The 40,675-nt window shown below is 41.5% G+C and carries 32 protein-coding genes, 2 tRNA genes and 1 riboswitch; of the genes, 26 read left to right on the top strand and 8 right to left on the bottom strand.

Features of this window, described 5'->3' with window-relative positions:
• The 8 genes from groEL to AC058W_RS16280 all read left to right on the top strand — a co-directional run.
• Positions 1-1,157 (top strand): chaperonin GroEL (gene groEL / locus AC058W_RS16315; RefSeq protein WP_479390332.1); only part of this gene is annotated, 1,157 nt, incomplete at its 5' end.
• 468 nt (positions 1,158-1,625) lie between these two features.
• Positions 1,626-2,630: a fibronectin type III domain-containing protein gene (locus tag AC058W_RS16310; RefSeq protein ID WP_147417054.1), complete on the top strand. Its 1,005-nt coding sequence runs from the start codon at positions 1,626-1,628 to the stop codon at positions 2,628-2,630.
• 89 nt (positions 2,631-2,719) lie between these two features.
• On the top strand, positions 2,720-3,337 hold the full coding sequence (locus tag AC058W_RS16305; protein ID WP_147346586.1) for a hypothetical protein: 618 nt from the start codon (positions 2,720-2,722) through the stop codon (positions 3,335-3,337).
• A 200-nt stretch (positions 3,338-3,537) separates the two neighbouring features.
• Positions 3,538-4,041 carry a DUF6106 family protein gene (locus AC058W_RS16300; protein WP_118516607.1) on the top strand — a complete coding sequence of 168 codons (504 nt, stop codon included), beginning with the start codon at positions 3,538-3,540 and terminating at the stop codon, positions 4,039-4,041.
• Between the two features lie 109 nt (positions 4,042-4,150).
• Positions 4,151-5,608: an IMP dehydrogenase gene (gene guaB / locus AC058W_RS16295; protein WP_117675824.1), complete on the top strand. Its 1,458-nt coding sequence runs from the start codon at positions 4,151-4,153 to the stop codon at positions 5,606-5,608.
• Between the two features lie 210 nt (positions 5,609-5,818).
• A complete protein-coding gene (locus AC058W_RS16290; protein ID WP_479390331.1) occupies positions 5,819-6,727 on the top strand; it encodes a peptidoglycan recognition protein family protein in 909 nt (302 codons plus the stop codon).
• A gap of 233 nt (positions 6,728-6,960) precedes the next feature.
• A riboswitch (ZMP/ZTP riboswitch) is annotated at positions 6,961-7,041 on the top strand.
• Between the two features lie 59 nt (positions 7,042-7,100).
• Entirely contained in the window at positions 7,101-7,814 is a 714-nt protein-coding gene (locus AC058W_RS16285) for an IMP cyclohydrolase (protein ID WP_117675826.1), read from the top strand.
• 129 nt (positions 7,815-7,943) lie between these two features.
• Entirely contained in the window at positions 7,944-9,128 is a 1,185-nt protein-coding gene (locus AC058W_RS16280) for a phosphoribosylaminoimidazolecarboxamide formyltransferase (protein WP_118247228.1), read from the top strand.
• 104 nt (positions 9,129-9,232) lie between these two features.
• On the opposite strand, the gene AC058W_RS16275 is transcribed toward AC058W_RS16280, so the two are convergent.
• Positions 9,233-9,305 (bottom strand) — tRNA-Gly (locus tag AC058W_RS16275).
• 243 nt (positions 9,306-9,548) lie between these two features.
• Between AC058W_RS16275 and AC058W_RS16270 the strand changes: the two genes are divergently transcribed.
• Positions 9,549-10,646, top strand: a complete 1,098-nt coding sequence (locus tag AC058W_RS16270) for a 3D domain-containing protein (protein ID WP_118410901.1) — start codon at positions 9,549-9,551, stop codon at positions 10,644-10,646.
• Positions 10,647-10,902: 256 nt separating this feature from the next.
• Here the strand turns inward: AC058W_RS16270 and AC058W_RS16265 are convergent, their stop codons facing one another.
• The 3 genes from AC058W_RS16265 to AC058W_RS16255 all read right to left on the bottom strand — a co-directional run bounded on the left by AC058W_RS16265 (position 10,903) and on the right by AC058W_RS16255 (position 13,898).
• On the bottom strand, positions 10,903-12,186 hold the full coding sequence (locus AC058W_RS16265) for an O-acetylhomoserine aminocarboxypropyltransferase/cysteine synthase family protein (protein ID WP_117675832.1): 1,284 nt from the start codon (positions 12,184-12,186) through the stop codon (positions 10,903-10,905).
• A gap of 222 nt (positions 12,187-12,408) precedes the next feature.
• Positions 12,409-12,481 (bottom strand) — tRNA-Phe (locus AC058W_RS16260).
• 232 nt (positions 12,482-12,713) lie between these two features.
• Entirely contained in the window at positions 12,714-13,898 is a 1,185-nt protein-coding gene (locus tag AC058W_RS16255; protein ID WP_117675834.1) for an iron-containing alcohol dehydrogenase, read from the bottom strand.
• 579 nt (positions 13,899-14,477) lie between these two features.
• Between AC058W_RS16255 and AC058W_RS16250 the strand changes: the two genes are divergently transcribed.
• From AC058W_RS16250 to AC058W_RS16215, 8 genes are all read left to right on the top strand, one after another.
• Positions 14,478-15,839 carry an extracellular solute-binding protein gene (locus AC058W_RS16250; RefSeq protein WP_479390330.1) on the top strand — a complete coding sequence of 454 codons (1,362 nt, stop codon included), beginning with the start codon at positions 14,478-14,480 and terminating at the stop codon, positions 15,837-15,839.
• Positions 15,840-16,252: 413 nt separating this feature from the next.
• On the top strand, positions 16,253-17,155 hold the full coding sequence (locus AC058W_RS16245) for a carbohydrate ABC transporter permease (RefSeq protein ID WP_117675836.1): 903 nt from the start codon (positions 16,253-16,255) through the stop codon (positions 17,153-17,155).
• A gap of 3 nt (positions 17,156-17,158) precedes the next feature.
• Positions 17,159-18,007: a carbohydrate ABC transporter permease gene (locus AC058W_RS16240; RefSeq protein ID WP_118410898.1), complete on the top strand. Its 849-nt coding sequence runs from the start codon at positions 17,159-17,161 to the stop codon at positions 18,005-18,007.
• 186 nt (positions 18,008-18,193) lie between these two features.
• On the top strand, positions 18,194-18,364 hold the full coding sequence (locus AC058W_RS16235; protein WP_479390329.1) for a hypothetical protein: 171 nt from the start codon (positions 18,194-18,196) through the stop codon (positions 18,362-18,364).
• A gap of 28 nt (positions 18,365-18,392) precedes the next feature.
• Positions 18,393-19,982 (top strand): sensor histidine kinase, encoded by a 1,590-nt coding sequence (locus tag AC058W_RS16230; RefSeq protein ID WP_479390328.1) that lies wholly within the window; start codon positions 18,393-18,395, stop codon positions 19,980-19,982.
• The gene (locus tag AC058W_RS16225; protein ID WP_118516606.1) at positions 19,975-21,531 is read left to right on the top strand and encodes a response regulator transcription factor; all 1,557 of its coding nucleotides are present in this window, start codon (positions 19,975-19,977) and stop codon (positions 21,529-21,531) included. Before AC058W_RS16230 ends, AC058W_RS16225 begins: the two co-directional genes overlap by 8 nt.
• A 22-nt stretch (positions 21,532-21,553) precedes the next feature.
• Complete coding sequence (locus tag AC058W_RS16220; protein WP_119245094.1) at positions 21,554-23,674, top strand: glycoside hydrolase family 3 C-terminal domain-containing protein; 2,121 nt, start codon at positions 21,554-21,556, stop codon at positions 23,672-23,674.
• A 94-nt stretch (positions 23,675-23,768) separates the two neighbouring features.
• On the top strand, positions 23,769-24,818 hold the full coding sequence (locus AC058W_RS16215; RefSeq protein WP_479390327.1) for a hypothetical protein: 1,050 nt from the start codon (positions 23,769-23,771) through the stop codon (positions 24,816-24,818).
• A 122-nt stretch (positions 24,819-24,940) separates the two neighbouring features.
• Here the strand turns inward: AC058W_RS16215 and AC058W_RS16210 are convergent, their stop codons facing one another.
• A complete protein-coding gene (locus tag AC058W_RS16210; RefSeq protein WP_479390326.1) occupies positions 24,941-26,515 on the bottom strand; it encodes a glycoside hydrolase family 43 protein in 1,575 nt (524 codons plus the stop codon).
• Positions 26,516-26,899: 384 nt separating this feature from the next.
• Here AC058W_RS16210 and AC058W_RS16205 point away from each other — a divergent pair, with 384 nt between their 5' ends.
• The 9 genes from AC058W_RS16205 (at position 26,900) to ade (ending at position 36,977) form a co-directional block, all read left to right on the top strand.
• Positions 26,900-27,232, top strand: a complete 333-nt coding sequence (locus tag AC058W_RS16205; RefSeq protein ID WP_479390333.1) for a zinc-binding dehydrogenase — start codon at positions 26,900-26,902, stop codon at positions 27,230-27,232.
• Positions 27,233-27,598: 366 nt separating this feature from the next.
• Complete coding sequence (locus AC058W_RS16200) at positions 27,599-28,510, top strand: NAD(P)/FAD-dependent oxidoreductase (protein ID WP_479390325.1); 912 nt, start codon at positions 27,599-27,601, stop codon at positions 28,508-28,510.
• A 14-nt stretch (positions 28,511-28,524) separates the two neighbouring features.
• Positions 28,525-28,827: a thioredoxin gene (gene trxA / locus AC058W_RS16195; RefSeq protein WP_117675852.1), complete on the top strand. Its 303-nt coding sequence runs from the start codon at positions 28,525-28,527 to the stop codon at positions 28,825-28,827.
• Between the two features lie 6 nt (positions 28,828-28,833).
• Positions 28,834-30,498 carry a B12-binding domain-containing radical SAM protein gene (locus AC058W_RS16190; RefSeq protein ID WP_479390324.1) on the top strand — a complete coding sequence of 555 codons (1,665 nt, stop codon included), beginning with the start codon at positions 28,834-28,836 and terminating at the stop codon, positions 30,496-30,498.
• Between the two features lie 140 nt (positions 30,499-30,638).
• Entirely contained in the window at positions 30,639-31,322 is a 684-nt protein-coding gene (locus AC058W_RS16185; RefSeq protein WP_118410892.1) for an AIR synthase-related protein, read from the top strand.
• A gap of 108 nt (positions 31,323-31,430) precedes the next feature.
• Positions 31,431-31,931, top strand: a complete 501-nt coding sequence (locus AC058W_RS16180; protein WP_117675858.1) for a tRNA (cytidine(34)-2'-O)-methyltransferase — start codon at positions 31,431-31,433, stop codon at positions 31,929-31,931.
• A gap of 69 nt (positions 31,932-32,000) precedes the next feature.
• The gene (locus tag AC058W_RS16175) at positions 32,001-32,585 is read left to right on the top strand and encodes a TetR/AcrR family transcriptional regulator (RefSeq protein ID WP_479390323.1); all 585 of its coding nucleotides are present in this window, start codon (positions 32,001-32,003) and stop codon (positions 32,583-32,585) included.
• 225 nt (positions 32,586-32,810) lie between these two features.
• Positions 32,811-34,787, top strand: coding sequence for an oleate hydratase (locus AC058W_RS16170; protein WP_181991558.1), 1,977 nt, complete (start codon positions 32,811-32,813; stop codon positions 34,785-34,787).
• Positions 34,788-35,252: 465 nt separating this feature from the next.
• Entirely contained in the window at positions 35,253-36,977 is a 1,725-nt protein-coding gene (ade, locus tag AC058W_RS16165; RefSeq protein ID WP_479390322.1) for an adenine deaminase, read from the top strand.
• A gap of 153 nt (positions 36,978-37,130) precedes the next feature.
• Here the strand turns inward: ade and AC058W_RS16160 are convergent, their stop codons facing one another.
• The 3 genes from AC058W_RS16160 to AC058W_RS16150 form a co-directional block, all read right to left on the bottom strand.
• Positions 37,131-38,543 carry a sensor histidine kinase gene (locus tag AC058W_RS16160; protein ID WP_117675864.1) on the bottom strand — a complete coding sequence of 471 codons (1,413 nt, stop codon included), beginning with the start codon at positions 38,541-38,543 and terminating at the stop codon, positions 37,131-37,133.
• Positions 38,540-39,241 (bottom strand): response regulator transcription factor, encoded by a 702-nt coding sequence (locus AC058W_RS16155; RefSeq protein ID WP_117675866.1) that lies wholly within the window; start codon positions 39,239-39,241, stop codon positions 38,540-38,542. The genes AC058W_RS16160 and AC058W_RS16155 overlap by 4 nt, the downstream gene beginning before the upstream one ends.
• Before the next feature lie 11 nt (positions 39,242-39,252).
• The coding region (locus AC058W_RS16150) for an endonuclease MutS2 (protein WP_479390321.1) at positions 39,253-40,675 on the bottom strand (1,423 nt) is incomplete at its 5' end.

The following is a 40,675-nucleotide window of genomic DNA, read 5'->3' as shown; positions in this document are numbered from 1 at the left end:
CAGTTGGACAGTTAGTAGCAGACGCTATGGAAAAAGTTTCCAAAGACGGCGTTATCACAGTAGAAGAATCCAAGACAATGCACACAGAACTTGATCTGGTAGAAGGTATGCAGTTCGACCGTGGATATGTTTCCGCATATATGTCAACAGATATGGAAAAAATGGAAGCAAATCTGGAAGATCCATACATCCTGATCACAGACAAGAAGATCAGCAACATCCAGGAAATCCTTCCATTACTGGAACAGATTGTAAAAGTTGGTGCTAAACTCCTCATCATTGCTGAAGATGTAGAGGGTGAAGCTCTTACAACTCTTATTGTAAACAAATTAAGAGGAACCTTCCAGGTAGTAGCTGTCAAAGCTCCTGGATATGGCGACAGAAGAAAAGAAATGCTTCAGGATATCGCAATCCTTACAGGTGGCCAGGTAATCTCCGAAGAACTCGGTCTTGAACTGAAAGATGCAACTATGGAGCAGTTAGGACGTGCAAAATCTGTTAAAGTTGCAAAAGAGAACACAGTTATCGTTGATGGTATGGGCGACAAAGATGCAATCGCAAACCGTGTTGCACAGATCCGTGGACAGATCGAAGAGACAAAATCTGAATTTGATAAAGAAAAATTACAGGAAAGACTTGCAAAACTGGCTGGCGGCGTAGCTGTTATCCGTGTTGGTGCTTCTACTGAAACAGAAATGAAAGAAGCTAAACTTCGTCTGGAAGATGCTCTTGCAGCTACAAGAGCAGCAGTTGAAGAAGGTATCATCGCAGGTGGCGGATCTGCTTACATCCACGCATCCAAAGAAGTTGCAAAACTTGCAGCTACTCTGGAAGGTGACGAGAAGACAGGTGCAAACATTATCCTGAAAGCTCTGGAAGCTCCTCTGTTCCGCATTTCTGCAAATGCAGGACTGGAAGGTTCCGTAATCATCAATAAAGTAAGAGAATCCGAACCGGGAATCGGTTTCGATGCTCTCAATGAGAAATATGTAGATATGGTAGGCGAAGGAATCCTTGACCCTGCAAAGGTTACAAGAAGTGCCCTTCAGAACGCTACAAGCGTTGCTTCTACATTACTTACAACAGAATCTGCTGTTGCAATCATCAAAGAAGACGATCCGGCACCGGCTGCTAACCCGGGAATGGGAATGATGTAATCAATAGACAAAAATTGATTATTTAACCAAACTGCGAAGCAGTTATTTGGTTATGAGCAAGTAGCAAAAGCGGATTGCGAATATCCGATTGACTAAAAAGGCGTTTCGTGAATTGAAAGATTCATGAAACGCCTTTTTGTGTGAGTGGTAACAAAGAGAAGATAGTTTTGACAAATAGTAGTCGTACTTTATTGATTTACACTATTTTATTGTGATAAAATTACACCATATAATATAACTGAAAAAGGGAGGAGGTAAAGTTGAAAAAAGAGCAGGAAAAATCTAGCGGAACTTATTGCAGCAACCGACAGCAAGGAAGAAAGGATGTGTGAAAGAATGAAGAAGGATTGCATAAAAAAATCCCATGTAACTGTTTTTATAACAGTGTTAATGTTGCTCACATTTTGTTTTTTGTTTGCAAAACCAGCCAGTACATTTGCGGCTACAGATGTTCCTGGCAGGGCCACAATGCAGGATATTTCAACCCCGGCCTTTGGACAGGTAAAGCTTACCTGGAAAAAGGCAGATAATGCGACGGATTATCATATCTATTACAAAGAGAAAAAGGCCGGAAAGTGGACGAAACTGGCATCTGTGAAAGCTGGAACTACCAGCTACACGCACAAAGCTTCTGCCAAATATCCGCTTACGACAGGCAGATCATATGCTTATACAGTAAAAGCTTATAATTCTGCCTCCAAAAAGTATGGTGCGTATAATAAAAGAGGAATTATGATACAGATTTTACCGGAAACGGTGAAGCTTAATAAAGCGGAGGTTAATTCTGATAAGATTTCAGTAAATCTGTCATGGAGTAAAGCAGGTGGCTGTGACGCTTATGAGATTTATCGAAGAACCTACAGAAGCTCATGGAAAAGGATCGCCAGGGTAAAATCAAATACACTGAAATATAAAGATACAACACCAGTTCGTGGATGGGCCAATTATTATGCTGTATGTGGATACGACAGCAAGACCAAAACAACGGGAAATCGTTCAAATATCCTGCTTGCAGTTCTTGATTCTCCCCAATTTACTTTTCCAACGGTCAGAGATGCATATGTCGATGTTCTGCGTGCAGTTAAAGCAGGGGATAAGATAGGTATGATCGAGCCAATGCCGTACGGCACAGTGAATCTTGAGTATTTTGTTTTTGACATGAATAATGACTCAATTCCGGAATTGATCGTAGGCTCTGACTGCCCTTGGGAGGAAGGAGATAAGACCTATACCCGGAAAATCTGTCAGCTTTATACTTGTGAGAAGACCGGTTCAGGTTATAAATCAAAGCGAATGAGCGGTTATTTCTGGGACCCGCAGATGTCGGAAAAACATGATTATTTATATGAGAATTATTACTGGTATGCTAAATCTGTGAATTTTAAATATCGATGGTTTATAGATAAAGAGGATAACATACTTAAGCATTACAGCGAACCTCTGAACTATAAAGTGGGAAGTAAAGAATTCTGAGTAAAACAGAAAGACCGGTCACACCGACACCTGCACAGCCGGCAGTCCCGACACCGATTCCGATTCCGCCGGGAGTACATCCGACACTGATGACAGATATAACCTTAAGTCGACGTTCTATCACCATGACATCTAAAGGAGATAGGGTATTTCTTGATTCTATGGTTCTGCCGTTCAGAGCTTATTATAAAATGCTTGGATGGGTAAGCAGTGATCCGTCTGTAGTATCGGTAGATGGATATGATTATCTGGCTTCTTCAAGTACAATGCTTACGGCTGTGGGAAATGGAACAGCAGTAGTTACAGCTTATGCGCTGGATGGTTCCGGACTGACTGCTCAGTGTAAAGTAACCGTAGATTATAAAGATGACAATGGAACTTCAGAACTGCCTTCTATCCCGGATGATCAGAATACTCAGGTGATCAAAGTGAAATCAATCAAATTAAGCCAGACATCCGTAACAATCACAGACAAGAAGAAGCATTATGTTATAGAAGCAACCTACAGTCCATCCAATGCCACAGTAAAGGGATGCAGATGGACCACGAGTGATAAGTCTGTTGTACTGGTAAACAGTGGATGGGCGACGGAATTCAGTAAACATTACCTCACACCTGTGGGAAATGGAACTGCGGTAATTACAGCTCATGCACTGGATGGCTCGGGTGTGGTTGCAAAATGTGTGGTAACAGTAAATATGAAATAAGTGTACCTGCTCAATGCTTCACAGCTACGGGTCAAAATCCATGGAATATCATCTTTTGTGCTGAGATTTTCTAAACTGACAAAAAGGGACTGCCGCATAGACGGCAGTCCCTTTTTGTGCTATAATACCTGTTAAATCATCCGGGTTGCTGAAAATTTGATTCAGACTACCGGAAAAACAGAAGAAAAGGAGCAAAGAAGATGAGTGACCTGTATTCAGAATTATTGGTAAAACGGGAACACACAATCAAAGACAGCTTTGTAAAGTATGGCCTGATTGTGTTGACAGCAATCGCAGTAATTGCCGGACTGATTATCACTCCATTAATATGGATCGCAGCTGTAGCACTTGGAATTGCATGTTATTTCGTAATTCCTAAAACAGACGTAGAATACGAATATCTGTTTATCAACGGCGATTTCGACATCGATATGGTAATGGCGAAAACAAAAAGAAAGAGAGTAAAGAGTTTCAAATTATCAGAGGCAGATCTGGCTGCACCGTTAAATTCCCACAGAATGGACTATTATAACGGAAACCAGAAGATGAAAGTACTGGATTTTTCATCAGGAAATTCAGAGCATAAACGCTTCGGAATCATCACAAGACTGGACGGAGAATTATGCAAGATCATCCTTGAGCCAGACGAGAAACTTGCACAGGCTATGAAAAATTCAGCACCGAGCAAAGTTTTTTTGGATTGACATAGAAACTGATTTTTGTTACACTTGTTGAAAATAAAAGGGCCAGTTAATGGTTCCTTTTTATATTACAATAGTAATTCAATTTCATATACGCAAGGGAGGAAATGCAATGGGTACTATCATTGGTGAAGGTATTACTTTTGATGACGTTCTGTTAGTTCCGGCATATTCAAAGGTAATTCCGAATCAGGTAGACGTTACAACGTACTTAACAAAGAAGGTTAAACTGAACATTCCTATGATGAGTGCAGGAATGGATACAGTAACCGAGCATCGTATGGCAATCGCCATGGCGAGACAGGGTGGTATTGGTATTATCCACAAGAATATGTCTATTGAAGCTCAGGCTGAAGAGGTAGATAAGGTAAAACGTTCCGAGAACGGTGTTATCACAGATCCTTTCTATTTATCTCCTGAACATACACTCAAGGACGCAGATGAGTTAATGGCGAAGTTCCGTATCTCCGGTGTGCCGATCACAGAAGGCAGAAAACTGGTAGGAATCATTACCAACCGTGATCTGAAATTTGAGACAGATTTCGATAAGAAGATCAAAGAGTGCATGACTTCAGAGGGACTGATCACAGCCAAAGAAGGAATCACACTGGAAGAAGCCAAGAAGATTCTGGCGAAATCCCGTAAAGAGAAATTACCCATTGTAGATGATGACTTTAATTTAAAAGGTTTAATTACTATTAAAGATATTGAGAAACAGATTAAATACCCTCTGGCAGCAAAAGATGATCAGGGACGTCTTCTCTGCGGTGCAGCAGTAGGAATTACAGCTAACGTACTTGCACGTGTAGATGCACTTGTAAAAGCATCTGTAGACGTAATCGTAATCGACTCCGCTCATGGACATTCAGAGAACATACTTAAGGCTGTCCGTGAGATCAAAGATGCATATCCGGATCTGCAGGTAATCGCAGGTAACGTTGCAACAGGCGCTGCAACAAAGGCACTGATTGAGGCTGGTGTTGATGCAGTTAAAGTTGGTATCGGACCTGGATCTATCTGTACAACACGTGTCGTTGCAGGTATTGGCGTTCCACAGATCACTGCTGTTATGGATTGCTACGAAGTGGCAAAAGAATACGGAATCCCGATTATCGCAGACGGTGGTATTAAATATTCTGGAGATATCACAAAGGCTATCGCAGCCGGTGCGAATGTCTGCATGATGGGAAGCATGTTCGCAGGATGCGATGAGAGCCCGGGAACATTCGAATTGTATCAGGGTAGAAAATACAAAGTATACCGTGGTATGGGATCTATCGCAGCTATGGAGAACGGAAGTAAAGACCGTTACTTCCAGGAGAATGCGAAGAAACTTGTTCCGGAAGGTGTCGAAGGACGTGTTGCTTACAAGGGACATGTTGAGGATACTGTATTCCAGCTTATGGGTGGTCTCCGTTCCGGTATGGGATACTGTGGTGCTGAGAATATCGAAAAACTTAAGACAACAGGCAGATTTATCAAGATTTCTGCTGCATCTCTTAAGGAATCTCATCCACATGATATTCATATCACAAAAGAGGCTCCAAACTACAGCGTAGATGATAAATAATAAAGATTTACAATAATAAATGCCCCGGTTGGCTGCTGGTGGAAGGAAAGCAAATACCTTCCGGCATATGCTGACAGGGGTGTTTTTTGTATCAAGAAATCGACTTGTCGGTACACTAGAAGATACAAAAAAGTCTCCATATATGACGGAGAGAAATTATATCGCTGAGGCGATTATTGCAGGTATAGAATCCTGTAAGAGAAGGTAAAAATGAAAAAACAGATAAACAAAACTAAGAAATCAAGTAAAAAAGGCACGAAAACTGCGGCGAAGTCAGGGAGCGCAAAGAAGACGGGGAGAAAAGCAGGAACTTCAAAAAATGCAAAATCAGCCACACTCTATGAGGCGAAAAAAACAACTGTCAGAAAGAAAAGGGGAAAGAGCAGCAGAATAAAACAGAGAAATCAGCGAGTGTTTATAGCTGTCCTGTTAATTATTATCGTGCTTTTAGCTGGATGGATCGTGCTGAATCGTGCCGGGGAAAATGGATGGAGTATTGGGGATTTTTTACATAATTCGGATGACATGGTTTCTGATACAGAACAATCAGAAACATCCTCAGGAGACGATTCATCCGGTGGACCAGAGCAGTGGCAGAAAGAGGGAGCACCTTATATTGATGTGGAACTGCTCACACCAAATGAGTATTCCAGACCACAGATTCCTATCGAAAGTGTAAACTATATTGCAATTCATTACACTGCAAATCCAGGAGCAACAGCTATTGCAAACAGGAACTATTTTGAGAATCTGGCAAATACCCATGATACGAAGGTAAGCAGCCATTTTGTGGTGGGACTGGACGGAGAGGTGGTGCAGTGTATCCCTACTTCTGAAATGTCTTATGCGACGAATTCGCGCAATATAGATACAATCTCAATCGAATGCTGCCATCCGGATGAAACGGGGCAATTCAATGATTCAACATATGATTCTGTAGTGAAACTGACAGCATGGTTATGCGTGCGGTTTGGGCTCACATCCGAAAATGTGATCCGCCACTATGATGTTACTGGAAAGGACTGCCCGAAATATTATGTGGAAAATCCGGATGCATGGCTTCAGATGAAAGCGGATATTGCAGCGCAGATCAATGTAGATTATGGATTGCAAGGATAATGCCGGTAACGCAACAAAAATTTATTTCAAATTGACTATAGTAATAGAAACTTGGCTTGTATGTTTTGAAATTTTTTTATATATGTCAGAGCATCAAGTGGTCAATACACTTATGGGGATAGTAATGAGTGAACAATAATAATCACACAGAAAATAAGTACCGCACAAAAAAATTTGCCTTGAAATCCGCAAAAAAGTATTGTACTATAATAGCAACGTGTGAATTTTCACAACAGTACCTGCATGACTGGCGGAAGTAGGATTACCTACAGGGAGTGCAGTGTGTATATGAGCCGACCGCCTGGGCAGCCTGGAGAGAAAGGGTTTCCCAGGCTTTTTTTGACCTTATTTTTAATGAAAAGGAGAAAAAATTATGGAAATGTTATCACTGGAAAAAGAACTGAAAGAGAATTCCTATCCGGGAAGAGGAATCGTAATCGGACGTTCTGCAGACGGTAAGAAAGCAGTGACAGCTTATTTCATCATGGGCAGAAGCGAGAACAGCAGAAACAGAGTATTTGTAGAAGATGGAGAAGGAATCCGCACACAGGCATTTGATCCATCCAAACTTACAGATCCGAGTCTGATCATCTATGCACCTGTACGTGTACTGGGAAACAAAACAATCGTGACAAACGGAGATCAGACAGATACTGTTTATGAGGGAATGGATCATCAGCTTACTTTTGAACAGTCCTTAAGAAGCAGAGAATTTGAGCCAGACGGACCAAACTATACACCTCGTATTTCCGGAGTTATGCATGTAGAGAATGGAAAATTCAGTTATGCAATGTCAATCCTCAAGAGCAACAACGGAAATCCGGACGCATGCAACCGTTATACATTTGCATATGAGAATGCGATTGCCGGTGAGGGACATTTTATTCATACTTATAAATGCGATGGAAATCCACTTCCAAGCTTCGAGGGAGAGCCAAAACTGGTAGCGGTTCCGAATGATATGGATGAATTTGCAAACCTTCTCTGGAACAGCCTGAATGAAGATAATAAGGTATCTCTGTTTGTGAGATATATTGATATTGAAACTGGCAAGTACGAAAGCAAGATCATTAATAAGAATAAATAATAGTCACTTACTGAGTACAGATAGTGCTCATAGATTATTGTGGGCATAAGACGATGCTTTCGCAGTTAGAAATTATTTACAGGAATTAATTTTAAAATACTTATTTGGTTCATACGGAGGATTTATATAATGAAAGAATTCGAATTAAAATATGGCTGTAACCCGAATCAGAAACCTGCAAAAATTTATATGGCAGACGGATCCGAGCTTCCGGTAAAGATCCTTTCCGGAAGACCGGGATATATCAATTTCCTGGATGCATTCAACGGCTGGCAGTTGGTATCCAATCTGAAGAAAGCGACAGGACTTCCTGCAGCTACATCTTTTAAACATGTATCTCCCGCAGGTGCTGCTGTAGGACTTCCTCTTACAGAGACTCTGGCAAAGATTTACTGGGTAAATGATATGGACTGGAAGAATTTTTCGCCATTAGCATGCGCTTATGCAAGAGCCCGCGGTGCTGACAGAATGTCCTCTTTTGGTGATTTCATTTCCCTTTCTGATGTGTGTGATAAAGATACAGCACTTCTGATCAAGAGAGAGGTATCCGATGGTGTGATCGCACCTGGATACACAGAAGAAGCTCTGGAGATTCTGAAACAGAAGAAAAAAGGAAACTATAATGTAATCCAGATCGATGAGAACTTTGTACCGGCTCCGCTGGAACACAAAGAAGTATTTGGTGTAACTTTCGAACAGGGCCGTCAGGAACTTGAAATCGATGATGCAATGCTTTCCAATATTGTGACAGAGAATAAAGAGCTTACAGAAGAAGCAAAACGTGATATGAAGATTTCCCTGATCATTCTGAAATATACACAGTCCAATTCCGTATGTTTCGTAAAAGATGGACAGGCAATCGGTGTAGGAGCAGGACAGCAGTCACGTGTACATTGTACAAGACTTGCAGGCCAGAAGGCGGACAACTGGTACCTTCGCCAGTGCCCGAAAGTGCTGAATCTGCCATTTAAAGATACAATTTCACGTGCGGAACGTGACAATGCCATTGATGTTTATATCGGTGATGAATATATGGATGTACTTGCTGACGGTATGTGGGAGAAAACTTTCACAGAGAAACCGGAAGTATTTACAAAGGAAGAGAAACGTGCATGGCTGGATCAGATGACTGATGTTACACTTGGATCTGATGCATTCTTCCCATTCAGTGATAATATTGAGCGTGCTCATAAGAGTGGCGTGAAGTATATTGCTGAGCCGGGTGGATCTGTGCGTGATGATGCTGTGATCGAGACTTGTAATAAATATGGAATGGTGATGAGCTTTACTGGAATCAGATTGTTCCATCATTAATAAAACTGGTATGGGTACGCACGAGACACTGGATGTGGTCAAATACATCCAGTGTCTCGTGCTGAAGAATATAAAAAAGCATCAGCAAATGCTGATGCTTTAAGAGCGATAGACGGGGCTCGAACCCGCGGTCTCGACCTTGGCAAGGTCGCGCGTTACCAACTACGCCACTATCGCATTTATTAAATTGTTTGCTAGGATATTTTCCTCAGCGACAAGATATATGTTACTATAAAAAATATTATTTGTCAAATACTTTTTATTGATTTTGAGAATATTTTTTGAAAAAAGTTATGGCTGCTTCATATCGGGGAATAAAATTTGAATATTTCGTGAAGTCTTGGATGGGAAAATTGCAAAAGAGCAGGGGCTGTGCTATGATAATTGAATGTAAAGCAATAAAGGAGATGAAATTTGCTTATGAAAAAAAGACTGATGATGCTGGCTCTTTGTTCTGCGCTTGCAGTTCCGACTACAGTATCAGCGGATATCCTTGATTATGAGGGTACGATTAATGCTTACAAGCAAGACAATAAGACTGCCCAGACTTTTGAGATTGACAATGGAAGCGGGGAGAAAGTAACTGCGGTTGCCAAGACAGATATAGTTTCGATATCTGTCAAGTCTACATATATAAGATCTAATCCTGGTAAGGACGGAAAGAAATTAAAGAAAGTTTATCTTGGAACGAGCGTGGAACGTGTTGCTGTTTGTGATAATGGCTGGAGTAAGGTGACCTATGAATATAAGAATAAGAACGGCGAACAGAGGGTCAGCGGTTATGTGCAGACAAAGAATATCAATGACAGTGATCAGGTAAAGGCCGCGAAAGGAACTTTTACAGCATTAAAAGACAGCGATATTCTGGATTATCCAGGTAAGAAGGATGGGGAAGTGGTAGGTGAGATCATTCAGGAGGATGAGGTTAAACGACTTTCCACTGTCAATGATATATGGAGTCAGATTTCCTATAAGAATGATGAGGGAAAGAAAAAAATCGGCTATATACCAACCAGTGTGCTGGAGAATGTGACAGACACGAAAGAAAGCGAGGAAGAGACAAAAATCGCAGAGGTAGATGGACAGGAAGCGGGTGTCATCCATAAAAGCGAAGGCAAGGGAGTTTTTGCCGATGCGGTGGAAGGCGTGACTGCATCTAAAGGTGAATCTGTCAATGGCGTACAGATTGGTACCCCGGTGGCAGTGTCATCAGAGGCAACTTTGAAGCCATTAGGAACATTTAAGATTACACATTATTGTCCATGCAGCATTTGTTGTGGCCCATGGGCAAACGGCATTACAGCATCAGGTGTAACAGCTACAACAAATCATACGATTGCTGTAGATCCTTCGCAGATTCCATATGGTTCCAAAGTTGTAATCAATGGACAAGTCTATGTTGCTGAGGACTGTGGCGGTGCAATTAAGCAGAATTGTATCGATATTTATGTTGCTACTCACCAGGAGGGTGAAGATAAAGGCGTGTATTATACAGATGTATATTTGCTTCAGGAGTAGAAGTCAGTCGGATATTTGCAATCCGCTTCCAGTACGTGGCTCTACACCGAATAACTGCTTATTGCTCTCTGCAATTGAAGCAGGGGACTTACTCGATTCGGTTAAAGTCTGATAAATGAGAGAATAATAAAATCCAGAAGAATCCAAATATGAAATGAAATAAATCATATTTGGGATTACTTCTGGACTTTTTTATGATTTCATAGAGAAAGCGTAACTGTTCAGTGCCTTTATAGTTACGAGAAAGTTCTATATTTTATGCGTTCTGAAGTGCCTGTTCGATGTCAGCAATAATATCATCTGCGTTTTCGATACCAACGGAGAGACGGATCATTCCCGGTGATACTCCGGCTTCTGCAAGCTGTTCATCATTCATCTGACGATGCGTGTGGCTTGCCGGATGAAGAATCATAGTCTTAGATGCCGCTACATGAGTAGCGATAGTAGCAAGTTTCAGACTGTCCATAAAACGGACGGCTGCTTCTCTGCCACCTGTTAATTCAAAGGAAATAACACCGCAGGTTCTGCCTCCGTTCATGTATTTCTGAGCCAGTGGATAATATTTGTCATCCGGAAGCCCTGCATAGTTTACGTGAGAGACTTTCTCGTGGGCATTCAGAAATTCTGCGATTTTCTGTGCATTATAGCAGTGACGTTCTACGCGAAGTGGCAATGTTTCCAGTCCAAGGTTCAGAAGGAAACAGTTTGTCGGAGATGGAATAGAGCCAAGGTCACGCATCAGCTGAGAGGTTGCCTTTGTGATATACGCTTTTTTTCCAAACTGTTTCGTGTAGATTACGCCATGATAAGATTCATCTGGTTCTGTCAGACCATGATATTTATGTCCATAAGCATCCCAGTCAAAGTTGCCGCTGTCAACGATAGCTCCGCCAACTTGTACAGCATGTCCGTCCATATATTTGGTGGTGGAATGAGTAACGATATCTGCACCCCATTCAAAAGGACGACAGTTAACAGGAGTAGCGAAGGTGTTGTCTACGATAAGCGGAACTTCATGCTCGTGAGCAACCTTTGCGAATTTCTCGATATCCAGAATAACCAGAGCAGGATTTGCGATTGTTTCTGCGAAAAGTACTTTGGTGTTAGGGCGGAAAGCAGCAGCAATTTCCTCAGCACTTGCATCTGTATCAACGAAAGTGCAGTCAATGCCGAGCTTTTTGAAAGTAACGGCAAGAAGATTGAATGTTCCTCCGTAAATAGTGGAAGCAGCTACGACATGATCACCTGCTTCGCAGATATTAAAGACCGCATAGAAATTAGCAGCCTGTCCGGAAGAGGTAAGGATTGCGGCAACACCACCCTCCAGATCAGCGATTTTTGCAGCTACGGCATCGTTAGTCGGATTCTGAAGACGGGTGTAGAAATATCCTTCTGCCTTCAGGTCAAAAAGCTGTCCCATTTCATCAGTGGTATCATATTTGTAAGTGGTACTCTGATAAACCGGGAGTGCGCATGGTTCACCCTTGGATGGAGTGTAACCGGAATGGAGACATTTAGTCTCGAGTTTAAAGTCACTCATGAGTCTGGTTCCTTTCTTATGTTAAATTGCTTCAATAAAATGTTGTATTAATATTGGGAAAATGATGATATTGATACAAAATTTCATGATAGTCTTAGAAAATTATACCTCTGAAATTTGTAGAAGACAATATGAAAAGGGAAATAAAAAATCTAAAAAATGTAATAAAAAGATGCCCAGGCTTTTTCTAACCAGCAGTGAGTAAAAAATGTAATAAAAAAATGCCCAGAGCCGGAATCGAACCAGCGACACGAGGATTTTCAGTCCTCTGCTCTACCAACTGAGCTATCTGGGCATTTGGTTTGTGATTTATTGTTTATCACGGGGTTTATAATATCATATAGATTGTTTGAATGCAAGCAAAATTTTCGCTTTTTGCGAAAAAAGAGATAATAAAGTTTCTATTTAAAAAGGGACGCTGCGAAAAATAGATGTGTCAGAAAACATCTATTTTTCGCAGCTGGTAATTGGAAAAGTGTAGAAATTTCCTGCCTTAAAATGGACTGATGCCAGATGGAAAGGAAGCATTACCTTGCCATCTGATAAATTTTTTCCATGTCTTTCATGTTGAGTTGTTTGAATACACCGATGGTGCGGGTGTCTTCGAAGCTGCATTTGAAGGCGAGGTCGTGGATTTCCTGGTCGGTCAGGTCGAGGCCGAGTTCGTGGAGGCTGGTTGGCATTTCTACGGAGCGGAAGAAGTTTTCCATTGCTTCGATTCCGGCGAGGGCGGTTTCTTTGAAATCTGTTCCGCAGGGGATATCGAATACGTTTGTTGCGAATTGGGCGAAGCGTTCCGGGTTTACTTCGTAGACGTAGCGTGCCCAGCTTCCCCAGATGGCTGCGAGGCCTGCGCCGTGAGTGACATCATAGACTCCGCCGAGTTCATGTTCCAACTGGTGGCATGCCCAGTCACCACCGCCGGTTCCACATCCTGTGAGGCCGTTGTGAGAGAGGCTTCCGGCCCACATGATTTCGGCTCTGGCGCTGTAGTTGTCTGGTTCTTTCATGAGGATACGGGCGTTGTAAATGACAGTCTGCATCAGGGATTCGCTGATACTGTCAGTGATTTCCATGGTTTCAATGTTTACGAAATAGCGTTCCATGGTGTGCATAAGGATGTCTACACAGCCACTTTCAGTTTGATACTGCGGGAGAGTGTAGGTGAGGCGCGGGTTCAGGATGGCGAATTTCGGTCTGCAGTAATCTGTTTTTGCACAGCCTCTTTTTTCTTTTGTTTCTTCATTTGTAATGACACTGGAACTGCTCATCTCGCTTCCGGAGGCTGCAATGGTAAGGACTACACCGATAGGGAGACAGGCGGTTGGGGTTGCTTTTTTCAGACAGAAATCCCAGACGTCTGTTTCTGGATTTGCGACACCGTAGCCGATGGCTTTGGAGGAGTCGATTACACTTCCACCACCGACGGCAAGAATAAAGTCTACATTTTCTTTTTTACATAATTCGATTCCCTCGCGGACCTTGGAAAGGTGAGGATTTGGAACAACGCCTCCCAGAGTGACGTATTCAAGTCCGGCTTCTTCGAGATTGGCTTTCAGCTCATCGATAAGTCCGGAACGGACAGCACTCTGTCCACCGAAATGAATCAGCACTTTTTTTGCCCCATATTCTTTCAGCAGAGAACCTGCCTGAAGGTGGGTATCTTTGCCAAAGATGACACGGGTTGGTGTATAATATTCGAAATTTCTCATAATGTATGTTATGCCTCCTGAAATTTAGAAAAATTGATAATGGATTTAACCGAATCAAGTAAGTCCCCTGCTTCAATTGCGAAGAGCAATAAGCAGTGGGTGGGGACTTGCTTGTATCAGGAGGGGTACAAGCCCCTCCTGATAAACTGCGAGGCAGTTATTCGGTGTAGAGCCACGTAGCGGAAGCGGATTGCGAATATCCGATTGACTCATTTGCATGATGTTAAAGGTAAAGCTTTGCCTTTGGTATCATTATATCTTAATTAAAACAGATAATGGGGAAATAGTCAAAGAAATAATAAGAGTAGAACAGTAACGCGGAAAATATCTGGACAGAATCATCGCACTTGAAAATGAAGATTATGAGAAATTTAGCAGAGATAACAGTATCCTTGTATGGGTATAAATTTATAATATCTATAATTTTTTGCACAGTATCTATAATTTCCTTCACGCGAAAAAAGGAAAGACAGAAATTTATAGATTTTAGACAGATTATTTTATGGGCATTGTGCGAGGGGGATGCTATGATAAATACACTTAAATATACAAAGTGAACAAAAAAGGAGGAAAAAAGAAATGAAGAAAAGAATGTACAAGATTATGGCACTTGCCATGACAGCAGCTATGGTGGTACCTATGGCAGCTCAGACAACTGCATTTGCAGCTGACGACAAAGAAATTACTTACTGGAATATCGCGGTAGAAAGCCCGGACAAAGATATTGTTACCGCAGCAGTAGATAAGTTCAACAAAGAGACAGAGTCAGGTTACACCGTAAACCAGGTTTCCATCCAGAACGATACATACAAAGAGAAACTGGTTATTGCCATGAGCTCAGGTGAGTGTCCTGATATGTACTCAAGCTGGTCAGGTGGTCCAATGTATGAATACATTGATTCCGGATTTGCACAGCCAATCGATGATCTTCTGGATCAGTCTGATCTTAAAGACAAACTTCTGGATGCAGCAATTGAACAGGGAAGTTATAACGGACATGTATATGCAATCCCATATCTGAATGTATCTCTGGCAGGTATCTTCTATAACAAAGAAATGTTTGATAAATATGGTCTGGAAGAACCAAAGACATTGGCAGATCTGGAAAATATCTGTGCAACATTAAAAGAGAACGGAATTACACCATTTGCACTTGCTAATGGATCTAAATGGACAGGATCTATGTACTTCATGTCTCTGGCAGCTCGTTACGGCGGACTTGAACCGTTCCAGAATGCAGTTGCAGGAACTGGCAAATTTACAGATGACTGCTTCATCAAAGCTGGCGAGAAGATTCAGGAGTGGGTTAACAACGGATACTTCCCGGATGGCGTAAACTCCTTAAGTGAAGATGATGGACAGGCTAAACAGTTAATGTATCAGGAAACAGCAGGTATGCTTCTTTGCGGCTCCTGGTATACAGGAACATTCCAGTCTGACAGCGAAGAGTTCTATCAGAAAATCGGCTGGTTCCCATTCCCGGCAATTGATGGCTCCGATGCAGACTCTACAATCCAGATCGGTACTGTAGGTGACCAGTTCATTTCCTTCAACTGTGAAGGCGACAAGCTTGCAGCAGCATTTGAATGTGCAGCAGATCACTTATCAGATGAAGTTACTGATATCACATATTCCAACAACAAGATCGTTCCTGTAAAAGATGCAGGCGATCACATCACAGATCCGGTTGTAAAAGAAATCTTTGACGCAGCTCAGGAAGCATCTTCTATTCAGCTGTGGTACGACCAGTATCTGCCAACATCTGTTGCATCTGCACATCTGGATGGACTTCAGGAAGTATTTGGTCTGACAAAGACTCCTCAGGAAGCACAGGAAGAAATGCAGGCAGCAATGGACGAATACTTAAGCACAAAATCTGATTCTGCAGCAGACGATACAACAGAAGAAACAGCAGATGATGCAGCAGAAGATGCTGAATAATTTGTAAAGCAGGCGTTCATTTTGACCTGAGTAAGGCAATAGCAGAAGGGGTCTGCACAGTAAAAAGTGCGGATCCCTTTATCTTGAAAATATGTAAGCACAAAGAGTGTGCTTGAAAAATTATTTCAATTAAATTATAAATTGGGTTTCAAACATTTTTTAGGCAGCGGAGAGCTACATTTTATTTATATTAACGATAAGTAAGATGTGTGATGAAATCTGATTTTATAACATGTCAAGCAGCATGTCAGGAAAGTATATCAAAAAGTCATATCAATATATCTGAACATATTCCGAAAGTATTTTTCAAACATACTCTGGCATATACAGGATTACAGATTTTTGCAGTCCGTAAATATTTCAGGTCAGATGAAAATAACAAAAAGTAATAAATAAAAGGGAGGCAGAAAAAAATGAATGAAAAGGGAATGTCTCTGTTGCAGTTAAGACAGAGAAAAACACGCCAGACAGCAGCACTTTTCCTGGCACCGGTCATCATTTTATTAATAGTATTTATTGCATATCCAATCGTAGATACATTTATCACCAGTGGATACCAGTGGAATGGTATTTCAGCAGATAAAAAAATGGTTGGATTTGCAAACTGGGCGAAACTGATCAAAGACACGAAATTCTGGATTGCATTTAAGAATAATGTAATCATTATGATCTTATCCATTGTAATTCAGATTCCTTTAGGTCTTGCAATGGCAACATTTCTTGACTTTGGTGGTAAGAAATTGACTGTCTTTAAAGTTATCTGGTTTATTCCAATGCTGATGTCATCTGTTGCAATCGGTTTCCTTTTTACCTACGCACTTGCAACAAACGGTGGTATCGTAAGTACGATTTCAGGCTGGTTTGGCGGTGGCAACATTGACCTTCTGGGAAATCCGAAGCTGGCACTGATCACAGTTATCCTGATCATTGCATGGCAGTTCACTCCATTTTATATGGTTTACTTTATGGCTGGTTATACAAATATTCCATATGATGTATTTGAGGCAGCCAGAATTGATGGTGCTACAAGAGGACAGTATTTCTGGAAGATTGCACTTCCGCTTCTTGTTCCGTCTATCAAGAGTGCAGCAATCCTTTCTATGGTAGGATCTCTGAAATACTTCGATTTAATCTATGTAATGACAGGCGGTGGTCCTGGTACATCAACAGAGCTGATGGCAACTTACATGTACAAAGAGTCATTCAAGAACTTTAACATGGGTTATGGTTCAGCCATTGCAGGTGGTATGTTTATCCTGATCACAATGGTATCTATGATCACAATGAAACTTGTAAACGGAAAACAGGAGGATTAAGGAATGGACAGCTATAAGAAAAGTAAAAGAAAAAGTATCATAGCCTGGACTGTTGCCTTTATCCTGGCTATCGGAGCAGCAATTGTATCATTTATGCCTTTTGTATTCATGGTACTGAACTCTTTTAAAGAAAAGTTTGAAATGCTTACAAAAGGTGTATTTCAGCTCCCGGATAAATTAAACTGGTCAAACTATACAGAAGTACTGACGGGTGGATTCGGAAACTATTTTAAGAACAGTGTTATCGTTCTTGCTATTTCCCTGATTCTGTTATTATTTATCTCTGCCTGTGCATCTTATCCGCTGGCAAGATTTAAATTTAAAATGGCACAGCCGATTTATGCGATCATCGTAGCATGTATGTCAATTCCGGTACATATTACATTGATTCCGGTATTCAAAATGTCGAAGTCAACCGGACTTTACGATACGATTTGGTCACTGATCGGACCATACATTGCATTTGCAGTTCCGATTTCTGTGTTTATCCTGACAAGCTTTATGAAAGAGATTCCGAGGGAAATCGAAGAATCAGCAGAAATTGACGGATGTGGAAAAATCCAGATGTTCTTTTCCATGATCCTGCCTCTGTCCAAACCAGGTATGGCAACACTTGCTATTTACAACGGCGTAAATATGTGGAATGAGTTTTCTTTTGCAAACACACTGACACAGTCAGCACAGAACCGTACCCTTCCACTGGCAATCTGGGAATTCCAGGGACAGTATTCCATGAATACACCAATGATCATGGCAGTTCTTACTCTGACATTGTTGCCGATGGTTATCATGTTTATCGTATTCCAGGATAAGCTGGTAAAAGGTATGACAGCAGGTGCTGTAAAGGGTTGATATTATCCGGAACATTTGTTGTACTTATTTGCTGGTGAATAATGAATGTGATATGATAGATAACATCATAACATCCGAATAAGAAAATTCCATATTCAATATAGAAATCAATCAGGTTGGGGACAAAAAATTTTTGGCCCCAACTTCATGTATATAAAAAATATGTGACAGATAAGGAAAAACAACATGAAAAAATGGATAACAAAATTCAAACACTGGAAGTTTGATAAAAAGCTTCGCCTATTTGAAACCGTCAGTATTCTTCTTGTAGCGCTGACGGTTGCAGGTGTTTCTCTGAGCTTTTTTTGTGGCAGCTATGAAAGAACAGTCGGTAGAATTGCTGCAAATGCAGAATAATACAGTTTCAGAGTCATTTCGGGATTCTATGAATTCGTATAAAGAGCTTGTGCTGGGAACAATTATGGATGATTCTGTTCAGAATTATTGCAGGCAGGTGGAACATGATAATCTGAAAACAGCAGACATTAATGCGATTTACAGTAAGCTTGAAAATCTGAATAACATGTATGAAAGCATGAATTTTGCAGCAGTTGTCAGTAAAGATTATGAAAACTATTACTATAGAGGCAAAGGCACGCTGTCAGTTACACAGTTCGAAGAGGTATATCCTCAGGCATATATAAGAGGCAAATATGCGCAGAAAGGAACATTGAAGGTTTCCTATAATAATGATTATTATAAAGGAAACAGATATACGTTAAGTATATATTATCCGTTGTATGACTGTAGTAAAGTGTCCGGCGAAAAAGGACTTTTGTGTATGAATTTTGATGATCCGGCTGTGCAGAGAATGCTGGCTACAGGTGATTCATCAGCAGAAACGATAGTTGTTGACACTGACGGGATGATTTTACTGTCTGAGGATAAAGAGAAGACAGGACGATATGTAAATTACATAGATGATATGGAAAATGGAATACAGACTTTTTCAGAGAGTGGAAATATGTATGTATGCCAGAAAATCAAAGGATGGAATTATTATGTCGTCAGTTCTGTATCCAGTTATAAATTATTTGAATCGGCATTACGAACATTAATTGTAGTTATTCTGGTACTTGTGGTGGTTCTGACAGTTGCAAGCTTTATTACAAAGGTTCTGATCAGAAGGATGTATCGGCCTTTGGATAAGGTAGTATCAAAAATGGATCACGTTGCAACAGGATCTTTACGAACACGAATCAATGTAGAAAATATGGGAGAAGATTTTACGAAGCTTGCGGTGGGATTTAACTCTATGATGGACGAAATCGAGGTGCTGATGGAGCAGGTAAAACTGGAACAGCATCAGTTAGAGCAGATTCGTTTTAATGCCCTTCAGTCTCAGATTCAGCCGCATTTTCTTTATAATACGCTGGAATGTATTCACTGGCAGGCAATTGCCGAGGGAAACAAGGAAATTTCCACGATGGTAAAAGCACTGGCAAAATATTACAGAATCTGCCTCAGCAACGGGCATGATGTGATTTCGCTTAGAGAAGAAGTAGAGCATATCAGAAATTATATGATCATTCAGAATATGAGATATGACAACATTATCGGAAGTGAAATCGTAATTGAACCGCAGGTGGAAGAGAGTCTGATACCGAAGCTGACTTTACAGCCATTGGTTGAAAATTCCATTTATCATGGAATGAAAGTAAAAGAGGGAAAAAGAGGCACTTTGTATCTGACAGCTATGAAAGTTGAGGATGAAGTGGTAATCACTGTATCTGATACAGGAACGGGAATGAGCCAGAAAGAAATTGATGAGATGAATGAACAGCTCTCCCGATATGAAGATTCTTTTGGATATGGAGTGAGGAATGTAAATAAACGAATCGAACTTCTCTTTGGAGAAGGGTATGGATTGAATTACCGGAAAAATGAGTCTGGTGGTGTAACTGTAGTGATTCATCTTCCATTTCAGACAGAAATGAAGAAAAATACTCCGGGAGGCGGGCGGACGTGTGTATAAGATATTAATTGTTGATGATGAAAAAATGATCCGTATGGGTATGAAAAATGCCATAGATTGGATGAAGATTGGAATTGATGAGGTATTTACGGCAGCGTCTGGAAATGAAGCGCTGGAAATTCTGAAAAAAGAAGAACCACAGATTATGGTGACGGACATTCAAATGACAGAGATGACAGGTCTGGAGCTCATCAAAGCGGCAAGGGAAGTTGTGCCGGAACTGCGAGTGATCGTACTTACCGGATTTGACAATTTTGAATATGCAAGGCAGAGTCTGCGTCTTCAGGTACAGGATTTCTTTTTGAAACCCATTGATGAAGATGACCTTTCCGATGCGATAGAAAAACAGCTCAAAGAAATTAAAAAGCTGGAGGATGATGAAAAAGAGCAGGCTAGATTATGGCGCTCTCAGGGATCTGTGGCACAGATGCGTCTGGAACAATGCATGAGAAATCTGGTTCATGAGAAAAATAATAAAGAGATGCAGCTTTATATTCTTCAGAAGGATTTTCGGTTTGACATTAAACAGAAGATGAGTCTGATTCTTCTGGAACAGGGAATGTATGCGGAAAGCAGAGATGACGGAAAATTTCGTGCTATGTCGGTAAAGAATGTCTGTATGAGTATGATAGATTCCAGAAATATGGGAATTACATTTACCGATGAAGATGGTACGATCGCAATTGTCTGTTTTGAAAAAGATGATGGAGATAGCGTTCTCGAAAAGACAGAAGAACTGTCTGATGTTCTGAAAGATGAATTTGAATGTAAGCCGAAAATTACGGTAGGAAGCACCGTTCAGGGATTTGAAAATCTTGTGATTTCCTATAATGATGCCAGATATCTTCTGGAGCATGAGAGGGAAAACATTCAGGATATCATACAGACAATGGGTGCACAGAATAAGAAGAAAATGTTCTGGGATATTTATTCTGAACTGAGAAATATTATGATTTCCAATATAGGAAATACTGCATTAGTGATGAAGGCATTTAACACGTTTAGCAAGGCGACAGAATCTTATAATCTTTCACCGACGATTGTGAGAAGATGCTGTTTTGAGATTGCATCTTCCCTGAGTTTTGCATATATGGAAGATTCTGGAGAGATGTCAGATGGAAAACTGGACGCACTTTCTAAAAGCCTGGCATCTGTAGGAAGGGAAGAGGCCTGTGAGATTACCAGAATGTTCATTGACCAGATTCCTGGAAATGAGGAGGAAAATGTACATTACATTATTTCTAACGCCAAACATTATATAGATGAACATCTTGCAGAGGATATCTCTGTTTCCAGCATAGCAACCAATCTCTACATTACACCTAATTATTTTTCCAGACTTTTTAAACGGATTACAGGAGAAGGATGTAATGAATATATCGTCAGAAAGAGAATTGAGAAAGCACGCAGCCTGCTGGAAACAACCAGTATAAAAACAGGGAAAATCGCAATGATGGTAGGATATCGGGATACGAACTATTTTTCGCTGGCATTTAAGAAGCACACCGGAAAGTCACCGACGAAATATAGGGAAGAAATGCAGAAATAATATAAAACAGGAGGATCTTGAAATGAAAGACCACAGGAAAGAAAGAGCAGAGGCAAGAAAAAAAGCAGAAAAACTGGTATCACAGATGACAATTCTGGAGAAAGCATCTCAGTTAAAATATGATGCGGCTCCGGTAAAACGCCTGGGAGTTCCGGCATATAATTACTGGAATGAAGCACTGCATGGAGTGGCAAGAGCCGGGGTGGCAACAATGTTTCCGCAGGCAATTGCAATGGCGGCAGTATTTGATGATGAGGAAATGAAAAGGGTAGGAGATATCATTGCCACAGAAGGAAGAGCTAAATACAATGCTTATTCTGCAAAAGAGGACAGAGATATTTATAAAGGTCTTACTTTCTGGTCACCGAATGTAAATATTTTCAGAGATCCGAGATGGGGCAGAGGACATGAAACTTATGGAGAAGATCCATATCTGACTTCAAGACTTGGTGTGAAATTTGTAGAAGGAATCCAGGGTGATGGACCGGTTATGAAAGCAGCAGCATGCGCGAAACATTTTGCTGTACATAGTGGACCGGAATCTCTCAGACATGAATTTGATGCTGAAGTGAGCATGAAAGATATGTGGGAAACGTATCTTCCAGCTTTTGAAGCATTGGTGACAGAAGCGGATGTGGAAGCGGTAATGGGAGCATACAACCGTACAAATGGAGAACCATGTTGTGCACATAAATATCTGATGCAGGATGTGCTGAGAGGAAAATGGAAATTTGAAGGACATTATACATCTGACTGTTGGGCAATCCGTGATTTCCATGAACATCATATGGTGACTTCTACTGCAAGACAGTCAGCAGCCATGGCATTAAATGCAGGATGTGATTTAAACTGTGGAAATACATATCTTTACATGATGGGGGCTTATCAGGATGGTCTTGTGACAGAGGAAAAAATCACAGAATCCGCAGTAAGACTTTTGACAACCAGATATCTTCTTGGATTGTTTGACGGAAGTGAGTATGATAAAATACCTTACAGTGTTGTAGAATGTAAAGAACATATAGAAGAAGCTCTGAAAATGGCAAGAAAGAGCTGTGTTCTTCTGAAAAATGACGGTGTTCTGCCAATCGACAAAACAAAAGTAAATACGATTGGTGTGATCGGGCCGAATGCAGACAGCCGTGCGGCACTGATTGGAAACTATCATGGAACATCTTCGGAGTATATAACAGTTCTGGAAGGAATCCGCGCGGAAGCAGGTGAGGATGTGAGAATCCTTTACTCACAGGGATGCGACTTATATAAAGAGAAAGTAGAGAATCTTGCGTGGGATCAGGATCGTATCTCAGAAGCTGTTATCACTGCAGAAAACAGTGATGTGGTAGTGCTTTGCGTGGGACTTGATGAAACACTGGAAGGAGAAGAAGGCGATACCGGAAATAGTGATGCGTCTGGTGATAAGATGGATCTTCATCTTCCGAAAGTACAGGAAGAACTGATCGAGAAAGTGACTGCTGTAGGTAAACCTACCATTGTGGTTCTTATGGCAGGAAGTTCAATTGACCTGAATTATGCACAGGAGAACTGTAATGGAATCCTTCTGGCATGGTATCCGGGTGCAAGAGGTGGACGTGCAGTAGCAGACCTGCTGTTTGGAAAAGAGTCTCCATCCGGAAAACTTCCGATTACTTTCTATAAAGATCTGGAAGGAATGCCGGAATTTACAGATTATTCTATGAAGAACAGAACTTATCGTTATATGGAAAAAGAAGCACTTTATCCATTTGGATATGGACTTACTTACAGTGATACTTATGTGAAAGAGGCAAAAGTAACGAATGAAGTATCCAAAGATTCAGATATCAGATTAAAAGTAACCGTAAAAAATGCCGGAATTATCGATACGGATGATGTTATACAGATTTACATTAAAGATTTGGATTCTCCGCTTGCAGTGCGCAATTACAGCCTGTGTGCATTTAAGAGAGTTTCTCTGAAGGCAGGAGAGGAAAAAACAGTAGAACTTACCGTTTCAAATAAAGCGATGAATGTGGTTGACGAAGAAGGAAACCGCTATATCGCAGGCGAACGTTTTAAATTATTTGCCGGAGTATCGCAGCCGGATGCCAGAAGTACAGAACTGACAGGACATCAGCCGATGGAAGTTGAGGTTACACTTTAAGTTTACCGAATCAGACAAGCTCTTTTCTATAATTACGGATATCTGCTTGATAACAGTTACCAATACCATATATATGGGCAGGAGGAAGAAAGACATGAAAAACAGAATAAAAAAAATATTACTACTTGGAATGACAGCCATGTTTACTGCCGGTGCAGCCGGCACTGCAGTAAGTTCCTGCCCTGTGTGGGCAGATCAGGCAGAAGATTCCGGGGAAAACGGCAAAGATGCAGAAGAAAATTCCGGAGAAAACAGTGAAGAAGTGACAGAAGATTCCAGATTAAAGCAGGTGGAGCATCCGAGAATGTCCACTTATGGAATCCGCAGTTTCTCAATTGTAAAAGACGGACAGGAAGTATTCAGAATTGCACAGGAACCGGCAGATTATAAGATGGATTTTGATTATTGGGAGATTACGAATCCGTATGATGAAATCGCAACAGTAAATACTGAAAATATGTATGAAATGTTTGGCGTTCTTGTTAATTTTGATCTGAGTAATGGCATAGATACAACAGATACAGATACGGGACTGGATGATACACAGACATATTTTACTGTGGATTTTGTGAATACAGTCAATGATGATACTGCCAGAGAAAAGGAAGATGCAGATGCGACAGCAACTATTTTGATTGGAAACACAGATGAGAATGGTGATTATTATGCAACAGTAAAAGGATATGAAGATGCAGTTTATCTGCTTTCCAAAGAATCTGTCAACAGCCTTCTGGAACTCAAACCATTTAATCTGATCCTGAAAATTCCGGCGTTGGTAAATATTGATACTCTTGAAAGTGCAGATATGACTGTTGGTAAGAAAACATATACCATGAAGCTCGATGGAGAGAAGTATAAATTCAATAAGAAATCCGTAAAGAAAGAGAAGTTTACAGAACTGTATCAGGCACTTCAGAGTGTAATGCTGGATTCGGAAATCGGAGAGACAAAGAGTGCAGAGGAAAAAGAAGAGGTTTTATCTGTAACATTCCACAGAAATACCGAAGAAGCTCCGGAAATTACTCTGAAATATTATACTTATGATGATATCTATGACAGTCTGGAAATCAATGGAACTGAAAGATTCCTTGTAAAGGCAGAGGATGTTGATGCCTTGGTAAAACAGATAAAGAAAGCGTTTTAACAGAAATAGAAAAGTCCGGCTTTGATTGTGAGATAACAATAAGCCGGACTTTTTTTGATATGTTATAATTTCATTTTTTAAGTATATTTATTCTTGGATTCATTATTTCTGCCAGAATTAAATTATTCACCCTGATAATTAAACCAGTCAAAGTCAGCATGATTTGTGCTGGAATGATGGTTGGAACTTGTGTACATGCCAATGTAAGTTCCGGTAAATCCATTATTGATAACAGAACTTAACAGAGATGCCTTCAGTCCACGAATAAGAGGAATCATTTCCTGATCGTTGTGTCCGTAATAGAAATCGTAGTCAGTAGTATTTCCCTGTACACTGAGGTAAATACGTTTTGTGTCTCTGACTTCTGTTTCTGCAAGCAGAGATTTGATACCATTTTCAGTCTTGTAAGCCTGAAGGACTAATTTTCCGTTTTTCTGAGTTAATACCATTAAATAGTGAAAACGGTCATCCTGTACCAGTGCGATTCCAGCCTCTTCGTTTTCGGCTGCCGGAGTGAATTCCATAGCTGTTCTTGCCAGAAAAACTTTATGTCGTTGTCTGCGTCCGACAAATGAAGGGAGGCAGATCTCATTCATAACTTCTTCTCTGGTATACAGGCGCAGATAGCCAAAACGTTCTGTCAGGGAATAAATCGGTTCTATTGGAGGATGAATGGTATTCCACTGCATCTGCAGCGTTTCACATTCAAAATTATCAGATTCTGGCATTAAAGGATAAATCGTTCGGGGCAGATCCGGCAGACGGTCTTCTGTCTGGACAAGCCCGGTTTCGTTATCTACCATTGGCCATCCATCTTCGGCCCAGATGATTGGAACCATAAAAGTTTCACGGCCAAGGTTATAGTGTTCTCCCTCGTAAGGACGGACTGCCAGAAGAACCATCCACCATTCTCTATTCTGTGTTTCTACGATATCTGCATGGCCGGTTACGGAAATCGGATTTAACAGAGGCATATGTCTGTGAGTGACGATAGGGTTTCTTGGACAGATTTCGTAATCGCCCTGAATCGTACGACAGCGTGCCATCTGTACGCTATGGTTGACAAAGGTGCCGCCTTCTGCAACAAGAAGATAGTACCAGCCATCTTTTTTATAAATATGCGGTGCCTCAATCCATTTACTTCGTGTTTTTACTCCATCCCAGATAATATAGCGGGGACCTTTGAACTGGAAAGTTTCCGGATCAAGTTCGTTCAGATAAATTCCATGATGTCCTTCATAAAGACAGTCCGGACTGATGTAGTTTCCTACATACCATAAGGAACCGTCATCGTCAAAGAACAGGCTGGAATCAATGCCATCGGCTCCTTTTACAACGACCGGATCACTCCAGGGACCGGCAGGATCTTTGGCTGTGATAATATAGTTATCGCGGTCTGCTTCGCGTCCGGCAGAGACAAAGGTGTTAATAATGTAATAAGTTTCGTCGTGATAACGGATGCTTGGCGCCCAGAGTCCCTCAGAAGTTTCACAGTTTTTGTAGTCAAGCTGTTCTGGTCTGTGAATACCATGACCAATCTGTTCCCAATGAACCAGGTCTCTGCTGTGGAAAATAGGAAGTCCGGGATAATAAACAAAAGATGAGGTAACCATATAATAATCATCTCCTACCCGACAGATAGAAGGATCTGGATAGAAGCCAGGGAGGAGAGGATTGTGATACGTTTCTTTTAGCATAAAAGTGCCTCCTAGTAATGAGAATCTAAAGACTAAACAGAAGTAGTCCTGTTATTAAAATGTTTCCGGGCAGGATTGCACTACGGCGAAGAGAAAGTATGTTACTAAAGTGACTCGCCGCAGGTGAAAAGTCCTGCAGGCAGGATTCTTTCCTGTAATATAAAATTAACTATAGGAGAGAACCAGAAAAAGTAAAATAGAAATATGTTTCTATTTTATGGAAAAAACAACACAATTTCAGAGACCAAAATTTTGTATAAATTGATCAGATAGTAAATTGCTGCGCCGACGGCAGCTGCCTCGGTAGGATAGTGGCATGGTCGGATAAAGCTTCCGTTATTTTCAAATGGATTAAGTGAAAGTGCTTTAAGGCGGAACTCTTAAATTGAAGAACTTACAAATGGTCGTGGAGCAGATGTGGTCTTTGAAACAGCCGGTTCACCGGTAACAATTGCTCAGACACCGTTTATTGTACGTAGAGGCGGTACGATCACTCTTGTAGGAATTTCCGCAAAAGAAGAAATCAACTATAACTTTGCTCAGATTATGGATAAGGAAGCAACCATTAAATCTGTGTTCCGTTACAGAAATATTTATCCAAAGGCAATTGCGGCAGTGTCCAGTGGCGCGATTTATCTGACAATCCGGCTGCTGTACAGAAACAGGATATTTGTACAACAGCTGGATTTTTTGTACTATCAGGAAATCACTTCGTAGGATTTCTGTTTAACCAAATCAAGTAAGTCCCCTGCTTCAATTGCGAAGAGCAATAAGCAGTGGGTGGGGACTTGCTTGTATCAGAAGGGGTACAAGCCCCTTCTGATAAACTGCGAAGCAGTTATTTGGTTATGAGCAAGTAGCGAAAGCGGATTGCGAATATCCGATTGACTAAGTAAAATTGGTTACGGTATAGGGGGGGGGTAGTGATAAAATTAAACAAAAATTATCCAAATAAAAGAATGGATTTTTTGCAAAAATCGTAGTATAGTAATGATAGCCTTAGACTATACTGAAAAAAGAGCAGACAGGATTGTTCCCTATCTGAGTCCGAGGGAAAGATTGGCAGAGAGCAGGTGACAGAATTTGGAAAAAGTGATAATCATAGGTGCCGGACCTGCAGGGATTTCAGCTGCGCTTTATGCGGTAAGAGGAAATCTTGATCCGCTGGTGATCAATAATGGGATCGGTGCTTTGGAAAAAGCAGAGAAAATAGAAAACTATTACGGACTGGAGCATCCGCTGTCCGGTCAGGAATTATATGATACCGGAATCGCCCAGGCAAAAGCACTTGGCGTGCGAATGCTGGATGCGCAGGTTCTGGGAGTCGTAGGATTTGATACTTTTGTGGTGAAGACTACAGAGGGTGAGTTTGAAACACAGAGTCTGATCCTTGCAACAGGCAGTAAACGTGCTGCACCGAAAATTCCGGGGATTAAGGAATTTGAGGGAAGAGGCGTCAGCTATTGTGCGATATGTGATGCGTTTTTCTACAGGGGAAAAGATGTAGCAGTTCTGGGAAATGGAGATTTTGCCATGCATGAGGCGAAAGAACTGGCAAATACTGCCTCTACAGTGACCATCTATACAAATGGTGAAGAACCTGAATTTACCCTGGAAGGAAATATCAGTGTAAATACAATGAAAATTCAGTCTGTGGAGGGTGATGAACTGGTTTCCGGAATCCGCCTTGCACCAGATATGCAGGCGCAGGAGACAGACTCAGATACCGAAATGGCAGTCGGTGAGTTTTGCCATGCGGACGGTTTATTTATTGCGATGGGAACAGCCGGAAGTACAGAGATTGCCCGCCAGATGGGCGCGGAACTTACGGAAAAAGGAAATATTCTGGTCAATGAGAACATGGAAACAACCATTCCGGGACTTTATGCAGCAGGTGACTGTACGGGTGGACTTCTCCAGGTGGCGAAAGCCGTTTATGATGGCGCACAGGCAGGAATCAATGCTGGAAAATATGTAAGATCATTAAATAAGTAAAGGAGTAATGAATGATGGCAAAAGAGATTACAGTAGAAAATTTCGAGACAGAAGTATTAAAATCAGAGAAACCAATTCTTATCGATTTCTGGGCAACATGGTGTGGACCATGCATGCGTCAGGGACCGGTTGTAGAAGAACTGGCAGAGGAAGGATACGCAGTTGGTAAAGTAGACGTAGACCAGAATATGGCACTTGCACAGCAGTTTCGTGTTGTGAGCATCCCGACACTGATTCTGTTCAAAGACGGTGCAGAAGCACAGCGTTTCGTTGGCCTTACTTCCAAAGAAGAACTGAAAAGTGCACTGGAAGGCTAAGGATTTATGAAGATTTTATTAGCGGCATGCAATGCCAAATATATTCATTCCAATCTCGCGGTTTATGATCTTCAGGCATATGCAGCGAAATATGCGGATCATATTATATTGAAGGAATATACTATTAATCAGCAGAAAGATGATATCATGCGCGATATTTATCTGGAGCATCCGGATGTGGTATGCGTGTCCTGTTATATCTGGAACATTTCTTTTGTAAAAGAACTGATGGCAGATCTGACGAAGATTCTTCCGGACGCCGACTTCTGGGCCGGCGGTCCGGAAGTTTCTTATGATGCAGAGAAATTTCTTGCAGAGAATCCGGAATTTACAGGTGTTATGGTCGGAGAAGGGGAGGAAACTTTCCTCGAACTTTCCGGACATTATATAGAACAGTCACCGGCAGATCTGAAAGATATAACAGGAGTCTGTTACAGGGACGGGGAAAAAATCGTACATAATGGATGGCGTCAGATTATGGATCTTAGCAGTATTCCGTTTATTTACAAAGATCTGGCAGACTTTAAGAACAGGATCATTTACTATGAAAGCAGCAGAGGCTGTCCGTTTTCATGCAGTTATTGCCTTTCTTCCATAGATAAGAAGCTTCGCTTCAGAGACACAGAGATGGTGAAGAAAGAACTTCAGTTTTTTATAGACAATAAAGTTCCGCAGGTGAAGTTTGTAGACCGTACGTTTAACTGTAAGCATGACCACGCGATGGCAATCTGGAAGTATATCAATGAACATGATAATGGGGTAACAAACTTTCATTTCGAAATTTCTGCGGATTTATTGCGTGAAGAGGAATTACAGGAGATGTCCACTATGCGTCCGGGGCTGATTCAGCTGGAAATCGGAGTACAGTCCACAAACCCGGACACCATTAAGGCAATTCACAGAACTATGGATTTTGAAAAACTGAAGGGAATTGTGAACAGAATCCACAGTTTCGGAAATATTCATCAGCACCTGGATCTGATTGCAGGACTGCCTTATGAAGATTATGACAGCTTCAGGAAATCCTTTAATGACGTATATGCACTAAAACCTCAGCAGTTACAGCTTGGATTCCTCAAAGTACTGAAAGGCTCTCATATGATGGAAATGTGTCAGGAATATGAGATCGTATACAAAACACGCGAGCCATATGAGGTGCTTTCTACAAAATGGCTGGATTATGATCATGTATTAAAGCTGAAAAATGTGGAAAATATGGTGGAAGTGTACTATAATAGTGGTCAATTCCAGAATACATTAGAATATCTGGAAGGCTTTTTCCCGGATGCATTCTCTATTTATGAGGGACTTGGCAGATTTTACATGGAAAAAGGTTACGGAGATGTTTCTCATACAAGAATGCGCCGATATGAAATTCTGTTGGAATTTCTGGAAAATGTGCCGGAGATTTCCATGGATAAGGTGAAAGACCAGATGGTCTATGACCTGTATCTGAGAGAAAATTTAAAAAGCCGGCCGGGCTTTGCAAAAGACCAGAAACCTTTTGAGAGACAGATATGGGATTTCAGAAAACGGGAAAAAGTGGCAAAGAATGCACATGTGGAAGTATTTGCAGATGGAAAGGTGCTGCTGTTTGATTATGCGGACCGCGATCCGCTTACCAATAATGCGCATGTGGAAGATATAACTGAGAAAGTCAGCAGAATTTAAAGAGGTGAAGAAAAATGGGTATGTTTAATCCGAAGAACCGTAAAATAATTACCGCGATTATTGCAATCATTTTAGTACTTGCAATGGTAGTGCCGACAGTTCTGTCTCTGCTTGTATAAGAATTTTTCAGGAGAAAATAAATGAGACTTGGACAGGCGGCAATGGAGGCTCTTAAGGCAGAGATAACAGGATGCCTGCAGCCGGGAGATGAGCTGGTAGTAGCATGTCCGGTTGCCTTAAAAGGAACCTCTGTCATTGCAGAAAATAAAAAAGATATATTGGCAGAACGCTTTTCAGCCGGATTTATCCGGAATTGTATTTCTTTGTGGGAAGAATACGGAGCGCAGAAAGAGGTGGAGGATCAGACTGTACCGAATGAACAGGATTCTGACCAGATTGAAACTGGAAGCGCGCAAAGAGAGAAGAAAAGTATTGTCTGGAATATTGCACTGGAAGCAGGTGCCAGCGCATTATATGACATGGGTGAAGGCGGCTTCTTAAGTGCGCTCTGGAAGATGGCAGAAGCCTCAGAAGTAGGGCTGGAAGCAGACTTTCGAAAAGTTCCGGTCCGGCAGGAGACGATAGAGGTATGTGAAATTTTTGATTTGAATCCATACAAACTTCAGGCAGAAGGTTCCGTGCTGATCGGAATCCGGGGAGGCGAAGCTCTGGTGCAGAAACTTCGAAATGCAGGCTTTATGGCAGAGATTATCGGTCAGACAAATAATGGTAATGACAGGCTTCTGTACAGCGGCGGCAGTGCCCGTTACCTGGAACGCCCTGCTGAAGATGAGATATACCGTATATTGAAGAAATCTGTATAATGGATATAACTTTGCAACTGTAAAGATATAGAATATTAAGGTGATTTTCTGAGAATAGAAAATATAAGTATATCTAATAAATTAGATTAAAAGAGGAATGAAACAAAAATGGCAAAGTTAAATATTGTACTTCATGAGCCGGAGATTCCTGCAAATACAGGAAACATCGGCCGTACCTGTGTGGCAACAGGAACCAGACTTCATCTGATCGAGCCACTTGGCTTTTCTTTAAGTGAGAAAGCATTAAAGAGAGCCGGCATGGATTACTGGAAAGATCTGGATGTGACCACATATCTGGACTTCGAGGATTTCCTGGAGAAGAATCCTGGGGCAAAGATTTATTATGCAACGACAAAAGCACCGCAGACTTACACAGATGTTCATTATGAGGAAGACTGCTACATTATGTTTGGAAAAGAGAGTGCCGGAATCCCGGAGAATATTCTGGTAAACAATCAGGAAACATGCGTGAGAATCCCAATGATCGGAGACATCCGTTCCCTGAATCTGAGCAATTCTGTGGCAATCGTTCTGTACGAGGCATTACGTCAGAATAATTTTGATCATATGAATCTGGAAGGACATTTAAGAAATTACGACTGGAAATAAAAGATTGTTTTTCATTTCGTGTCGAGTAATTATAAAACAGACGGTTTGTAAAGAAACAGGAGGTGTTATATGCCAAATGCAACCAAAGCAGCACTGGAAGAATCTTTGAAAAGACTTCTTCTGAAGAAACCACTGGATAAGATTACAATCACTGATATCACTACAGACTGCGGAATCAGCCGTATGGCTTTTTACTATCATTTTAAAGATATTTATGATTTGGTAGAATGGTCTTGTGTTGAGGATGGAACGAAAGCACTTCAGGGCAAAAAAACGTATGATTCATGGACAGAAGGACTGACTCAGATTTTTGAGGCAGTACTGGAAAACAAACCGTTTATTATGAATGTTTACAGAAATGTAGACAGGGAGAGGATGGAACGTTATCTTTACCATCTTACATATGACCTGATCGTGGGCGTAGTGCAGGAAAAGAGTAAAGATCTGGATATCAGTGGAGAAGATAAGAAATTCATTGCGAACTTTTATAAATATGGATTTGTTGGTATCATGCTTGAGTGGATTCAGGAAGGCATGAAGGAGGATATAGAGGAACTGGTAAATAAGATGAGCCTTACTCTTCATAATACGGTGACAACCTCTATCCACAATTTTCAGAAAAATAGCGAAGAATGCTATTCGGAAATCGGTTAACTTCGAGGGTACTGAATAGTTGTAAAAACTTTACAAAAACCGCAGGGTGATAAAAAACTTATCATTCTGCGGTTTTTGTAAATTGAGAAAAGATATTTTTGCTGTTAATATACAGCCATAGCAACAAGAGAAAAGAAAATTCGGATGGATGAAATCCTTTAAATATGGGAAAAATATAAATCTGAAAGAACGTCCGAAAAAATCTGAGAAAGGTGGATGTGTATTATGAGTAAAAATAAAGGTTTAGGACTTGTATCCGCATTAGCAGTAGGAGCCGGCGTAGCAGCAGTGGTAGCAGGAAAGAAATATAAAACAACTGAGACAAAGAAAAAAGAAGAATATGATGCACTTCACAACACGAGTGAATACCGCAATACAGAGCGTGGAAAATATGAAAAAAACAGCAAGGGAATTTATTATTCCAATGGTAACTACGAAGCATTTGCTCATCCGAGAAAACCAGAAGGCGTAGATGATAAACATGCATATATCGTCGGAAGTGGTCTTGCTTCTCTTGCAGCAGCTTGTTTCCTGGTTCGTGACGGACAGATGCCTGGAAAAAATATCCACATTCTGGAAGCAATGGATATTGCAGGCGGTGCATGCGATGGTATCTTTGACCCGAGCAGAGGATATGTAATGCGTGGCGGACGTGAGATGGAAAATCATTTTGAATGCTTATGGGATCTTTTCAGAAGTATTCCATCTATCGAAACACCAGGTGTGTCTGTACTTGATGAATATTACTGGCTGAACAAAGAAGATCCGAACTATTCTCTTTGTCGTGCAACAAAAGAGAGAGGCAAGGATGCACATACAGATGGTAAATTTAACCTGAGTCAGAAAGGCTGCATGGAGATTATGAAGCTGTTTATGACAAAGGATGAAGACCTTTATGATAAGACGATCGAAGATGTATTTGATGATGAGGTATTTGATTCTACATTCTGGTTATACTGGAGAACGATGTTCGCATTTGAGAACTGGCACAGCGCACTGGAAATGAAACTGTATTTCCAGAGATTTATCCATCATATTTCCGGACTTCCGGATTTCAGTGCTCTTAAATTTACAAAATATAATCAGTATGAATCTCTGATCCTGCCAATGCAGAAATATCTGGAAGAAGCAGGTGTTGAATTCCAGTTCAATACAGAGGTTACAAACGTACTCTTTGAGTTTGAAGGCAATAAGAAGATTGCAAAAGCTATTGAGTGCAAGGTAAACGGCGTAGAAAAGGGAATTGTTCTTACAGAGAATGATCTTGTATTTGTGACAAACGGAAGCTGTACAGAGGGAACAATCTATGGCGATCAGAATCATGCACCGAACGGAGACGCAGAAGTTCGTACAAGCGGATGCTGGAGCCTGTGGAAAAATATTGCAAAACAGGATCCGTCTTTCGGACATCCGGAGAAGTTCTGTTCTGATATTGCAAAGACAAACTGGGAATCTGCAACTGTTACAACTCTGGATGATAAGATCATTCCGTATATCACAGATATTTGCAAACGTGACCCGAGAACTGGTAAGGTTGTTACAGGTGGTATTGTCAGCTGCCAGGATTCCAGCTGGTTATTAAGCTGGACGATCAACAGACAGGGACAGTTCAAAGATCAGGACAAAGATAAAGTCTGCGTATGGGTATATGGTCTGTTTACAGATGTACCTGGCGACTATGTCAAGAAACCGATGAAAGAGTGTACAGGTAAGGAAATCACAGAAGAGTGGCTGTATCACCTTGGTGTTCCGGTTGAGGATATCGAAGATCTGGCTGAGAACAGTGCAGTTTGTGTACCGACAATGATGCCTTATATCACTGCATTCTTTATGCCGAGAACAAAAGGTGACAGACCTGATGTTATTCCGGATGGCTGCGTAAACTTCGCATTCCTTGGACAGTTTGCTGAGACACCCAGAGATACTGTATTTACTACAGAATATTCTGTGAGAACTGCTATGGAAGCGGTATATGGTCTGCTTGGTGTTGACAGAGGTGTGCCGGAAGTATGGGGAAGCGTTTATGATATCAGAGAGTTACTGGACAGCAGTGTGAAGCTGATGGACGGTAAATCTCCACTGGAAATCGAACTTCCGGGACCGCTCAATGCATTGAAGAAACCGCTTCTGAAAGTGGTTAAGGGTACCGTAATCGAGAAGGTATTGAGGGATCATGATGTGATCAAAGATTATATGATGTAATCGCTTTTGAAGATTTGAATAATATATCGAATTATGAAAAGACTGTGGGGGAGACCGCAGTCTTTTTTGAATAAGGGACGTGTAGAAAAATATATCTCTTCCGGCACGGCTGCGGGGGAAAGTAACTCTAAGCCTTTGGAAATTTGCTAAAAGCGTGTCAGAAAAATTCAAACTCGCCTGCGGCTCAGACAGTGAATTTTTCTGACACAACGCAAATTTCCAAAGACTAAGAGTTACTAATCCCCCTGTAGATGTGCCGGAAGAGATATATTTTTCTACACTGTTTAGTTCAAAGGACTAAAAATGAAAAGTGTACAGGAAAAATGAGTTGCATATTGAGAGGACAGATGATAATATATAATGAAATATAAAGAAAAAAATGTGTATGAATAAAAAAAGTCTGAAAATAACTGGGCTTTTATGTGCGTACGGTGTGTTGCAAGGATTGAGAAAGGAGGGTGTTTTATGGAACTGGAGGTTTATCGTAGATATTCGCAGATGGCGAGAGGTCTTGAGAAGGCGGAGCTGGTTTTTAAGAATGGGCGTGTGTTCAGTTCTGGTACGGGTGAGTTTATTGATGGTGATGTGGCTGTCGCGGATGGGATTGTGATTGGTATTGGTACATATGAGGGGGAGACGGAGATTGATCTGGATGGGAAGGTGATCTGTCCGGGATTTATTGACAGTCATCTGCATCTGGAGTCCACTTTGGTGACACCGGGAGAGCTGGTACGTCAGGCGGCGCAGTGTGGAACTACTACATTTATTGTTGATCCGCATGAATCGGCGAATGTATCGGGTACGGATGGAATTGATTATATTCTGGATCAGACGGAGGAGGCACCGGCGAATGTGTATGTGATGATGCCGTCGTGTGTTCCGGCTACTCATGTGGATGATAATGGATGTCTGCTTACCGCGGGGAAGATGAAGGGATATCTGGATCATCCGAGGATTCTGGGACTTGGGGAAGTGATGGATGCACCATCAGTGATTAATGGAAGTATTGCCATGCATGAGAAGCTTCATCTGTTCCGGGACAGAGTGAAGGATGGTCATGCACCGTTTCTGGCGCCTGGTGATCTGGCGGCGTATGTGCTTGGTGGGATTGATACAGATCATGAGTGTGTGGATTATGAATATGCAATGGCTGAAGCGAGAAATGGTATGCAGGTGCTTATCCGTGAGGGAAGTGCGGCGCGGAATCTGGATGCGATTGTGAAGGGAATTGTGGAGCATCATACGGATACTTCCGGTTTTTGTTTCTGTACGGATGATAAGCATATTGAGGAAATCCGTAAAGAGGGGCATATTAATTATAATGTGAAGCGTGCGGTGCAGCTGGGGCTTCCGGTTGAAAAGGCTTTGCAGATGGCAACGATACAGCCGGCAAGATGTTATGGGTTGTATCAGCTTGGTATGATCGCGCCCGGACGTCAGGCTGATTTTGTGATTCTGGATAATGTGACAGATCTGAATGTGGTAGATGTGTATCATTGTGGAAAGAAGATTATTAAGGATGAGAAGATGGAAGTGAAGCCGTGTCCTCCGCATCTGAAAAATACGGTTCATGTGTCAGGATTCAGTGAGGAACGTCTGAAACTGAAACATTCAGGGGAAAAAGCGCACGTAATCCAGATGTTGGAGAAGCAGATCGTGACGAAGCATATAATAGAAGAAGTTCCGTGTGCAGAGAAAGATGGTGAGAAGTATTTTGAATCAAATGAAGAATATCAGAAGATCGCTGTAATTGAAAGACATAAAAATACAGGAAAGATGGGCGTTGGTATTGTGAAGGGATATGGAATCCATGGAGGTGCGATTGCTTCAAGTGTTTCACACGATTCTCATAACATTATCGTGGTGGGCGATAATGATCATGATATGGCCCTTGCGGTGAAAGAGATGATGCGGACTCAGGGCGGTTATACATTGGTATGTGATGGAGAGATTTATGCGACTCTGCCACTGCCGGTGATGGGACTTATGAGTGATGCCGGATATGAGAATGTAAATGAAGCTCTGGCAAAGATGATACCGAAGGCTCATGAGATGGGGGTGAAAGATGGATTTGATCCGTTTATCACGTTGTCATTTATGGCATTGCCGGTTATTCCTGAAATAAGGATTACTCCGAGAGGCATTTATCTGGTAAATGAAGACAGGATGCTTAGAACTCCGTTTAGCTGAATGTCATATAAATCAAAATCTTATTGCTGACAGCGCTTTTCAAAGAGGTTTGACACGTGGCTGTTGAGGCGTGTTGAATAGCTGCGAAATGATTATAAATATAAAAATACCGTAGTGAGAGCAAAATAGCTTTCATTACGGTATTTTGTATGTTTATTTTGTTTTTTCTAAGGTAAAGATAAATTCTGTTCCTACTCCTTCGGTGCTTATTACATCGATGTTCTGATTATGCGCATTGATGATTTCTTTGACAATAGAAAGTCCAAGTCCAGTACCTTTGCGGTCTTTTCCGCGGGAGGCGTCAATCTTGTAGAAACGGTCCCAGATCTTGTTGAGACTTTCTTTCGGGATTCCTGTGCCATGGTCTTTAACTGATACAAAGACTTTGCCATTTTTGACAGTTGTTTCTATCTGGATGGAGGAATTGTCATTGCTGAATTTAATCGCATTGTCCAGAAGGTTGTAGAGAACCTGCTGAATCTGCTCCATATCAGCTTTGACATAGAGTTCATGTCCGGACAGAAGAAGTTCAAGCCGAATCTGGCGGTTTGTGCAGATTCCCTCAAAGGTAGCCGCGGTATTTTTGATTGTATCGTTGATATCGAAACGATGAATATGCATCATACGTTTCTTCATATCCAGTTCATTCAGAGTCAGAAGACTGCGGGTGAGTTTTTCCAGACGTTCGGACTCAAAGGCAATAATTTTCAGATAACGTTCCTGCATCTCATAAGGAATCGTTCCATCCAACATGGCGTTGACATAGCCCTTGATGGATGTGAGAGGAGAACGGAAATCATGGGAAACATTGGCGATGAATTTGCGCTGGTATTCGCCGTTTTTATTTAATTCATCCGACATATAGTTCAGGGTATTTGCCAGATAACCCATTTCATCTTCTGATACAACATCAATTTTGTATTCAAGATTACCACCGGCATATTCGCTGGCACCTTTCATGATTTTCGTGAGAGGTTTGCGGATATAATGACTGTAAACCCAGAGCAGGAGACTGGTAGCTGCATAGCAGATAAGGAAAATAAACTGCATAATAAACAGGATGCTGCTTCGACTCTGATACAGGTTAGTCATTGCGTAGTGAATCGCAACGTATCCTTTTGTAGTCATATCTGAAGTAATGGGAGCTATGACACTAAGCTGGTCAGTATCAAAATAGCCATAAAATTTACCGACCTGATAATAATTACTTCCCCATTTGGCAGCATCAAATTCGTCAAATGGAATCGGTTCATCGATAGCTATATTTTTACGTGTGCTGACAATGATTTCACCATTATTATTGATAATCCATAGTACTGCATCCTGAAAATCCGCGATTGCAGACAGATGTTCCTGAAGGCTGTCTACAGTAGCAGAGGAAATATTGTTTTTTACCGCTTCATTAGAGGCAATATTATGTGCCTCAGTATAAAGAGCGGCACTTAAGGAATGCTCGAAATGCCTTTCTACCATATAAGAGCCGCCCAGGGTTACGAGAAAAAATCCAAAAACTCCGATGAAGATATAGAACACCAGAAATTTTGTGGAGAGATGATGCTGTTTCATGGATTTTTTACCTCGAATTTATAGCCGATTCCCCATACAGTAGCAATAGCCCAGTGTGGGTTGTCTTTGATTTTTTCTCTCAGACGTTTGATATGAACGTCTACGGTACGGGTGTCACCAATATATTCATAGCCCCAGATGTGATCCAGAAGCTGTTCGCGGGTAAATACCTGGTTTGGTGAGGATGCAAGGAAATAGAGAAGTTCCAGTTCCTTTGGAGGCATATCTACCTGATGTCCCATATAAGTGACTGCATAGTTTGTCAGATTAATGGTCAGGTCAGGATAGTTGACGCACTTTTCATTAGAAGAAACAACAGGCTGCTTTACCTGGAAGCGCCTCAGGACAGCGCGTACACGGGCAACCAGTTCTTTGGAATCAAATGGCTTGATCATGTAATCATCTGCGCCAAGCTCCAGACCAAGGACTTTATCAAAAGTTTCGCCCTTGGCAGAGAGCATAATGATCGGCACATCAGAGGTGTGGCGGATCTCGCGGCATACTTGATAACCGTCGATTCCCGGAAGCATCAGATCCAGAATGATCAGATCCGGACGAAAGGAAGCAAATTCTTTCAATGCCTCTTCTCCGTCATTTACGATTTTTGTCTCAAAACATTCTTTAGTAAGATACAGGGCAATGAGCTCTGCGATATTATTATCATCATCAACGATAAGAATTTTCTGTTTGGAAACCATGGCAGTACCTCCTATTTCTTAAATTCTACGATTGTAACACCTGCATCGCCTTCGCCGAATTCACCGAGGCGGAAAGATTCCACGTGTTTCTGACGTTTGAGGTAATTGTGAACACCTTTTCTCAGGGCACCGGTTCCTTTTCCGTGAACGATACGGACGGATTTAAGATGTGCGATATAAGCATCATCCAGATATTTATCAAGTTCGGCAACGGCCTCATCTACTGTTTTTCCTAACAGGTTGATCTCTGTAGATACGTGGGCAGATTTAGACATACGGATCTTTCCGGCGCCTGTTCGCTGCATGGTCGGAGTTGTGATCTCTGCTTCGTCGATCAGTTCCAGATCAGAGATATGAACCTTGGAACGGATGATACCCATCTGTACAAAAAGGAAACCTTTATTGTCGGGACGGCTGCTGACTGTTCCCTTCAGGTTCATACTGAGAACTTTAACTGCATCACCAAGGGAGATGTCCTTGGCGGTAAGCTCTTTTTTAGGCTTCTTCGCAGCTGTTTTCTGGGACATGCCTTTCTCTGCTTTGTTCATACGTTTGCGCAGATCCTGACGTTCTTTTTCTACAGCAGAGAGATCCACATGGTCTTTCTGGAATTTATGGAACATTTTCATGGTCTTGTCTGCATATTCTTTGGCTTCACGGAGAACTGCATGAGCCTCCTCATTTGCCTGACGGATAATGCGGTCGCGCTGTTCGTTCAGCTTCTCCTGTTTGGATTCCATCTCGGATTTCAGGGAAGCAACTTCTTTCTTGTACTGCTCAATTTCACGACGCTCATTTTCGATAGTCACACGACTGCTCTCCAGAGAACTGAGGACATCCTCAAAGGATTCGTCCTGTTCACTGATCTGTTCTTTGGCCTTGTCGATGATGTAGTCTGGAAGACCAAGCTTGGAGGAAATGGCAAATGCGTTACTCTTTCCTGGAACACCGATCAGCAGACGGTAAGTCGGGCGGAGTGTTTCAACATCAAATTCACAGCAGGCATTTTCCACACCTGGAGTGGAGAGTGCATATACCTTCAACTCACTATAGTGGGTGGTCGCCATGGTACGGATGCCCTGTTCGTGAAGATGGGAAAGGATTGCGATGGCAAGTGCCGCGCCTTCTGTCGGGTCAGTACCGGCTCCGAGCTCATCGAAAAGGACGAGGGAGTGGCGGTTTGCTTTCTTAAGGAAAGAAACTACGTTGGTCATATGTGAGGAGAAAGTACTTAATGATTGTTCAATACTCTGCTCATCACCGATATCTGCGTAAACCTCCTCAAACAGTGCCAGCTCAGAACGGTCCAGTGTCGGAATGTGAAGTCCGGACTGTCCCATCAGGGTCAGAAGTCCGACCGTCTTTAAGGATACTGTTTTACCACCGGTATTCGGACCGGTGACAACAAGCAGATCGAAATCATCACCAAGACGG

This window comes from Blautia sp. CGZ-1-C1, from assembly GCF_056504575.1.
Note: the sequence above shows the minus strand (reverse complement) of the source record. Positions and strands in the feature narration are given on the sequence as shown.

Bases quoted from the DNA above. Each gene is read 5' to 3' on its own strand.
- trxA (WP_117675852.1), top strand. From the start codon at position 28,525: ATGGCAAAAGAGATTACAGTAGAAAATTTCGAGACAGAAGTATTAAAA.
- AC058W_RS16220 (WP_119245094.1), top strand. From the start codon at position 21,554: ATGAAAGACCACAGGAAAGAAAGAGCAGAGGCAAGAAAAAAAGCAGAA.
- AC058W_RS16155 (WP_117675866.1), bottom strand. From the start codon at position 39,241: ATGGTTTCCAAACAGAAAATTCTTATCGTTGATGATGATAATAATATC.
- AC058W_RS16310 (WP_147417054.1), top strand. From the start codon at position 1,626: ATGCAGGATATTTCAACCCCGGCCTTTGGACAGGTAAAGCTTACCTGG.
- AC058W_RS16285 (WP_117675826.1), top strand. From the start codon at position 7,101: ATGGAAATGTTATCACTGGAAAAAGAACTGAAAGAGAATTCCTATCCG.
- AC058W_RS16185 (WP_118410892.1), top strand. From the start codon at position 30,639: ATGAGACTTGGACAGGCGGCAATGGAGGCTCTTAAGGCAGAGATAACA.
- AC058W_RS16255 (WP_117675834.1), bottom strand. From the start codon at position 13,898: ATGAGAAATTTCGAATATTATACACCAACCCGTGTCATCTTTGGCAAA.
- AC058W_RS16240 (WP_118410898.1), top strand. From the start codon at position 17,159: ATGGACAGCTATAAGAAAAGTAAAAGAAAAAGTATCATAGCCTGGACT.
- AC058W_RS16250 (WP_479390330.1), top strand. From the start codon at position 14,478: ATGAAGAAAAGAATGTACAAGATTATGGCACTTGCCATGACAGCAGCT.
- AC058W_RS16170 (WP_181991558.1), top strand. From the start codon at position 32,811: ATGAGTAAAAATAAAGGTTTAGGACTTGTATCCGCATTAGCAGTAGGA.
- AC058W_RS16245 (WP_117675836.1), top strand. From the start codon at position 16,253: ATGAATGAAAAGGGAATGTCTCTGTTGCAGTTAAGACAGAGAAAAACA.
- AC058W_RS16175 (WP_479390323.1), top strand. From the start codon at position 32,001: ATGCCAAATGCAACCAAAGCAGCACTGGAAGAATCTTTGAAAAGACTT.
- AC058W_RS16265 (WP_117675832.1), bottom strand. From the start codon at position 12,186: ATGAGTGACTTTAAACTCGAGACTAAATGTCTCCATTCCGGTTACACT.
- AC058W_RS16280 (WP_118247228.1), top strand. From the start codon at position 7,944: ATGAAAGAATTCGAATTAAAATATGGCTGTAACCCGAATCAGAAACCT.
- AC058W_RS16270 (WP_118410901.1), top strand. From the start codon at position 9,549: ATGAAAAAAAGACTGATGATGCTGGCTCTTTGTTCTGCGCTTGCAGTT.
- AC058W_RS16290 (WP_479390331.1), top strand. From the start codon at position 5,819: ATGAAAAAACAGATAAACAAAACTAAGAAATCAAGTAAAAAAGGCACG.
- AC058W_RS16180 (WP_117675858.1), top strand. From the start codon at position 31,431: ATGGCAAAGTTAAATATTGTACTTCATGAGCCGGAGATTCCTGCAAAT.
- AC058W_RS16215 (WP_479390327.1), top strand. From the start codon at position 23,769: ATGAAAAACAGAATAAAAAAAATATTACTACTTGGAATGACAGCCATG.
- guaB (WP_117675824.1), top strand. From the start codon at position 4,151: ATGGGTACTATCATTGGTGAAGGTATTACTTTTGATGACGTTCTGTTA.
- AC058W_RS16235 (WP_479390329.1), top strand. From the start codon at position 18,194: ATGAAAAAATGGATAACAAAATTCAAACACTGGAAGTTTGATAAAAAG.
- AC058W_RS16305 (WP_147346586.1), top strand. From the start codon at position 2,720: ATGACAGATATAACCTTAAGTCGACGTTCTATCACCATGACATCTAAA.
- AC058W_RS16190 (WP_479390324.1), top strand. From the start codon at position 28,834: ATGAAGATTTTATTAGCGGCATGCAATGCCAAATATATTCATTCCAAT.
- AC058W_RS16230 (WP_479390328.1), top strand. From the start codon at position 18,393: ATGAATTCGTATAAAGAGCTTGTGCTGGGAACAATTATGGATGATTCT.
- AC058W_RS16160 (WP_117675864.1), bottom strand. From the start codon at position 38,543: ATGAAACAGCATCATCTCTCCACAAAATTTCTGGTGTTCTATATCTTC.
- ade (WP_479390322.1), top strand. From the start codon at position 35,253: ATGGAACTGGAGGTTTATCGTAGATATTCGCAGATGGCGAGAGGTCTT.
- AC058W_RS16210 (WP_479390326.1), bottom strand. From the start codon at position 26,515: ATGCTAAAAGAAACGTATCACAATCCTCTCCTCCCTGGCTTCTATCCA.
- AC058W_RS16300 (WP_118516607.1), top strand. From the start codon at position 3,538: ATGAGTGACCTGTATTCAGAATTATTGGTAAAACGGGAACACACAATC.